At 72.7% G+C, this 57,671-nt stretch carries 48 protein-coding genes, 1 tRNA gene and 1 pseudogene (1 of these 50 running past the window's edge); 29 read left to right on the forward strand and 21 right to left on the reverse strand.

Going from position 1 to position 57,671, the window contains the following annotated elements; genetic code table 11:
* The coding region (locus tag I3F54_RS10885) for an RICIN domain-containing protein (RefSeq protein ID WP_240118618.1) at positions 1–2,222 on the reverse strand (2,222 nt) is incomplete at its 3' end.
* Positions 2,223–2,670: 448 nt separating this feature from the next.
* On the reverse strand, positions 2,671–3,057 hold the full coding sequence (locus tag I3F54_RS10890; protein ID WP_240118481.1) for a helix-turn-helix domain-containing protein: 387 nt from the start codon (positions 3,055–3,057) through the stop codon (positions 2,671–2,673).
* A gap of 203 nt (positions 3,058–3,260) precedes the next feature.
* Between I3F54_RS10890 and I3F54_RS10895 the strand changes: the two genes are divergently transcribed.
* A complete protein-coding gene (locus I3F54_RS10895; protein ID WP_240118482.1) occupies positions 3,261–3,914 on the forward strand; it encodes a hypothetical protein in 654 nt (217 codons plus the stop codon).
* Between the two features lie 58 nt (positions 3,915–3,972).
* Here I3F54_RS10895 and I3F54_RS10900 read toward each other — a convergent pair whose 3' ends face one another.
* The 3 genes from I3F54_RS10900 to I3F54_RS10910 all read right to left on the reverse strand — a co-directional run bounded on the left by I3F54_RS10900 (position 3,973) and on the right by I3F54_RS10910 (position 9,738).
* Complete coding sequence (locus I3F54_RS10900; protein WP_240118483.1) at positions 3,973–5,388, reverse strand: S28 family serine protease; 1,416 nt, start codon at positions 5,386–5,388, stop codon at positions 3,973–3,975.
* A gap of 94 nt (positions 5,389–5,482) precedes the next feature.
* Positions 5,483–5,872, reverse strand: coding sequence for a hypothetical protein (locus I3F54_RS10905; RefSeq protein WP_240118484.1), 390 nt, complete (start codon positions 5,870–5,872; stop codon positions 5,483–5,485).
* Positions 5,873–5,994: 122 nt separating this feature from the next.
* Positions 5,995–9,738 carry an ABC transporter ATP-binding protein gene (locus I3F54_RS10910; RefSeq protein WP_240118485.1) on the reverse strand — a complete coding sequence of 1,248 codons (3,744 nt, stop codon included), beginning with the start codon at positions 9,736–9,738 and terminating at the stop codon, positions 5,995–5,997.
* A 292-nt stretch (positions 9,739–10,030) separates the two neighbouring features.
* On the opposite strand from I3F54_RS10910, the gene I3F54_RS10915 reads away from it, so the two are divergent.
* Together I3F54_RS10915 and I3F54_RS10920 are read left to right on the forward strand one after the other, a co-directional pair.
* Positions 10,031–12,244, forward strand: a complete 2,214-nt coding sequence (locus I3F54_RS10915) for an ArnT family glycosyltransferase (protein WP_374205897.1) — start codon at positions 10,031–10,033, stop codon at positions 12,242–12,244.
* A 189-nt stretch (positions 12,245–12,433) separates the two neighbouring features.
* Positions 12,434–13,237 (forward strand): endonuclease I family protein, encoded by an 804-nt coding sequence (locus I3F54_RS10920; protein WP_240118486.1) that lies wholly within the window; start codon positions 12,434–12,436, stop codon positions 13,235–13,237.
* A gap of 77 nt (positions 13,238–13,314) precedes the next feature.
* Here I3F54_RS10920 and I3F54_RS10925 read toward each other — a convergent pair whose 3' ends face one another.
* Positions 13,315–15,006, reverse strand: coding sequence for a thiamine pyrophosphate-binding protein (locus I3F54_RS10925; protein ID WP_240118487.1), 1,692 nt, complete (start codon positions 15,004–15,006; stop codon positions 13,315–13,317).
* Positions 15,003–15,983, reverse strand: coding sequence for an agmatinase (gene speB / locus I3F54_RS10930; protein ID WP_240118488.1), 981 nt, complete (start codon positions 15,981–15,983; stop codon positions 15,003–15,005). Before speB ends, I3F54_RS10925 begins: the two co-directional genes overlap by 4 nt.
* Before the next feature lie 279 nt (positions 15,984–16,262).
* On the opposite strand from speB, the gene I3F54_RS10935 reads away from it, so the two are divergent.
* Complete coding sequence (locus I3F54_RS10935) at positions 16,263–17,840, forward strand: PucR family transcriptional regulator (protein WP_240118489.1); 1,578 nt, start codon at positions 16,263–16,265, stop codon at positions 17,838–17,840.
* A 219-nt stretch (positions 17,841–18,059) separates the two neighbouring features.
* Entirely contained in the window at positions 18,060–18,854 is a 795-nt protein-coding gene (locus tag I3F54_RS10940; protein ID WP_240118490.1) for a phosphatase, read from the forward strand.
* Positions 18,855–19,011: 157 nt separating this feature from the next.
* Here the strand turns inward: I3F54_RS10940 and I3F54_RS10945 are convergent, their stop codons facing one another.
* From I3F54_RS10945 to I3F54_RS10955, 3 genes are all read right to left on the reverse strand, one after another.
* On the reverse strand, positions 19,012–19,878 hold the full coding sequence (locus tag I3F54_RS10945) for an acyl-CoA thioesterase II (RefSeq protein ID WP_240118491.1): 867 nt from the start codon (positions 19,876–19,878) through the stop codon (positions 19,012–19,014).
* A 36-nt stretch (positions 19,879–19,914) separates the two neighbouring features.
* Complete coding sequence (locus tag I3F54_RS10950; RefSeq protein WP_240118492.1) at positions 19,915–21,072, reverse strand: acyl-CoA dehydrogenase family protein; 1,158 nt, start codon at positions 21,070–21,072, stop codon at positions 19,915–19,917.
* 163 nt (positions 21,073–21,235) lie between these two features.
* Positions 21,236–21,838: a TetR/AcrR family transcriptional regulator gene (locus tag I3F54_RS10955; protein ID WP_240118493.1), complete on the reverse strand. Its 603-nt coding sequence runs from the start codon at positions 21,836–21,838 to the stop codon at positions 21,236–21,238.
* Between the two features lie 94 nt (positions 21,839–21,932).
* Between I3F54_RS10955 and I3F54_RS10960 the strand changes: the two genes are divergently transcribed.
* From I3F54_RS10960 to I3F54_RS10980, 5 genes and pseudogenes are all read left to right on the forward strand, one after another.
* Positions 21,933–23,564: a carboxyl transferase domain-containing protein gene (locus I3F54_RS10960; RefSeq protein WP_240118494.1), complete on the forward strand. Its 1,632-nt coding sequence runs from the start codon at positions 21,933–21,935 to the stop codon at positions 23,562–23,564.
* 11 nt (positions 23,565–23,575) lie between these two features.
* Positions 23,576–25,492, forward strand: a complete 1,917-nt coding sequence (locus I3F54_RS10965) for an acetyl/propionyl/methylcrotonyl-CoA carboxylase subunit alpha (protein WP_240118495.1) — start codon at positions 23,576–23,578, stop codon at positions 25,490–25,492.
* Between the two features lie 38 nt (positions 25,493–25,530).
* On the forward strand, positions 25,531–26,460 hold the full coding sequence (locus I3F54_RS10970; protein ID WP_240118620.1) for a hydroxymethylglutaryl-CoA lyase: 930 nt from the start codon (positions 25,531–25,533) through the stop codon (positions 26,458–26,460).
* Positions 26,461–26,468: 8 nt separating this feature from the next.
* A complete protein-coding gene (locus I3F54_RS10975; RefSeq protein WP_240118496.1) occupies positions 26,469–27,629 on the forward strand; it encodes an acyl-CoA dehydrogenase family protein in 1,161 nt (386 codons plus the stop codon).
* Between the two features lie 284 nt (positions 27,630–27,913).
* A pseudogene (locus I3F54_RS10980) lies at positions 27,914–28,006 on the forward strand (siderophore-interacting protein); the annotation flags it as partial.
* A gap of 15 nt (positions 28,007–28,021) precedes the next feature.
* On the opposite strand, the gene I3F54_RS10985 reads toward I3F54_RS10980, so the two are convergent.
* A complete protein-coding gene (locus I3F54_RS10985; RefSeq protein ID WP_374205898.1) occupies positions 28,022–29,647 on the reverse strand; it encodes a beta-N-acetylhexosaminidase in 1,626 nt (541 codons plus the stop codon).
* A gap of 100 nt (positions 29,648–29,747) precedes the next feature.
* On the opposite strand from I3F54_RS10985, the gene I3F54_RS10990 reads away from it, so the two are divergent.
* The 3 genes from I3F54_RS10990 to glmS all read left to right on the forward strand — a co-directional run bounded on the left by I3F54_RS10990 (position 29,748) and on the right by glmS (position 32,869).
* Positions 29,748–30,635: a DUF4429 domain-containing protein gene (locus I3F54_RS10990; RefSeq protein ID WP_240118497.1), complete on the forward strand. Its 888-nt coding sequence runs from the start codon at positions 29,748–29,750 to the stop codon at positions 30,633–30,635.
* 96 nt (positions 30,636–30,731) lie between these two features.
* Positions 30,732–30,989 carry a hypothetical protein gene (locus I3F54_RS10995; protein WP_240118498.1) on the forward strand — a complete coding sequence of 86 codons (258 nt, stop codon included), beginning with the start codon at positions 30,732–30,734 and terminating at the stop codon, positions 30,987–30,989.
* 62 nt (positions 30,990–31,051) lie between these two features.
* Positions 31,052–32,869, forward strand: coding sequence for a glutamine--fructose-6-phosphate transaminase (isomerizing) (gene glmS, locus I3F54_RS11000; RefSeq protein WP_240118499.1), 1,818 nt, complete (start codon positions 31,052–31,054; stop codon positions 32,867–32,869).
* Between the two features lie 254 nt (positions 32,870–33,123).
* Here glmS and I3F54_RS11005 read toward each other — a convergent pair whose 3' ends face one another.
* Both I3F54_RS11005 and I3F54_RS11010 read right to left on the reverse strand, forming a co-directional pair.
* The gene (locus tag I3F54_RS11005) at positions 33,124–33,687 is read right to left on the reverse strand and encodes a GPR1/FUN34/YaaH family transporter (protein ID WP_240118500.1); all 564 of its coding nucleotides are present in this window, start codon (positions 33,685–33,687) and stop codon (positions 33,124–33,126) included.
* A gap of 153 nt (positions 33,688–33,840) precedes the next feature.
* On the reverse strand, positions 33,841–34,368 hold the full coding sequence (locus tag I3F54_RS11010; protein ID WP_240118501.1) for a universal stress protein: 528 nt from the start codon (positions 34,366–34,368) through the stop codon (positions 33,841–33,843).
* 306 nt (positions 34,369–34,674) lie between these two features.
* On the opposite strand from I3F54_RS11010, the gene I3F54_RS11015 reads away from it, so the two are divergent.
* From I3F54_RS11015 to I3F54_RS11045, 7 genes are all read left to right on the forward strand, one after another.
* Complete coding sequence (locus tag I3F54_RS11015) at positions 34,675–35,007, forward strand: hypothetical protein (protein ID WP_240118502.1); 333 nt, start codon at positions 34,675–34,677, stop codon at positions 35,005–35,007.
* A 378-nt stretch (positions 35,008–35,385) separates the two neighbouring features.
* Entirely contained in the window at positions 35,386–36,612 is a 1,227-nt protein-coding gene (locus I3F54_RS11020; RefSeq protein WP_240118503.1) for a helix-turn-helix domain-containing protein, read from the forward strand.
* A 102-nt stretch (positions 36,613–36,714) separates the two neighbouring features.
* Positions 36,715–37,323: an oligoribonuclease gene (gene orn, locus I3F54_RS11025; RefSeq protein WP_240118504.1), complete on the forward strand. Its 609-nt coding sequence runs from the start codon at positions 36,715–36,717 to the stop codon at positions 37,321–37,323.
* A gap of 109 nt (positions 37,324–37,432) precedes the next feature.
* Positions 37,433–37,505 (forward strand) — tRNA-His (locus I3F54_RS11030).
* 120 nt (positions 37,506–37,625) lie between these two features.
* Positions 37,626–37,766, forward strand: a complete 141-nt coding sequence (locus tag I3F54_RS11035; protein ID WP_240118505.1) for a hypothetical protein — start codon at positions 37,626–37,628, stop codon at positions 37,764–37,766.
* Positions 37,767–37,876: 110 nt separating this feature from the next.
* The gene (locus tag I3F54_RS11040; RefSeq protein ID WP_240118506.1) at positions 37,877–39,091 is read left to right on the forward strand and encodes a helix-turn-helix transcriptional regulator; all 1,215 of its coding nucleotides are present in this window, start codon (positions 37,877–37,879) and stop codon (positions 39,089–39,091) included.
* A 221-nt stretch (positions 39,092–39,312) separates the two neighbouring features.
* Positions 39,313–39,561 (forward strand): hypothetical protein, encoded by a 249-nt coding sequence (locus I3F54_RS11045; protein ID WP_240118507.1) that lies wholly within the window; start codon positions 39,313–39,315, stop codon positions 39,559–39,561.
* 135 nt (positions 39,562–39,696) lie between these two features.
* Here the strand turns inward: I3F54_RS11045 and I3F54_RS11050 are convergent, their stop codons facing one another.
* Positions 39,697–39,945 carry a hypothetical protein gene (locus I3F54_RS11050; RefSeq protein WP_240118508.1) on the reverse strand — a complete coding sequence of 83 codons (249 nt, stop codon included), beginning with the start codon at positions 39,943–39,945 and terminating at the stop codon, positions 39,697–39,699.
* A 143-nt stretch (positions 39,946–40,088) separates the two neighbouring features.
* A complete protein-coding gene (locus tag I3F54_RS11055; protein ID WP_240118509.1) occupies positions 40,089–41,144 on the reverse strand; it encodes a LacI family DNA-binding transcriptional regulator in 1,056 nt (351 codons plus the stop codon).
* A 363-nt stretch (positions 41,145–41,507) separates the two neighbouring features.
* On the opposite strand from I3F54_RS11055, the gene I3F54_RS11060 reads away from it, so the two are divergent.
* The 4 genes from I3F54_RS11060 (at position 41,508) to I3F54_RS11075 (ending at position 46,313) form a co-directional block, all read left to right on the forward strand.
* Entirely contained in the window at positions 41,508–42,839 is a 1,332-nt protein-coding gene (locus I3F54_RS11060; protein ID WP_240118510.1) for an ABC transporter substrate-binding protein, read from the forward strand.
* On the forward strand, positions 42,836–43,873 hold the full coding sequence (locus I3F54_RS11065) for a carbohydrate ABC transporter permease (protein ID WP_240118511.1): 1,038 nt from the start codon (positions 42,836–42,838) through the stop codon (positions 43,871–43,873). The genes I3F54_RS11060 and I3F54_RS11065 overlap by 4 nt, the downstream gene beginning before the upstream one ends.
* Entirely contained in the window at positions 43,860–44,759 is a 900-nt protein-coding gene (locus tag I3F54_RS11070; RefSeq protein ID WP_240118512.1) for a carbohydrate ABC transporter permease, read from the forward strand. The genes I3F54_RS11065 and I3F54_RS11070 overlap by 14 nt, the downstream gene beginning before the upstream one ends.
* A gap of 105 nt (positions 44,760–44,864) precedes the next feature.
* Entirely contained in the window at positions 44,865–46,313 is a 1,449-nt protein-coding gene (locus tag I3F54_RS11075; RefSeq protein ID WP_240118513.1) for a GH1 family beta-glucosidase, read from the forward strand.
* A gap of 434 nt (positions 46,314–46,747) precedes the next feature.
* On the opposite strand, the gene I3F54_RS11080 is transcribed toward I3F54_RS11075, so the two are convergent.
* The 3 genes from I3F54_RS11080 to I3F54_RS11090 all read right to left on the reverse strand — a co-directional run bounded on the left by I3F54_RS11080 (position 46,748) and on the right by I3F54_RS11090 (position 50,430).
* Positions 46,748–48,208 carry a cellulose binding domain-containing protein gene (locus tag I3F54_RS11080; protein ID WP_240118514.1) on the reverse strand — a complete coding sequence of 487 codons (1,461 nt, stop codon included), beginning with the start codon at positions 48,206–48,208 and terminating at the stop codon, positions 46,748–46,750.
* A gap of 108 nt (positions 48,209–48,316) precedes the next feature.
* Complete coding sequence (locus I3F54_RS11085; protein ID WP_240118515.1) at positions 48,317–49,726, reverse strand: HAMP domain-containing sensor histidine kinase; 1,410 nt, start codon at positions 49,724–49,726, stop codon at positions 48,317–48,319.
* A complete protein-coding gene (locus tag I3F54_RS11090) occupies positions 49,723–50,430 on the reverse strand; it encodes a response regulator transcription factor (protein WP_240118516.1) in 708 nt (235 codons plus the stop codon). The genes I3F54_RS11085 and I3F54_RS11090 overlap by 4 nt, the downstream gene beginning before the upstream one ends.
* 166 nt (positions 50,431–50,596) lie before the next feature.
* Here I3F54_RS11090 and I3F54_RS11095 point away from each other — a divergent pair, with 166 nt between their 5' ends.
* Positions 50,597–51,121: a hypothetical protein gene (locus tag I3F54_RS11095; protein WP_240118517.1), complete on the forward strand. Its 525-nt coding sequence runs from the start codon at positions 50,597–50,599 to the stop codon at positions 51,119–51,121.
* Between the two features lie 59 nt (positions 51,122–51,180).
* Here the strand turns inward: I3F54_RS11095 and I3F54_RS11100 are convergent, their stop codons facing one another.
* Complete coding sequence (locus I3F54_RS11100) at positions 51,181–52,050, reverse strand: spermidine synthase (RefSeq protein ID WP_240118518.1); 870 nt, start codon at positions 52,048–52,050, stop codon at positions 51,181–51,183.
* Between the two features lie 48 nt (positions 52,051–52,098).
* On the reverse strand, positions 52,099–52,539 hold the full coding sequence (locus I3F54_RS11105) for a hypothetical protein (RefSeq protein WP_240118519.1): 441 nt from the start codon (positions 52,537–52,539) through the stop codon (positions 52,099–52,101).
* A gap of 300 nt (positions 52,540–52,839) precedes the next feature.
* Here I3F54_RS11105 and I3F54_RS11110 point away from each other — a divergent pair, with 300 nt between their 5' ends.
* On the forward strand, positions 52,840–54,261 hold the full coding sequence (locus I3F54_RS11110) for a tetratricopeptide repeat protein (protein WP_240118520.1): 1,422 nt from the start codon (positions 52,840–52,842) through the stop codon (positions 54,259–54,261).
* An 86-nt stretch (positions 54,262–54,347) separates the two neighbouring features.
* On the opposite strand, the gene I3F54_RS11115 is transcribed toward I3F54_RS11110, so the two are convergent.
* On the reverse strand, positions 54,348–54,953 hold the full coding sequence (locus I3F54_RS11115; RefSeq protein WP_240118521.1) for a histidine phosphatase family protein: 606 nt from the start codon (positions 54,951–54,953) through the stop codon (positions 54,348–54,350).
* 330 nt (positions 54,954–55,283) lie between these two features.
* Between I3F54_RS11115 and I3F54_RS11120 the strand changes: the two genes are divergently transcribed.
* The 3 genes in view from I3F54_RS11120 to I3F54_RS11130 are tightly spaced (each overlapping or abutting the next) and all read left to right on the forward strand, a layout consistent with a single transcriptional unit that may run on beyond the window.
* The gene (locus tag I3F54_RS11120; RefSeq protein WP_240118522.1) at positions 55,284–56,246 is read left to right on the forward strand and encodes a phosphatase PAP2 family protein; all 963 of its coding nucleotides are present in this window, start codon (positions 55,284–55,286) and stop codon (positions 56,244–56,246) included.
* The gene (locus tag I3F54_RS11125; protein WP_240118622.1) at positions 56,188–57,318 is read left to right on the forward strand and encodes a hypothetical protein; all 1,131 of its coding nucleotides are present in this window, start codon (positions 56,188–56,190) and stop codon (positions 57,316–57,318) included. Before I3F54_RS11120 ends, I3F54_RS11125 begins: the two co-directional genes overlap by 59 nt.
* Positions 57,309–57,671: the beginning of a hypothetical protein gene (locus I3F54_RS11130; RefSeq protein ID WP_240118523.1), read on the forward strand. Its footprint extends 1,320 nt past the window's final position; only the first 363 of its 1,683 coding nucleotides appear in the window; it begins with the start codon at positions 57,309–57,311; its stop codon lies off the right edge, out of view. The genes I3F54_RS11125 and I3F54_RS11130 overlap by 10 nt, the downstream gene beginning before the upstream one ends.

The following is a 57,671-nucleotide window of genomic DNA, read 5'->3' on the forward strand; positions in this document are numbered from 1 at the left end:
GCCGCCGCCTCCGCGGCGGTCGCCTGCCGGTCGGCCTCGTCGGCGGCGGCGCGGGCGGTGGTGGCCGCGTCTCCGGCGGCCAGCGAGTCGGCGTACGCGTCCTTGGCGGCGGCCTTAGCGCGCAGGGCCTCGGCCTTCTGCTCGGCGTCCCACGCGTCGTCTCGCTTGGCCTTGGCGTTGTCGCGCGCCGCGACCGCGTCGTTCTTGCGGGCGACGGCGGTCTGCTCGGCGGTCTCGGCCTTCTTACGGGCGTTCTCCGCGCTGACCGCCTTGGCCTGGGCGTTCTTCTTGTGCTGGGCGGCCTCAGCCTGCTTGGCGGCGGCGGTTTCCTCCTCCGCCTTCGCCGTCTTCTCCTCGGCCTCGGCAGCCAGCCGCTTGGCGTGCGCGTCGGCGGCGGCCGCCTTGGCGTCGCCCTCCGCCTTCAGCGCCACCGTCAGCTTGGCCTCGGCGGTCTCCTTGTCCTTCTTGGCGCTGTCCCGGTGCAGCTTCGCCGCGTCTGCGGCGGCCTTCGCCTGCAGCTCGGCCGCCTGCGCCGCCGCCTTGCGGAACTCTGCTTTCGACTGAGCTGCCTGAGCGAGGGCGCGCTGGGTGATGGTCGCGCTGTCCCCGGCAGCGGCGCGGGTCGCCGCCTCGGCGGTCTCACCGGCCTTCACCAGCGCTTCCAGCGCGGCGACCGCACCCTTGGTGACCTGGGCCTTCTGCAGGCCGGCCAGCAGGCCGCGGCCGCGCGGGGCACCGGCCCGGTCGGCGATGGCGTAGGCGGTCTGAAGGGCGGTGTCGGAGGTGCCGGCGGCCTCACGGGCGGCCGCGAGCTGGGTCTTGATGACCGCGAGCTGCTTCTTGGCCTGCGCCTGGGCGTCCGCTATGCCCTTCCTCGCCTTGGCGAAGTGGGCCGCGTGCGGGACCTCGCCCTTGTGCCCCTTGGGGACGACCCTGTACTTCTGCGGGTTGCTGCCGTTGCACGTCCACAGCCACGAGTCGCGGCCCTTGTCGAACGTGTGCAGGTCCAGGCACTTGTCCGTGGCGGCGTTCCGCAACGCGCCGATGGCGCGGACGTCGAAGTTCCACTGCTGGGCCTTGCTGCCGTTGCACGTCCACAGCTGGATCTTCGTGCCGTTGGCGTCCTTGCTGCCGCTGACGTCGAGGCACTTCATCGCGTTGACGTTCCACAGGGCGTAGCCGCGAGGGTGGCCGATGATCTGCCAGTGCTGGGCAGCGGAGTTGTTGCAGCTGTAGATCTGCACCGGGGTGCCGTTGGTCTTCTTGCCGCCCTGCGCGTCCAGGCACATGCCCTTGGCGGCCGCCACCTGGATGACGGTGTCCGCGTCGCCGATCCAGCCGACCCCGCCGGGGCTGTAGTAGTCCTGCCAGCGGGTGAGGTGGTCGGCGATCCACGACTGGCCGAGCATGTCGGCCATCGACCCGGACGCCTTAGCGAGGGCCGCGGTGGCGTCACGGCTGGCACCGAGGAGCTGATTGCGCGGGCCAGCCTGGGCGGCGATCTCCTGCTGCCACTCGGCCGCCGCGGTGTTCTCGACCCCGCGCAACGCCTTGTTCGGATCGATCGGGTCGCGCCAGCCGCACGACGCGAAGCGGGTCTTGAGGTCCTCCACGGCCACCCGGTACTCGGCGGTCCCGAGCCGGGGCGCGGTACGGGGCCAGCCGCCGGAGGCCAGGAAGATCCGGGCGTCGTCAGCACCAGTGCCGTGCATTTCGCCCTCGGTCAGATACTCGAACGCCTGGCGCTCGTAGTACTGCCGGTTCCACTCGTCGGTGGGGAGGGACGTGTCACCCTTCTCAGGGTAGAGCGGCGTGCCGAGGTCCTTGACGGCCTGCCGGGTCTTGTCATCGGCCTTCGGCGTCGGGTCGTAGAAGTCGAACTTCTCGTTCCAGTCGGGGCCACCGACCCACTTGCCGAGGCCGGTCTGGTCGTAGAAGTCGTCGCCCTCGTGGACGCCGGGCACCCAGTGGAACGAGGCGTCGGTGAACCCGTGCGGGGCCGACAGGCCGTCGAGGGGCTTCTCCCACGCGTCCCGGCGCGCGTGCAGCCGCTCCCAGTTGGCGTTCCAGTCGGCGCGGTCCTTCTCGTGCGCCTGGTGCAGCGGGCCATCGAACGCGCCGTCCAGCGTGGCCAGTTCACGCAGCTTCTGCGGGGTCTGGTTGAGGGCGTTCTGCGCGAAGGCGGACATGCCGGGCCCGCCCAGGCGCAGCGCGTCGTTCATCAGGCACTGGTCGAACCGCAGTTGCTCGTCCGCCGTGGTCTCGAACCAGTCGTCCGGCCGGTCACTGGCAGTGGGAGCGGTCGGCGGTGCCGCGAGGGCGGGGGAGGGGACCAGCGCGGCCAGGACGGCGGCCGCGCCGAGGAACGGCACGAGACGGGTGAGGCGAGGGGCCGGTCTCAGGAACCCCCGTGGTCTGGAACGCAAGAGTGCATTCCTTCCTGTGCGCACAGAGAGACCGGGGGAAGCGCGAGCTGCGGTGACGTGGCCGATGGCCCGGGGTGGAGAGACACGGATCGCGACGCGGACATGGCACGGCGCTGCCCCCCTCCCCGTAGAGCGACGCAGTTCCCCCGGTCGCATATGGTCGTGCACGTACGTCGGATTGGTCGGATCCGGACACGCGCGGGCGCCATCCTAGTCAAGATCGGTGACCATCGAACAGCAAGTATCACCGGGGATCCGACCGGCGCGCCTCCGTCACCGCCGTGGTACACACGACAGGGCTCGGCCACACCGCTGGGCCACCCATGGCGGGCCGACCGACGCCAACGCCAACCCCAAGGTTGTCGTGCCTGACCCCGGCGCTGATGGTAGGCAGCCGGCCCGGCCGGGGCTCGTCCACCAGGCCGTCGAGCCGCTCCGCCAGGAACCGGCGCCGCCACTTGCGGACGGTGTCGGCGGCCACCCGCAACTCACGGGCGACCGAGACGATGGGCGGGATCTCCGGGCCCGCGCACGCCAACACGATCCGCGCGCGCAGGGCCAGTGCCTGGGCCGACGACGCCCGCCGCGTCCACCGCTCCAACACCGCCTGCTCGTCATCAGACAGCAGCAACGGTTCCAGCTTCGGGCCTCGACGAGGAACTGACGCACCAGCAGCAGAAGTCACGCAACTACTAACGATCAACTACTGGCGCAGGACACTAGTACTACGGCCGGCGCGCCGCGCGGCGCGCCCAGCGCGTGCAAAGCCCCCTGCGCGACTGGCGTGCGCCCGCCACCACGGGCCACCCTGGACACGGGGTTCAGGGGGGCGGGATGCGCGAGAGACGGTCCGCGGCGCTGATGTGGGTCCTCGCCGGGCTGCTGGCGGCGGGGTGCTCCACCGGCCCGGGCGGTTCCGGTGCGGGGGGCTTCACCGCCGGTTCCGGTGCGGGGGACGGACGGTCCGGGGCGGAGGGCGCGAGCAGCCCCGGTTTCGGTACCCGGTTCCTCGACGTCGACGAGTGCAGCTCGTTCGGCACGACGAGCTCCACCGAGGTGCCGTGCACCGGTGAACGGGCGGCGGCCCGGGTCGTGGCCCGGTACGACGGAGCGGCGGCCGACGGTCCCCCGTGCCCGGCGACCACCGACTTCGTACTGCACATCGGCGCGCAGAAGCTGTCCGCGGGCGGAGGGGTGGTCGTACCCCGGGGCTACGCGTGCATGCGCGCCCTCGAACCACCCCATCCCGGTGATCCGGGCCGCGGGGGCGGGCCGCGCACCATCGTCGGCGACTGCGTCTACGGATCGGGCGGCGGGCAGGTGCGGGAGACGGCGTGCGACGGCTCCGGGACGAGGAAACCGCAGTACGAGGTGGTGACGGCCGTGGACGCGCGGGACGGGTGCCCGGCGTCCACGGTCCTCTACGTCCAGCTCGGCGGCGAGAAGCCGGTGGGCTGCGCCCGCCCGGTCCGGCCACCGCGGACCTAGTGCCGCGGCGGGCGGCGTTCGCCCCGTCGCGACGGGGCGAACGTCCCCTGTTGCGGACCTAGGGACGCAGCGCCGGTTCGCGCTCCACGTCGCGCACGTCCAGGCGGGCGTCGAACGCGGCGAGCGGCCGCGCCTGTGCCGTCTCGGGGGCGAGGCCCGCCCACCGCAGGATGCGGTCGGTGGCGAACGCCTTCTGCCGCGGCACCAGGCCGTCGACGTCGGCGCCGTGGTTCCGTCCGGGGGCGGTGAAGACGTACGCGTCCCTGGCGCCCCGGTCCACGCGGAACCGCTCGGCGCCCCACGGGTCGTTCTGGCCGTACACGAAGAGCATGTGGCGTGCGTGGTGGCGCACCCAGGTGTCGACGTCGCGCATGGCCCACGGCTGGAACCGCATGCCGATGTCCCGCGGGACGAAGTTGCGCGGCGGCTGGTAGCCGTAGCGCAGGTAGCGCTTCTCGATGTGCGGGAAGTGGATCGTCGGCGCGCCCAGTTGGGTGCCCGCCTGGTAGTAGTACGGCGTGTACGGCTCCAGGCCCTGGTCGGTGTAGAAGGAGAAGCCGGAGATCGTGTCGACGGACGTCCAGATCTCGTCGTCGGTGGCCCGCGCGGCGTTCGCGGGGATCGTGTCGCAGTCGGAGAGCAGGCTGTACTGCCAGAAGCCCCAGACGTAGTCGAGGACGACGGCCTCGTAGGCCCGGTCCAGGGAGCCGACGGTGTCGAAGGTGTAGCCGTTCCGTGCGGCGTACGCCGCGTACCGCTTCTCCAGTGGCTCGCGCCGCACCAGCGCCTCGCGCTGGACGCCGTTCAGCCGGTCGCGGCAGTCCTGGGTGCCGACGGTCTCGAAGAAGCGGTCGTAGGCCGAGTCCTCCCGGTTCACCACGTCGTTGGGCGCGACATAGGCGACGACGCCGTCCATGTCACGCGGGTAGAAGCGCTCGTAGTAGGTGGCGGTCATGCCGCCCTTGGAGCCGCCGGTGGAGATCCAGTTCCGGGAGTAGATGGGCTTGAGCGCCTGGAAGATGCGGTGCTGGTCGCTCGCGGCCTGCCAGATGTCCAGCTTGGACCAGTCGGCCGGTTCGGGGCGGGACGGCGTGAAGAATCGGTACTCCATGGAGACCTGGTTGCCGTCCACGATCCGGGTGGGCTCGCGGCGGCTGGGGTTCGTCGAGACGTGGTAGCCGCTGGTGTAGAACACCGTGGGCCGGCTGACGTCCTTGTGCAGCACGGTGATCCGCTGCTGGAAGGTGCCGGCCGACGGATGCCGGTGGTCGACGGGCTGGGTGTATTCAAGGACGAGGAAGCGGTAGCCCGGATACGGCTTCTCCTGCACCAGGCTCATGCCCGGCACGGACAGCAACCGGTCCTTGATGTCGGTGCTGCCGGCCCCGGGTTCGGCGGCGGTGGCCGCCCCCGCCGTGCTCAGCGTGCCGATGAGCACGGTGAGCGCCAGCAGCCATCTGAGCGCTTTGCGCATGCGCGTGCACCCTCTCCTGTGAGACAGATGTGCACCGGAAGCTATCGGAGCAACGCCTTTGGCACTAGAGGCAGTTGATGCTTTCAGGCCGTCGTCAGCACAGGATCCAGCCGGTGGCGGTCGAGCCGCCGCCCACCCATCCCCTCACCCGCACGCAGCGGTGCCCGGCATACACGGTGACCGGTCCGGCGTGGTACCTGTAGCGCCCCTTGTCGACCACGGGGCGCCCGCCGCGGGCCTGGACACTCACCGACATCGTCGTCCTCGCGCCGGGCCGGTTGGGGACGGTGAGGGCGCAGACGTAGCCGTTGCCCTTGTAGACGCGGGTGATGCCGGTGGAGAAGACCAGGGTCTTCACATGCCGTCCCGCACAGCGCGTGGCTCCGGCGGCACGGGCGCTGCCCGGCGCGGCGAGGGCGAGCAGGCCGGCGGCCGCCAGCGCGGTCGCACCGAGCGCCAGCCACCGGCGTCTACCCCTGTCCATCGTGGTCCCTCCCCGCACCCACGACTCGGATCGTACGGGTGTACGGACGCAGCGCCTGTGTCGGATGGTTGCGCTGGCCGCCGGCGCGGCCGCCGGTTCGGCGACCGCGCCGGCTCCCCGGTTCACACGACGGAGCCCACCGGCTCCTCCGGTTCGGGGGCGCCGACGAAGGTGCGCCACAGTCGGGCGTACCGGCCGCCGTGCGCAAGGAGTTCGTCGTGGGTGCCGTCCTCGACGACCCGCCCGTGGTCCATGACGACGACGCGGTCGGCCCGTGCCGCCGTGGTGAGCCGGTGGGCGACGACGAGCGTGGTGCGACGCCCGGCCAGCCGGTCGGTGGCCTGGTTGACCTGGGCCTCGGTGGCCAGGTCCAGCGCCGCCGTCGCCTCGTCGAGCAGCAGGACGTCGGGGTCGACCAGCTCGGCGCGGGCCAGCGCGATCAGCTGACGCTGGCCGGCCGACAGGTTCCGGCCGCGCTCGGCGACCTCGTGCAGGTAGCCGCCCTCCAGCGTGGCGATCATCTCGTGGGCGCCGACCGCCCGGGCCGCCGCCTCCACCTCGGCGTCGGTGGCGTCGGGGCGGCCGTAGGCGATGGCGTCGCGGACGGTGCCGGGGAAGAGGTAGGCCTCCTGCGGCACCACACCGAGGCGGTGCCGGTAGGAGGTCAGGTCCAGGGCCCGCAGATCCGTGCCGTCGGCCGTCACCCGGCCGCTGGTCGGGTCGTAGAACCGCGCCACCAGCTTCACCAGCGTCGATTTGCCCGCGCCGGTCTCACCGACGAACGCGACGGTCTGCCCGGCGGGGATGCGCAGGTCGATGCCGCTCAGGGCGGCGTCGTTCCCGTCGGCGGCGTTCCCCTCGGCGGCGTTGTAGGCGAAGTGGACGTCCTCGAAGGCGATCTCGCCGCGCAGGGAGGCGATCCGGCGCGGCGCGTCGGCGGGCGCGGTCGACGCCCGCTCCCGCAGCAGCTCCTGGATCCGGCCGAGGGAGACGGTGGCCTGCTGGTAGCCGTCGAAGACCTGGGAGAGCTGCTGGACGGGGGCGAAGAACAGGTCGATGTAGAGGAGGTACGCCACCAGCGCGCCCGTCGTGAGCGTGGCGTCGTCCACCCGCCCCGCGCCCACGATCAGCACGGCCGCCGCGGCGGACGACGACAGCAGCTGCACGAACGGGAAGTAGACCGAGATCAGCCACTGCCCCCTGATCCGGGCCCTGCGGTAGCCGTCGCTGCGCTCGGCGAACCGCCGCCCGCCGTCCTGCTCGCGCCGGAACGCCTGCACGATCCGCAGGCCGGAGACCGACTCCTGGAGGTCGGCGTTGACCAGCGAGACGCGCTCGCGGGCCAGCTCGTACGCCTTCACGCTCGCCCGGCGGAAGAAGACCGTGGCGACGATCAGCGGCGGCAGGGTCGCGAAGACGACCAGCGCCAGCTGGATGTCGATCACCAGCAGGACGGCCATGATGCCCAGGAAGGTGACGACGGAGACGAAGGCGGTGACGAGGCCGGTCTGGAGGAACGTGGAGAGCGCGTCCACGTCCGTCGTCATCCGCGTCATGATCCGCCCGGTCAGCTCGCGCTCGTAGTAGTCGAGGCCGAGCCTCTGGAGCTGGGCGAAGATCTTCAGGCGGAGCGCGTACAGCACGCGTTCGCCGGTGCGGCCGGTCATGCGCGTCTCGCCGACCTGCGCCGCCCACTGGGCGGTCACGGCGAGCAGGGCGACCAGCGACGCCGCCCAGACCGCGCCGAGCGCGAGCTGTGTCACGCCCTGGTCGATGCCGTGCCGGATCAGCACGGGCAGCAGCAGGCCCATGCCCGCGTCGACGGCGACCAGTCCGAGGCTGAGCAGCAGCGGCGGCCCGAAGCCGCGCAGCAGGCGCCTGAGCCCGTAGGACTCCTCGGGGCGGACCGCGCGGGCCTCGTCGACGCCGGGGGTGTCGGTGGCCGGGGGCAGCGCCTCCACCTGGGCCAGAAGCTCCGGGGTGGCCGGGCTGCCGGAGAGAGCCTCGTCCCGCGGCTCCCGCTCCCCCGCCCACAGGCGGGGTGTGATGCCGCGCTCGGCGTCGAACTCGGCGTCCAGTTCCGCGCGGACGGAGGTGTCCTCCTGCGGTGCGACGGGCTGCGTGTGCCCCGGGGAGACGCCTCCGAGCTCGTCGGGGTCGGTGAGCAGCCGGCGGTAGAGGGCGGAGCGCTGCTGGAGCTCGGCGTGGGTGCCGATGTCGGCGAGGCGGCCGGCGTCCAGGACGGCGATGCGGTCGGCGAGGTTGAGGGTGGAGCGGCGGTGGGCGATCAGCAGGGTGGTGCGGCCCCGCATGACCTCCTTGAGCGCCTCGTGGATCTCGTGCTCGACGCGCGCGTCGACGGCGGAGGTGGCGTCGTCCAGGACCAGCAGGCGCGGGTCGGTGAGCAGGGCGCGGGCGAGCGCGACCCGCTGACGCTGGCCGCCGGAGAGGGTCAGGCCGTGCTCGCCGACCGTGGTGGCGTAGCCGTCGGGCAGCTCCCGGATGAACCCGTCGGCCTGGGCGGCGCGGGCCGCCTCCTCGATCTCCTCGTCGGTCGCGTCGGGGCGGCCGTAGGCGATGTTGTCGCGGACCGTGTCGGAGAAGAGGAAGGAGTCCTCGGGGACGAGCCCGATCGCCGCGCGCAGGGACTCCAGCGTCAGTTCCCGCACGTCCCGGCCGCCGATCAGGACGGCGCCGTGGGTGACGTCGTAGAAGCGCGGCAGGAGCAGGGAGAGCGTGGATTTGCCGGAGCCGGAGGAGCCGACGACGGCGAGGGTCTCTCCGGGGCTGATCTCGAAGGAGAGGCCGTCCAGGACGGGGCGGGCGGGGTCGTAGCCGAAGGAGACGTCGTCGAACTCGACGGTCGCGGGCGCGTCGGCGGGCAGGGACTTCGTGCCGTCCTCGATGGCCGGCTCGGTGTCGATCAGTTCCAGGACGCGCTCGGTGCCGGCGCGGGCCTGCTGGCCGACGGTGAGCACCATGGCGAGCATGCGGACCGGGCCGACCAGCTGGGCGAGGTAGGTGGAGAAGGCGACGAAGGTGCCGAGGGTGATGTGCCCGCGCACGGCCAGCCAGCCGCCGAGTGCCAGCATGGCGACCTGCCCGAGGGCGGGCACGGCCTGGAGGGCGGGGGTGTAGGTGCTGTTCAGCCGGATGGTGCGCAGGCGTCCGGCGAACAGCCTGCGGCTGACCTCGCGCAGTTTGCCGGTCTCCTGGTCCTCCTGCCCGAACCCCTTCACCACGCGGACACCGCCGACGGCGCCGTCGACGACGCCCGCGACGGCCGCCGCCTGGGCCTGGGCGTACCAGGTGGCCGGGTGGAGCCGGGCCCGGGAGCGGCGGGCGATCCACCACAGGGCGGGTGCCACGGCCAGCGCGACCAGGGTGAGCGGCAGGGAGAGCCACGCCATGATCACCAGGGAGATCAGGAAGAGCAGGATGTTCCCGATGGTCATCGGGAGCATGAACAGAAGCCCCTGGATCAGCTGGAGGTCGCTGGTGGCCCGGCCGACGACCTGACCGGTGGACAGCTCGTCCTGCCGGCGCCCGTCTAGGCGGGTGATCGACCGGAACATCTGGGTCCGCAGGTCGTGCTGGACGTCGAGGGCGAGCCGGCCGCCGTAGTAGCGGCGGATGTAGGTGAAGACGTAGACGAGGAGTGCGGCGCCGATCAGGGCGGAGGCCCAGGGCGCCATGCCCCGGGTGTGGTCGCCGACGACGTCGTCGATGATCAGCCTGGTGATCAGCGGGACGACGGCCATGACGGCCATGCCCGCCAGCGACGACCCCAGGGCGAGCACGACGTCCTTCGGGTAGCGCCAGGCGTACCCGGCCAGTCTGCGCGCCCATCCCCGCTGCCCCGCCACGTCGGTGCCTCCCTCTCGACCTGATCTACCGGAAGGCACCAACACGGACGGAGGCGGATTTCATCCCTCCGCAGCGGTCGGGGCCGGTCGGAAGCGGACCCGCAACCGGTGGAGGCGGGTCGTCCGGACCGTTTTCCGGCTGTCCTCGCCGACCGGGACGGCCTTCGGGCGGCCCGCGGAGCGGCCGGTGACCGCCCCGCCCCTCGACGGTGCCCGCAGCGGGCCCGGCGTTCACAGGTGACGGCCAGCTTCGGCACAGCCATCGCTCATCACGGCGGTGAACGCTGCGAGGGTGACTGCCACCCATCCCCCTTCCCGTACCGAGACCGTGCCCGCCGACGGACCGCCGGCACCGCCGCCGCCCGGGGCGGCACCGCGCTGGTCCGTCCCCGCACTGCTCGCGATCCTCGCCCTGGCGGCGGTGCTGTACTCCTGGAACCTGTCCGGATCGAGCCTGAACAGCTACTACAGCGCGGCCGTGCTCAGCGGCACGCACAGCTGGAAGGCCTGGTTCTTCGGCTCGCTGGACGCGGGCAACTTCATCACCGTCGACAAGCCGCCCCTGGCCCTGATGGTCATGGGCCTGTCCTGCCGCGTCCTGGGCTTCGGCACCTGGCAGATGATGCTGCCGATGATCACGCTGGCGCTGGCGACGATCTGGATCCTGCACGCGTCGGTGAAGCGGGTGTGGGGCCACGGCGCGGCGGCGCTCGCGGCGCTGGTGCTGGCCCTGACCCCGATCACGGTCGCCATCGACCGGGACAACAACCCCGACACCCTGCTGGTGTTCCTGATGGTGGCGGGGGCGGCGCTGGCCCTGCGCGCCACCCGCGACGGCAGGCTGCTGCCGCTGCTGGGCTCGGCGGCCTGCTTCGGCCTGGCCTTCAACACGAAGATGCTCCAGGGGTACATCGCCCTGCCGGCCGTCTTCGCGGTGTACCTGTACGCGGCACGGCCGCCGCTGCTCCGGCGGCTGCGGAACCTGCTCGCGGCGGCCGTCGTCCTCGTCGTCTCCAGCTTCTGGTGGGCGGCCGCGGTGTCACTGGTGCCGGCGTCGGAGCGGCCCTACATCGGGGGCTCCACGGACGGCACCGCCTGGGACCTCATCATGGGCTACAACGGCCTGGGCCGGATCCTCGGCGGCGAGGGCAACGGCGGGGGCGGAGGAGGCGGCGGGGGCGGAGGCTTCTCCGGCACGGCCGGGATCGGCCGCCTGTTCAACGACATACTGGGCGGCCAGATCTCCTGGCTGATCCCGTTCGCGGCGATCGCGTGCGTCGGTGGCCTGGTGCTGTGCGGCCGGGCCCCGCGCACGGACCCGACCCGCGCCGCGCTGGTGCTGTGGGGCGGCTGGACGGTCCTGCACTACCTCACGTTCGCCCTGGCCGAAGGCGTCATGCACCCGTACTACACGACTGCGCTCGCCCCGGGCGTCGCGGCGTTGTGCGGGGGCGGCGGCCTGATGCTGCTGCGCGCGTTCCGCACCGACCGGCGGTGGGTGTGGGTCCTGCCGGCGGCGCTGGCGGTGACGGCGGTGTGGGCGGTCGTGCTGCTGCGGCGCGCCCCGGACTGGAACGGCTGGCTGTGGCCGACGGTCGCCGTGCTCATGGCCCTGGCCGTCACCGGGCTGCTGGCCTTCCGTTCCGGCAGGCGGGTGCGGCTGCTCGCGGTGTCGCTGGCGGCGGCCGTCATCGCGGCGGTCGCGGGCCCGGCGGCGTACGCCTGGTCCGTCCCGTCGGGTTCCGGCGGCGGGGTCCGCGGCACGAACCCGACGGCGGGTCCGTCGACGGGCAGCGGCAGGGGCGGCCCCGGGGGCGGACGGGGCGGGTTCCCCGGCGGCGGCCGGATGCCGGGCGCGGCACAGTACGGGGAGCCGGCCGGACCGGCCGGCGGACCGCCCGAGGGCGGCTTCCCCGGTGGCGACAGGCCCGGTGGCGGGACCATGCCGGGCGGGCCCGGGCAGGGCCGCGACGCGGGCGGCGCTCCGGGCGGGGCGGGCGGCACCGTGCCCGACGGACCGGGTGGCATGGGCAACCCCGGGGGCATGGGCGGACCGGGCGGCCGGGGTGGCGCGGACAGTGAGCTGATCGCATACCTGAAGAAGCATCAGGACGGCGCCACCTGGCTGCTGGCGGTCTCCAACTCGCAGAGTGCCGCGCAGATCGAGCTGAGCAGCGACGCGCCGGTCGTCTCCATGTGGGGTTTCACCGGCAGCGACCAGGCGATGACCGTGGCCCGGCTGAAGGAGCTGGTGAAGAGCGGCGCACTGCACTACGTCCAGCTCGGCGGCGGCATGGGCGGCGGTCCGGGCGGCCGGAACGAGCTGACCTCCGAGGTGACGGAGTGGGTGCAGCAGCACGGTACGGCCGTCGACGCGAGCGAGTACGGGGGCACCACGCAGTCCGGCTCGACGGCGGGCGCCGACGCGGGCGCCGACGCGAAGACGGACAACGGCCGGTCGACGACGTCGACGCTCTACCGGCTGGATCCGTCGGACGTGAGCTGATCCGGTCCGCGCCAGGGGCTTTCCGTGCGGCCTCCGACCACCGGTCGGGGGCCGCACGGCCGTCCCATCGCCCTCAGCGGCGGCCCACCTACCGGATCCCGTCACCGAACCGACATGTTCACGTCACCCAAAAGCCTGCATGCCCATGTCACTCTCATCTCATTCAACCCGCGTAGATGGGACCCCCACATGTCGGCATCACGCACGCGCCGCTGGAAGACAGCGGCCCTGGCCACCGCCACCGTCCTCGCCGGACTCACCACCCCCGCGCTCACGGCGACCCCTGCCGCGGCGACGACGACGGCGTACGACTCGACCTACTACAGGAACGCGGTCGGCAAGACGGGCACCGCGCTCAAGTCGTCGCTGCACACGATCATCAGCGACCAGAGCAAGCTGTCGTACTCGGCGCTCTGGAACGCCCTGAAGAACACCGACCAGGACCCGGACAACAGCAACAACGTGATCCTGCTGTACTCCGGCATCTCCCGCAGCAAGTCCCTCAACGGCGGAAGCGTCGGCGACTGGAACCGCGAGCACGTGTGGGCCAAGTCCCACGGCGGCTTCGGCACCTCGACCGGGCCGGGCACGGACCTGCACCACATCCGCCCCGCGGACGTGCAGGTCAACTCCATCCGCGGCAACAAGGACTTCGACGACGGCGGTAGCGGCTTCACCAACTCCGGCGGCAGCCTGACCGACTCCGACTCCTTCGAACCGCGCGACGCGGTCAAGGGCGACGTGGCCCGCATGATCCTCTACATGGCCGTCCGCTACGAGGGCGACGACGGCCGGCCCGACCTGGAGCCGAACGACTGGGTCTCCAACGGCTCCGACCCGTACATGGGCCGGCTCTCCGTCCTGAAGCAGTGGAACGACGAGGACCCGCCGGACGCCTTCGAGGAGCACCGCAACCAGGTCATCTACGACAGCTACCAGCACAACCGCAACCCGTTCGTCGACCACCCGGAGTGGGTGGACGCCATCTGGTAGGCGGCGCGCGGTCCGCGGCCGGCGGAGGGGACCCGTCCCGAGGGCGCGGACCGTGGCCGTGTCCGGACGGCACGTGGTCAGTCCAGGTGCGTCGGTGCGAACATCCGCAGCACCGCCGGCAGGACGACCACACCGGGCCCCGGGGTCGCCATGGACTTCGCCAGGTCGGACTCCAGCGCCTCGGGGGTCGTACGGACGCCCGGCACGCCGAAGGACCCGGCCAGGGCCACGTAGTCGGGCCGGGTCAGCTCGGTGGCCGCCGGCGTGGTCTCGCCGAAGGTGCCGGTCAGGTACTCGCGCAGGATGCCGTAGCCGCCGTCGTCGACGATCAGCCAGGTGACGTCCAGGTCGTGCTGCCGGGCCGTGGCCAGCTCGGCGACGGAGTACAGGGCGCCTCCGTCGCCCGACACCGCCAGCACCGGGCGGGTCGGGTCGGCCACCGCGGCGCCGAGTGCGGCGGGGAAGCCGTAGCCGAGGCCGCCGGCGCCCTGGGCGGAATGCATGCGGTTGGGGCCCCCGGCGTCGAAGGCCGACCAGGCCCAGTAGGCGAGGATCGTCATGTCCCAGAAGGACGGGGAGCCGGCCGGGAGCGCCCTGCGGACCGACGCCAGCACCTGCTGTTCCAGGGCGAGTTCCTGGGCGGCGATCCGCTCGCGCACCCGGGTCAGCAGATCACGCACGCGTTCCCGGACCGTCGGGTCCTCCCGCCGCGGCACCGTCTCCAGCAGCGCCTGCAGCGCCAGGCGCGCGTCGGCGTGGATGCCCAGCGCCGGGTGGTTGGACTCCAGCTTGCCGAGGTCCGCCTCGATCTGGATCACACGGCCCCTGGGTTTGAACGTGTGGTAGTTCGAGGAGAGTTCGCCGAGGCCCGAGCCGACGACCAGGAGCACGTCCGCTTCCTGGAGGAACTCCGTGGTGTACCGGTCCTCCAGCCAGGACTGGAGGGACAGCGGGTGCGTCCACGGGAAGGCGCCCTTGCCGCCGGGGGTCGTCACGACGGGTGCCTGGAGCCGTTCCGCCAGCTGCCTGAGCTTGCCGCTCGCGTCCGCCCGGACCACTCCCCCGCCCGCGATGACCGCCGGGCGAACGGCGTTCGACAGCAGGTGGGCCGCCACCGCCGTCAGCTCGGGGCGCGGCGGCAGGTCCTCCGGCGTGGCGTCCACCCCCGTCACCACCGGCAGACGCGCGGGCTCCAGCAGCACGTCCTGCGGGATCTCCACCCACACCGGGCCGTGCGGGGCGGTCAGCGCCGACTTCCAGGCCGCGGCGATCGCCGAGGGGATCTGGGACGGTGTGCGCACGGTGTGCACCGACTTGACGACCCCTCTGAACAAGGCCGCCTGGTCGGGGAGTTCGTGCAGATAGCCATGGCGGCCGCCGCCCAGCCCGGCCGTCGGGACCTGACTGCTGATCGCCAGCACGGGCGCCGAGGCCGCCGCCGCCTCCTGCAGCGCGGCCAGCGACGTCAGCGCACCCGGCCCCGTGGACAGCAGCAGGGGGGCGGCCTCCCCCGTGATCCGGCCGTACGCGTCCGCGGCGAATCCGGCGTTGTTCTCGACCCGCAGGCCCACATAACGCAGACCGGAGCGGCGCAGGGCGTCGATGACGCCGAGGGCGTGCTGGCCGGGCAGGCCGAAGACGGTGGACGCGCCGAGCCCGGCCAGCGTCTCCACGACCAGGTCTCCGCCGATACGGCCGGCGGGAGGGTTCAGCGCCGCCGAGATCTGCGCCTCGGTGGGCCGCAGCACCAGGTCGTGGTCGTGGGTCACTGCGCTTGTGTTCCCTTCCGGGCCGCGGCGATCTGGCGGGACATGATCGTCGTCAGTTCGTACGCCGTGTGGGACGCCGCGACCGATGTGATCTCCGCGTGATCGTACGCGGGAGCCACCTCGACGACGTCCGCCGAGACCAGGTTGCACGACGCGAGACCGCGCAGGATCTCCAGCAGCTCCCGCGAGGTCATGCCGCCGGCCTCCGGCGTTCCCGTGCCGGGCGCGTGGGCCGGGTCGAGGCAGTCGATGTCGATGGAGACGTACAGCGGGCGGTCGCCGATGCGCTGGCGCAGCTGGTCGGCGACCTCGTCGGCGCCGCGGCGGTAGATGTCGGCGGAGGTGACGATGCCGAAGCCCATCTTCTCGTCGTCGGTGAGGTCCTGCTTGCCGTACAGGGGGCCACGGGTGCCGACGTGGGAGAGGGCGGACGTGTCGAGGATGCCCTCCTCCACCGCCCGGCGGAACGGCGTGCCGTGGGTGTACTCGGCGCCGAAGTAGGTGTCCCAGGTGTCGAGGTGGGCGTCGAAGTGGAGCAGGGCCACCGGGCCGTGCTTCCTGGCGACGGACCGCAGCAGCGGCAGGGCGATGGTGTGGTCGCCACCCAGGGTCATCAGGCGGGCGCCGGTGCCCAGGAGTTCGTCGGCGGCGGCCTCGACGGTCTCGACGGCCTCGTTGATGTTGAAGGGGTTGACCGCGATGTCGCCGCCGTCCGCGACCTGGGCGAGGGCGAACGGGGAGGCGTCCTGGGCGGGGTTGTAGGGGCGCAGCAGCCGGGACGCCTCACGGATGGCGTTGCCGCCGAAACGGGCGCCCGGCCGGTACGAGACGCCCGAGTCGAACGGCACGCCCACGACGGCGACGTCGGCGCGGCCGACCTCGTCGAGGCGGGGCAGCCGGGCGAAGGTCGCGGGACCGGCGTACCGCGGTATGCGGGAGGAGTCGACGGGGCCGCGGGGCGTCTCGTTGCTGCTCATGGTCGCATGCCTTCTTTCTCACGCTTCATCGCGTATGTACTGCTTTGCCTATGACTCTACTGATGAGCCGGGACGGCGGCGGACACGGGCTCGGGGGCGGCCGGCGGGGCGCGCTCGCGCCGGCCGCGGCCGGCGCGAGGGGGAGCCGGCAGCGGACCGCGGGGACAGCCGCCCCGGCCTGCGGCCGCCCGCCCGGCACCGACCCTAGGTGGCCGGAGCGCGGCTGCGAAGTGTACGTTTCATCCATCCAGGACGTCTTCACTGGATGGATCGCACACCATGCCGGACCCCGTCGCCACCCCCGTGCCACCCACGCCGCCGGTGCCCCTGTCCGCGCTCGTGGCCCGGGAGGACCTCGGCCTGCGGCAGATCGCCGGCCCCGCCGCGGCCGACGTCGCCGTCCACTGGGCGCACGCCTCCGAGATGTCCGACCCCTTTCCGTACCTGCTCGGCGGCGAGCTGCTGCTGACGGCCGGCGTGCACGTCCCGCGGGCGGCGGCCTCCCCGGCGGGCGCCCCCGGCACGGCTGCGTCCGGGCCGGGCGGCTACTTCGACGGCTACGTCTCGCGGATCGTGGCCGCGGGCGGTGCGGCCCTCGGTTTCGGTCTGGCACCCGTGCACGACGCGGTGCCGGGCGCGCTGGTCGCGGCCTGCGAGGCGTACGGCCTGCCGTTGATCGAGGTGCCGCCCAGGACCACCTTTTCCGGCGTCGCCCGCGCCGTCTGGCAGCTGATGGCGCAGGCCCGCACGGCCGAGCTGCGCCGGGTGACCGAGGCCCAGCAGAGCCTCGCGGCCGCGGCGGCCCGGCCCGACCCCGTGCCCTCGGTCCTGCGCCGGCTCGCCCGGGACATGAACGGCAGGGCGGTGCTGTACGGCCCCGACGGCACCCGGGTCGCCGAGGCGGGCGGGGACCAGCCGGAGGGCGTGGACGGGGCGCTGACCGACCTGGCCGCCACGGTGACCCGCCGCGCCTCCGCGACCGCCACCGACACCGCCGCAGGGGTTCACCTCGCCGCCTACGCGCTGGGCGCCGGGCAGGGCTTCGTGCTGGGTGTCGCGGCCCCGCACCGGGACCCGGGCGACCACACCATCTCCTCGGTCGCCGCGGTCCTGCTCACTCTCCTCACCGGCGACCAGCTGAGCAGCACGGGCGCGGCGCGCTCCGCGGCGCTGGTGCGCCTGCTGCTCGGCGCGACACCGCAGGAGGTGGCCCCGCTGGTCGGCTCCGGCCGGACGGTCGTCGTCCACGCCCGCCCCGACGTGCCGGCCGCGCATCGCCCCAAAGGCACCGGCCCGGCCGCGGGCCCCGCGGTCCGCCGGGCGCCGGACGGGCCGCACACCGTCCCCGACGCGGTGGCCGCCTCCGCGCTCGGCGCGGCCCTGGGCTCCCCGCTGGTGGACCTCGCCGACGGGATCGTGCGCGTCCTGCTGCCCGACGACCGTGTTCCGGGGCCCCAGCCCGGCTGGACGCTCGGCATCAGCGCGCCCGCCTCCCCGGCCGACTGGCCCGCCGCCGACACCCAGGCCGCCCGGGCCCTGGCCCGCGCCCGTGCCACCCGCGCCCCGCTCCTGCGGTACGCCGACCGAGCCGGTCTGGCCGACCTGGTCCCCCGCGACGCGGCCGAGACACACGCCCGCACCCTCCTCGCGCCCCTCTCCACGGCCTCCCCGGCCCTGGCCGAGACCCTGCGCACCTGGCTCTCCCTGCACGGCAGCTGGGACCGTACCGCCGTCGCCCTGTCCGTCCACCGCAACACCGTGCGGCAGCGGATCGCACGGTGCGCGGCCCTGCTGGACGTGGACCTGGACGACGCGGACGTCCGCATGGATCTGTGGTTCGCCCTGCGACGGACCTGACGGCCGGGGCCCGGCGGGCGCGGGGCGCCGGGCACGGCCCGGGGTGACGCCCGGCCGAGCCGAGGCGGGTGGGGGCGGCCGGGCGACCGCGGATGCGGGTGGGGGCGTGACGGGAAGGGGCGGAAAGGCGTGGGAGCGGGCGGGACGGGGCGAGTGACGCCCGTCGCAGCACGCGGGAGACCCGGTGATCGCACAGGCGGCTGCCTCACAATGGTGACCATGCCGATACCCGGGACACCCAGCCGCGCCGAACTCGTCGAGCACCTCGTCCGCACCCGCATCGCGGGCGATGTCGCCACGCCCCGTGAGAACAACCTCTCGCACTACCGGAAGCTGGCGAACGGCGACCGCAACTACTGGCTCGGACTGGAACTCGGCGACCGCTGGAGCGACGAGCAGGACGTGCTCGCGGTGATGGCGGAGCGGGTCGGCGTCCACGACGACCCGGAGTACCGGTACGGCCAGGACACCATCGACCCGGAGCTGACCGTCACCGCCCTGGAGCGCCTGGCCGGGCGGCTGCGGAAGGCCGCCGACGGTCAGCAGCGGGTGCTGTTCGCCACCGGGCACCCAGGCGGCCTGCTCGACGTCCACCGCGCCACCGCCGCCGCCCTGCGCGCGGCGGGCTGCGAGATCGTCGTCGTCCCGCACGGGCTGCAGACCGACGAGGGGTACGTGATGCAGTTCGCGGACGTGGCGGTGCTGGAGCACGGCGCCAGCCTCTGGCACACCCACTCGGGCGAGCCGATGCGCGTGATCCTCACGGCGCTGGAGCGGTCGAACCGCCCGCTGCCCGACCTGGTCGTCGCCGACCACGGCTGGGCCGGGTACGCCGGCCGGCACGGCGTCGACTCCGTCGGCTACGCCGACTGCAACGACCCGGCGCTCTTCCTGGCGGAGGCGGAGGGCACGCTCCAGGTGGCGGTGCCGCTGGACGACCACGTCACCAGCCCCCGCCACTACGACCCGATGACGGCGTACCTGCTGGCGGAGGCGGGACTCGGGGACCGCTAGTGCCGCAACAGGCAACGTTCGCCCCGTCGCGGCACGAGGGGGTGAAGGTCCGGTGCGGTGCCCGCGGTGTCCGGTGCGTGCTCTCGGCGTGCCGGGCGAAAGACCTCGGGCGACTCCCGGCGGCAGGCGCACGGTCACCGCGGCGGGCGCGCACGGCTCACCGCGGGACGCGGACCACGCCCTCCTGGATCACCGATATCGCGAGCCGGCCGTCCTGGGTGTAGATGCGGGCCTGCCCGAGGCCCCGGCCGCCGGACGCCGAAGGGGACTCCTGGTCGTACAGCAGCCACTCGTCGGCGCGGAAGGGCCGGTGGAACCACATGGCGTGGTCCAGCGACGCCCCGACGACGTCGCCGACGGCCCAGCCGCCCCGGCCGTGCGCGAGCAGGACGGAGTCGAGGAGGGTCATGTCGGAGACGTAGGTGGCGAGGACCACGTGCAGCAGGGGGTCGTCGGACAGCTTGCCGTTGGTGCGGAACCACACCTGGGAGTGCGGCTCGCGCGGCTCGCCGTACCTGCCGTAGGGCGGCTCCTCGACGTAGCGCAGGTCGATCGCCTCGCGGGCCTGGAGGAAGCGGAGGACGACGTCGGCGTCGAGGTGGTCGTAGCCGCCGAACCGTTCGCGGGAGGTGGGCAGCGAGGCCGGGTCCGGGGCGGGCGGCATCGGAACCTGGTGGTCCAAGCCCTCCTCGTACGCCTGGAACGAGGCCGACAGGACGAAGATGGGCCTGCCGTGCTGGACGGCGACCACCCGGCGGGTGGTGAAGGAGCGCCCGTCGCGGAGGCGCTCGACGGTGTACACGATGGGGGCGCCCGGGTCGCCCATGCGCAGGAAGTACGCGTGGAGCGAGTGGGCCGTCCGGTCCGCCGGGACCGTCCGCCCTGCGGCGACCAGCGCCTGGGCGGCGACCTGCCCGCCGAAGACGCGCGGGACGACCGCGGAGCGGGACCGGCCGCGGAAGATGTTCTCCTCGATCTGCTCCAGGTCGAGCAGATCGAGGAGATCCTGGAGTGCCTGGCTCATGGCGTTCTACGGTCGCGGCCGGTGGTCGCCCTCGCCCTACAGACCCATGTCCTTGGCGATGATCGTCTTCATGATCTCGCTGGTGCCGCCGTAGATCCGGTTGACACGGTTGTCGGCGTACAGGCGGGCGATCGGGTACTCGTTCATGTACCCGTAGCCGCCGTGCAGCTGGAGACAGCGGTCGATGACGCGGTGGGCGACCTCGGTGCAGAACAGCTTGGCGGAGGCGGCCTCGGCGGGGGTCAGCTCGCCGGCGTCCAGGGCCTCGGTCGCGCGGTCGGCGACGGCCTCGGCGGCGTCCACCTCGGCCTGGCAGGCGGCCAGCTCGAACTTGGTGTTCTGGAAGTGGGCGACCGGCTTGCCGAAGACGGTGCGCTCCTGCACGTACTGCTGGGCGAACCGCACGGCGGCCCTGGCCTGCGCATAGGCGCCGAAGGCGATGCCCCAGCGCTCGGAGGCCAGGTTGTGGCCGAGGTAGGAGAAGCCCTTGTTCTCCTCGCCGAGCAGGTCCTCGACCGGCACCTTGACGTCGACGAAGGCCAGTTCGGCGGTGTCGGAGGTGCGCAGGCCCAGCTTGTCGAGCTTGCGGCCGACCGAGTAGCCCTCGGACCTGGTGTCCACGGCGAACAGGGAGATGCCGAAACGGCGGTCCTCGGCGGTGGGTGCGGAGGTACGGGCGCAGACGATGACGCGGTCGGCGTGGACACCACCGGTGATGAAGGTCTTGGCGCCGTTGAGGACGTAGTGCGTACCGTCCTCGGACAGCTTCGCGGTGGTCTTCATGCCCGCGAGGTCGGAGCCGGTGCCCGGCTCGGTCATCGCGATGGCCCACATCTCCTCGCCGGTGACGAACTTCGGCAGGTAGCGCTTCTTCTGCTCGTCGGTGGCCAGCATCTTGATGTAGGGCAGGGCGAGCAGCACGTGCACGCCGGAGCCGCCGAACTGGACGCCCGCGCGGGCGGTCTCCTCGTAGAGGACGGCCTCGAACTTGTGGCTGTCCATGCCCGCGCCGCCGAACTCCTCGGGGACGTTGATCCCGAAGATGCCCAGCTCGCCGAGCTTGTGGTAGAAGTCGCGCGGCGCCTGGCCGGCCGCGAACCACTCGTCGTAGACGGGCACGACCTCGGCCTCGATGAAGGCGCGCAGGGTCTCCCGGAACGCCTCGTGATCCTCGTTGAACACCGTACGGCGCACGCCGCCCACCTCCAGCTACCTGTCTAAGCGCTTGCTCAGAACCGAAGATACCGGTGAGTACGGCAACTCGTCCAGGGTGAGGTGCGCCACCCGGGGCGCGGGGACGGTTGACGGACGCGCATGCACGACCCCCGCCGCCGCGGGGAACGGAACCCCGCCCCGCTCAGCCCTGCGCCGCCCCGGCCGCCGCGAACGCCCCCCGGGCCATGCGGTGCAGCAGTTCGGCCGTCACCCCGCGGCCCGGCAGCGTCCCGCCCCGCCCGAGGTACGGCGTGGAGTTCAGCAGGCCGAAGACCGAGTGCACCGCCGACCGGGCCGCCGCCTCGCCCAGCTCCGGGTAGACCTCGCGCACGACCTCCACCCACAGCTCGACGTACTGCCGCTGCAACTGGCGCACCAGCTTGCGGTCACTGTCGCGCAGCCGGTCCAGCTCCCGGTCGTGCAGTGTGATCAGCGGGCGGTCGTCCAGCGCGAAGTCGATGTGCCCCTCGATGAGCGAGTCCAGCACCTCGCCCGCCGCGACCCCGTCCGCTTCCGCGACCCGCCGCTTCGCCCCGGTCAGCAGCCGTCCGCTGATGCCGACCAGCAGCTCGGCGAGCATGGCGTCCTTGCCCGGGAAGTGCCGGTAGAGACCCGGGCCGCTGATCCCGACGGCGGCGCCTATCTCGTCCACGCCGACGCCGTGGAAGCCGCGGTCGGCGAAGAGCCGGGCGGCTTCCTTGAGGATCTGCTCACGGCGGGTCGGGGCGTCGGTTCTGGTGGCCATGCCTGCAATTCTAGACAGGCAGGTTAGCGGTCGTTAACCTGAAGGAAATGGTTAACGCTCATTAACAGTCACCGCTGGGTGAGGGGACCGCAGGATGCAAGAGGCACCGGAGCTGACGAGCGCGGCCGACCCCGCGTCGGATGCCTGGCAGGCCAACGAGGAAGCGCACCGCGCCCTCGTCGGGGAGTTGCGCGGCAAGCTCGCCGCCGCCCGCCTGGGCGGCGGCGAGAAGGCCCGCGCCCGGCACACCGCGCGCGGCAAGCTGCTGCCGCGGGAGCGGGTGGACACGCTGCTCGACGCGGGCTCGCCGTTCCTGGAGCTGGCGCCGCTGGCCGCCGACGGGATGTACGACGGGCAGGCCCCGGCGGCCGGGGTGATCGCCGGGGTCGGCCGGGTCGGCGGCCGCGAGTGCGTGATCGTCGCCAACGACGCCACCGTCAAGGGCGGCACGTACTACCCGATGACCGTGAAGAAGCACCTCAGGGCCCAGGAGGTGGCCCTGGAGAACCGCCTGCCCTGCCTGTACCTGGTCGACTCCGGCGGCGCCTTCCTGCCCATGCAGGACGAGGTCTTCCCCGACCGCGACCACTTCGGCCGGATCTTCTACAACCAGGCCCGCATGTCCGGGGCCGGGATCCCGCAGATCGCGGCGGTGCTCGGGTCGTGCACGGCCGGCGGCGCGTACGTGCCGGCCATGAGCGACGAGGCGGTCATCGTCCGCAACCAGGGGACGATCTTCCTCGGCGGTCCGCCGCTGGTGAAGGCCGCCACCGGCGAGGTCGTCACCGCGGAGGAACTGGGCGGCGGCGAGGTGCACTCCCGCGTCTCGGGCGTCACCGACCACCTCGCCGAGGACGACGCACACGCCCTGCGCATCGTGCGTACGATCGTCTCCACGCTCCCCGCCCGCGGCGCCCTGCCCTGGCGGGTGGAGCCGGCCGTGGAGCCGAAGACCGACCCCCACGGCCTCTACGGCGCCGTGCCCGTCGACTCCCGCACCCCCTACGACGTGCGCGAGATCATCGCCAGGATCACCGACGGCTCGCGCTTCGCGGAGTTCAAGGCCGAGTTCGGGCAGACCCTGGTCACCGGTTTCGCCCGGATCCACGGCCACCCGGTGGGCATCGTCGCCAGCAACGGCATCCTGTTCTCCGAGTCGGCCCAGAAGGGCGCCCACTTCATCGAGCTGTGCGACCAGCGCGGGATCCCGCTGGTGTTCCTGCAGAACATCTCCGGGTTCATGGTCGGCCGGGACTACGAGGCGGGTGGCATCGCCAAGCACGGCGCCAAGATGGTCACCGCCGTGGCGTGCACACGCGTGCCGAAGCTGACCGTCGTCGTCGGCGGGTCGTACGGCGCGGGGAACTACTCCATGTGCGGGCGGGCCTACTCGCCCCGTTTCCTGTGGATGTGGCCGAACGCCAAGATCTCCGTGATGGGCGGCGAGCAGGCCGCCTCCGTCCTCGCCACCGTCAGGCGGGACCAGCTCCAGGCGCGCGGCGAGGAGTGGCCCGCCCAGGAGGAGGAGGACTTCAAGGAGCCGATCCGCGCCCAGTACGAGCGCCAGGGCAACGCCTACTACGCCACCGCCCGCCTGTGGGACGACGGGGTCATCGACCCGCTGGACACCCGTCAGGTGCTGGGGCTGGCCCTCACGGCCTGCGCCAACGCGCCACTTGCCCAGCGGGACACCACGGCGCCCCACTTCGGCGTCTTCCGGATGTGAGGGGAACGTCCATGTTCGACACGGTCCTTGTGGCCAACCGGGGCGAGATCGCCGTGCGTGTCATCCGCACGCTGCGGTCCATGGGCATCCGCTCGGTGGCCGTCTTCTCCGACGCGGACGCCGGCGCCCGGCACGTCCGGGAGGCCGACACGGCGGTACGGCTCGGCCCGGCGCCGGCCGCGCAGAGCTATCTGTCGGCCGAGCGCATCCTCGACGCCGCGGCGCGCTCCGGCGCCCAGGCCGTCCATCCCGGCTACGGCTTCCTCGCGGAGAACGCCGGCTTCGCCCGCGCCTGCGCCGAGGCCGGGCTGGTCTTCGTCGGCCCGCCGGCCGACGCCATCGCGCTGATGGGCGACAAGATCCGGGCGAAGGAGACCGTGCAGGCCGCGGGCGTGCCGGTCGTCCCCGGCGGTCGCGATCCGCACCTGGCCGAGGCGGCCCGGGACCTGGGCGCGCCGGTGCTGCTGAAGCCCTCCGCGGGCGGCGGCGGCAAGGGCATGCGCCTGGTGCGGGACATGAGCGCCCTGGACGACGAGATCGCCGCCGCCCGCCGTGAGGCCCGGGCGTCCTTCGGCGACGACACACTCCTCGTCGAGCGGTGGGTCGACCGGCCCCGGCACATCGAGATCCAGGTCCTGGCCGACGCCCACGGGAACGTGGTGCACCTCGGCGAGCGCGAGTGCTCGCTCCAGCGCCGGCACCAGAAGATCATCGAGGAGGCGCCGAGCGTGCTCCTCGACGACGCCACACGTGCGGCGATGGGCGAGGCGGCCGTCCAGGCCGCCCGCTCCTGCGGCTACCGCGGCGCGGGCACGGTGGAGTTCATCGTCCCCGGCGGCGACCCCTCGCAGTACTACTTCATGGAGATGAACACCCGCCTGCAGGTCGAGCACCCGGTCACGGAGCTGGTCACCGGCCTGGACCTGGTGGAGTGGCAGATGCGGGTGGCAGCCGGGGAGCCCCTCTCCCTCGGCCAGGACGACGTCACGCTGACCGGGCACGCGGTCGAGGCCCGCATCTGCGCCGAGGACCCGGCCCGCGGCTTCCTGCCGTCCGGCGGCACGGTGCTGATGCTGCGCGAGCCGCAGGGCGACGGGGTGCGGACCGACTCGGGCCTCACCGAGGGCACGGAGGTCGGCAGCCTGTACGACCCGATGCTGTCGAAGGTCATCGCCCACGGCCCCGACCGGGCGACGGCCCTGCGGAAGCTGCGCGCGGCTCTGGCCGGGACGGTCACGCTGGGCGTGCAGACCAATGCCGGGTTCCTGCGCCGCCTGCTGGCCCATCCGGCGGTCGTCCGGGGCGAACTGGACACCGGGCTGGTCGAGCGGGTGGTGGACGACCTGGTCACCACCGAGGTGCCGGAGGAGGTGTACGAGGCGGCGGCGGCCGTGCGCCTCCAGGCGCTGGAGCCCGAAGGGGACGGCTGGACCGATCCCTTCTCGGTGCCGAGCGGCTGGCGGATGGGCGGCACGCCCCACCCCGTAGCGGTACCGCTCCGGGTCACCGACCCCGTGGAGTACACCCCGCGCGGCTCGCGCACCGTCACCGGCGACACGGTGTCGGTGACCCTCGACGGCGTCCACCACGCCTTCCACCGTGCCGCCGACTGGCTGGGCCGCGACGGCGACGCCTGGCACGTACGCGACCACGACCCGGTCGAGGCCTCCCTCGGCCGCAGCGGCCACCTGGGGGCCGACTCGCTCACCGCGCCGATGCCCGGCACGGTCACGGTGGTGAAGGTGGCCGCCGGCGACGAGGTGACCGCCGGTCAGAGCCTGCTGGTGGTGGAGGCGATGAAGATGGAGCACGTCATCTCCGCCCCGCACGCCGGCACGGTGGCCGAGCTGGACGTCACGCCCGGCACCACGGTCGCCATGGACCAGGTGCTGGCCGTGATCACACCCCACGAGGAGGTGGCCGAGTGACCGCCCCCGACACCCCGGCGACCACGACCGGGCTGCCCATGACCGTCCCCGCCCGGGGCCTGCCCCCGCGGGTGCGGATCCACGAGGTCGGCGCGCGCGACGGCCTGCAGAACGAGCAGACGGCCGTACCGACCTCCGTGAAGGCGGAGTTCGTCCACCGCCTCGCCGACGCGGGACTGACCACCATCGAGGCGACGAGCTTCGTGCACCCCAGGTGGGTGCCCCAGCTCGCCGACGCCGAGCAGTTGTTCCCGCTCGTCGCCGGACTGCCCGTGGCGCTGCCGGTGCTGGTGCCCAACGAGCGCGGTCTGGACCGGGCGCTGGCGCTCGGGGCCCGCCGGGTCGCGGTGTTCGCCAGCGCGACCGAGTCCTTCGCCAAGGCCAACCTCAACCGCACGGTCGACGAGGCGCTGGCCATGTTCGAGCCGGTGGTGTCCCGCGCGAAGGCGGCGGACGTGCACGTCCGGGGCTATCTGTCGATGTGCTTCGGCGACCCCTGGGAGGGCGCGGTGCCCCTCCCGCAGGTGGTGCGGGTGTGCCGGGCGCTGCTCGACATGGGCTGCGACGAGCTGAGCCTGGGCGACACCATCGGGGTGGCGACCCCCGGCCATGTCACCGCGCTCCTCTCCGCGCTGGAGGACGGGGGCGTGCCGGTCGACGCGCTGGGCGTCCACTTCCACGACACCTACGGGCAGGCCCTCGCCAACACCCTGGCCGCGCTCCAGCACGGCGTCACCACCGTCGACGCCTCGGCGGGCGGCCTCGGCGGCTGCCCGTACGCGAAGTCCGCCACCGGCAACCTCGCCACCGAAGACCTCGTGTGGATGCTGCAGGGACTCGGCATCGACACAGGCGTCGACCTCGGCCGTCTGACCGCCACGAGCGTGTGGATGGCCGACCGGCTGGGGCGGCCCAGCCCGTCCCGCACCGTCCGAGCCCTGTCCCACAAGGACCCCCAGGAGCAGTGATCTGAGCCATGGACTACCGACTCTCCCCCGAGCTGGAGGAACTCCGCCGTACCGTCGAGCAGTTCGCGCACGACGTGGTGGCGCCGAAGATCGGCGACTTCTACGAGCGGCACGAGTTCCCGTACGAGATCGTGCGCGAGATGGGCCGTATGGGTCTGTTCGGGCTGCCGTTCCCGGAGGAGTACGGCGGGATGGGCGGCGACTACCTCGCCCTCGGCGTGGCCCTGGAGGAACTGGCCCGGGTGGACTCGTCCGTGGCCATCACCCTGGAGGCCGGGGTGTCGCTGGGCGCGATGCCGATCCATCTGTTCGGCACCGAGGAGCAGAAGCGGCAGTGGCTGCCGCGGCTGTGCTCGGGCGAGGTCCTGGGCGCTTTCGGCCTGACCGAGCCGGACGGCGGCAGTGACGCCGGCGCCACCCGCACCACGGCCCGCCTGGACCCGGAGACGGACGAGTGGGTGATCAACGGCACCAAGTGCTTCATCACCAACTCGGGTACCGACATCACGGGCCTGGTCACGGTGACGGCGGTCACCGGCCGCAAGCCCGACGGCAGACCGTTGATCTCCGCGATCATCGTCCCGTCCGGCACACCCGGCTTCACGGTGGCGGCGCCGTACTCGAAGGTCGGCTGGAACGCCTCCGACACGCGTGAGCTGTCCTTCCAGGACGTGCGGGTACCCGCGGCGAACCTGCTGGGCGAGGCGGGCCGTGGATACGCGCAGTTCCTGCGCATCCTCGACGAGGGCCGCATCGCCATCGCGGCGCTTTCGACCGGCCTGGCACAGGGTTGCGTCGACGAGTCGGTGAAGTACGCGAAGGAACGCCACGCCTTCGGCCGGCCCATCGGCGCCAACCAGGCCATCCAGTTCAAGGTCGCCGACATGGAGATGAAGGCCCACACCGCGCGCCTCGCCTGGCGTGACGCGGCGGCCCGGCTGGTGGCCGGGGAGCCGTTCAAGAAGGAGGCGGCACTGGCGAAGCTGTACTCGTCCACGGTCGCCGTGGACAACGCCCGGGACGCCACGCAGATCCATGGCGGCTACGGCTTCATGAACGAGTATCCGGTGGCCCGGATGTGGCGCGACTCCAAGATCCTGGAGATCGGCGAGGGCACCAGCGAGGTTCAGCGGATGCTGATCGCACGGGAGTTGGGCCTGGTGGGCTGACGTGCCGGGCCGGGCGGTTCCCGGCACCGCGGGGCGGAGCGCCCTCGGACGCGAAGTGAGGCCGGGCAAACCTGTCTTCGGATCTCGTCCGGCGGGCGCTCCGCCCCGTTCGAAAACAGTCATGGCCATGCCCGATGTCAGAACCGCCCGGGCACCATCCGCCGCTGCACCCTCGCCGCGGGCGGCGCCCTCGGCCCCGGAGCCGCACTGGCGGCCTGCGGCGGCGGAACGGCGAAGGGCGGGACACGGGCGGGCGGGGGCACGCCGGCCGCCGGGTGCGGCCCGTCGGCGAACGCGGGTTCGACCGCCGCCGGATCACCTTCGCCGGCTACTGGCGCCGGGGTCCGACGGAGGAGCGGTTGCGCGCGCGGGAGTGACCGCCCGGTGGCGGCTCAGCGGGCCGGCCAGGGGACCTGCGGCGAGCGGTGGTAGCGGATGCCCAGGGCGTCCCAGCGCGGTCCCTGCGCGGCGAGCCGCACCCGGTACGACGCCCAGTCGTGGGTGGCCGCCGGCGACCAGCCCAGTTCGGCGGCGCCCGCCAGCCGCGGGAAGGCCAGGTACTCCAGGCCGTCCTGGTCGGCGACCGTCTCCGTCCACAGCGGCGCCTCCACGCCCCGGACCGCGGTGGCGGGGACGCCCGGGAGGTAGGTGCCGGGATCCCAGTCGTAGGACCGGCGCACCTGAACGTAGCCCGCCCACGACAGCCCGAGCGGGGTGCCGCGGTCGTACTTCATGTCGAGATAGATCCGGTCGGCCGGCGACAGGATCAGCCCGGTGCCGTGCTGTGCGGCCCGCACCACCTGGGCCTTCTCCGCGGCACCCGTGGAGTCCAGGCCCCAGTACTGCACGAGCGCACCGCGGGCCGGGGCGGCGGCGGCCAGCTGGTGCCAGCCGATGACGGTCTTGCCGTACTCGGCGACGACCGGCTGCACCCGGTCCATGAACTTCACGTAGTCCTCGTGGCCGGTGGAGTGCGCCTCGTCGCCGCCGATGTGCAGGTAGCGGCCCGGGGTGAGGGCGGCCACCTCGCGGACGACGTCGTCCACGAAGTCGTAGGTGACGTCCTTCGACACGCACAGCGAGCTGAAGCCGACGTCGGTGCCGGTGTAGAGCGGGGGTGCGGCACCGTCGCAGTTCAGCTCGGCGTAGGAGGCGAGCGCGGCGCGGGTGTGGCCCGGCATGTCCAGCTCGGGGACGACCTCCAGATGGCGGGAGGCGGCGTACCGGACGATCTCCTTGTAGTCGTCCTTGGTGTAGTGGCCGCCCGTGCCGCCGCCGACCTGGGTTGATCCGCCGTGGGCGGCCAGGCGCGGCCAGGAGTCGATCGCGATGCGCCAGCCCTGGTCGTCGGTGAGGTGCAGGTGAAGGGTGTTGATCTTGTAGAGGGCGAGCTGGTCGATGTACCGCTTGACCTGGGCGACGGTGAAGAAGTGCCGGGCCACGTCCAGCATCGCGCCGCGGTAGGAGTAGCGCGGGCGGTCGGCGACGGTGCCGCCGGCAACCGGCCAGGGGCCGGGCTGCACGGTGCCCCTCTCGACGGCGGCGGGCAGGAGCTGGCGGAGGGTCTGCACGCCGTGGAAGAGGCCGGCGGAGGTGGGGGCGCTGATGGTGACCGCGCTCGGGCCGCTCTGGAGCCGGTATCCCTCGCTGCCGAGTTCCCCCGTCGCGTCCCGGACCAGCGCGAGCCGGATGCCGGAGCCGTCGCGGGTGGTGACGGGCAGGGAGTAGCCGGTGGAGGGACGCAGGACGGCGGCGAGGTACTCCCCCGTGCGCCGGGCCTCGGGGGTGCCGTCGACGCGGATGCGGGTGCCGGAGGTGATCCGGTACGGCGCCCCGCCCGCCCTCACCGACGCGGGCGCCGGGATCACCCGGTCGAGCGGGACCGGGGCCTCTCCCGCCGCCGGTGCGGAGCCGGTGGTGAACACCCCCGCCGAGGCCACGAACAGCATCAGGCCCAGCAGACGGTGGACGCCGGGGTTCCAACGGATCCGGGCTGCGGTTCGGTGATGTCCTCGCACGAGGGCTCCTTCGGGCGGACACGGGCCGGTGCCGGGCACCACCCCGCCGCGGGAACGGCGCCCGGATCGAGGGTGCGAACCGCGGTGAAACAATTCTTCCATGACGGAAATCATCCAGAGGGACGGCACCTGGGTCCTCGGCGGCGACACCCTGCGGCTGACACCGGGTCACGACAAGGGCGTGAGCCTCCTGCGCAGGACTCTGGGCGAACTCACCGTTCCCCTGCGGGCGTTGGCCGGCATCTCGTTCGAGCACGGAAGGAAGGGCGGACGGCTCAGGCTGCGGCTGCGCGACGGCGCGGACCCGCTGCTGCACGCGACGGGCGGGCGGCTCGCCGAGGCACACGACCCCTACCAGCTGATCGTCGAACCCGACCGCCTCGGCGTCGCCGAGTACGTCGCCGAGGAGGTCCGCAACACGCTGCTGCTGGACCGGGTGCCCTCCGGCCCGGTCGACACCTTCCTGCTGACGGGCCCGCCGGTGCCCCTGTCGGTGTCCGCCGGGGACGGCACCGCGCGTTTCGACGGCGAACACGTCACGCTGGAGTGGAACTGGAAGACGGAGGAGGCCAAGGCAGCCGGCGGCTCCCGCGTCCTCGCCGTCCGGGACATCCGGGCCGTGGAGTGGCTGCCGGCGGAGGGGCTGGAGAACGGCTGCCTGCGCTTCACCGTGGGGAGCGCCCCCACCAAGGCGCCGCCGAAGTACGACCCCCACGCGGTCGAGCTGTGGGGCTTCAAGAAGGACCCGCTGATGGCACTGGTCGCCGCGGCGGTCCAGGTCCGGCTGCCGCACCCCGCGCGCCCGCCCGCGGTGGAGGTGGCGCAGCCGCAGGCCGCGGCCCCCGCCCCCACCCCCGACGCGGACGCGGACGACGATCACGACGCCCTGCTGCGCCGCCTGCGCGAGCTCGGCGACCTGCACCGCTCCGGCGTGCTGACCGACGAGGAATTCGCCCTCGCCAAGCAGGCAGTCCTGCGCAGAATGTAGTGCCTCGCCGTCCCCGATCCCGCACTTTCCCCGCCGCCTGCCCGAATTCGGGCAGCTTCCTTGCGAAACCGCCGCCGGTACCCCAGGATCTAGCGGGTGCACGACGAACTTGTTGATCATCTGACGCGGACCACGCCCCTGAACCGGGGCGAGGCGCTGCGCGTGATCCAGGACGTGCTCGCCTACTTCGACGAGACGATCGAGGACTACGTCCGTCGCCGCCACCGCGAGCTCCAGGCGCAGGGCCTGGTCAACGCGACGATCTTCGAACGGATCGCGGCGGACCTGCAGTACCGCGCGGTGGCCCCGCCCGAGCTATCGCTCAGGCAGCTGCGGCGCATCGTCTACGGCTGACGGCCGGCCGCCGGCCGGCTCGAACCCGTGGCCCATCCACCTGCGACAGAGGAATACGTTATATGTGCGGAATCGTCGGATACATCGGGAAGCGTGATGTCGCTCCTCTGCTCCTGGAGGGTCTGCAGCGCCTGGAGTACCGCGGTTACGACTCCGCGGGCATCGTGGTCAGCACCCCCAGGACCGCCGGCCTGAAGATGGTCAAGGCCAAGGGTCGGGTCCGCGACCTGGAGGCCAAGGTCCCGGCGCGGTTCAAGGGCACCACCGGCATCGCCCACACCCGTTGGGCCACCCACGGCGCCCCGTCCGACGTGAACGCCCACCCGCACCTGGACGCCGGGGGCAAGGTCGCCGTCGTCCACAACGGCATCATCGACAACGCCGCCGACCTGCGCCGCAAGCTGGAGGCGGACGGCGTCGAGTTCCTCTCCGAGACCGACACCGAGGTCCTGACCCACCTGATCTCCCGCTCGCAGGCCGGCAAGCTGGAGGACAGGGTCCGCGAGGCCCTGCGCGTCGTCGAGGGCACGTACGGCATCGCCGTGATGCACGCCGACTTCAACGACCGCATCGTCGTCGCCCGCAACGGCTCGCCGGTCGTCCTCGGCATCGGCGAGAAGGAGATGTTCGTCGCCTCGGACATCGCCGCGCTGGTCACCCACACCCGGCAGATAGTGACCCTCGACGACGGCGAGATGGCCACCCTCAAGGCCGACGACTTCCGCACGTACACGACGGAGGGCACCCGCACGACGGCGGAACCCACCACCGTCGAGTGGGAGGCCGCCTCCTACGACATGGGCGGCCACGACACCTACATGCACAAGGAGATCTCCGAGCAGGCAGACGCGGTCGACCGCGTCCTGCGCGGTCGCATCGACGACCGCTTCTCCACCGTGCACCTCGGCGGACTGAACCTGGACGCCCGTGAGGCACGGCAGATCCGCCGTGTGAAGATCCTCGGCTGCGGCACCTCGTACCACGCGGGCATGATCGGCGCCCAGATGATCGAGGAACTGGCCCGCATCCCCGCGGACGCGGAGCCCGCCTCCGAATTCCGCTACCGCAACGCGGTCGTCGACCCCGACACCCTCTACATCGCCGTGTCGCAGTCCGGCGAGACCTACGACGTCCTCGCGGCCGTCCAGGAGCTCAAGCGCAAGGGCGCCCGGGTGCTCGGCGTCGTCAACGTCGTCGGCTCGGCCATCGCCCGCGAGGCGGACGGCGGCATCTACGTACACGCCGGCCCCGAGGTCTGCGTCGTGTCGACCAAGTGCTTCACCAACACCTGCGTCGCCTTCGCCCTGCTCGCCCTGCACCTGGGCCGTACCCGCGACCTCTCGGTCCGCGACGGCAAGCGGATCATCGAGGGCCTGCGCAAGCTGCCCGCCCAGATCACCGAGATCCTGGAGCAGGAGGACGCGATCAGGAAGCTCTCGGAGCAGTTCACCGACGCCCGCTCGATGCTGTTCATCGGCCGCGTCCGGGGCTACCCGGTCGCCCGCGAGGCCTCCCTGAAGCTCAAGGAGGTCTCCTACATCCACGCCGAGGCCTACCCGGCCTCCGAGCTCAAGCACGGCCCGCTGGCGCTGATCGAGCCCGCGCTCCCGACGGTGGCGATCGTCCCCGACGACGACCTGCTGGAGAAGAACCGCGCGGCGATGGAGGAGATCAAGGCCCGCAGCGGGCAGATCGTCGCCGTCGCCCACCAGCACCAGGAGAAGGCCGACCACACCATCGTGGTCCCGAAGAACGAGGACGAGCTCGACCCGATCCTCATGGGCCTCCCCCTCCAGCTCCTCGCCTACCACACGGCCAAGGCGCTGGGCCGCGACATCGACAAGCCCCGGAACCTGGCGAAGTCGGTGACGGTCGAGTAGCAGTCCGGCCGGCCGGAGCGCCCGCGGCGGTTCCCCGCCCTCCCGAAGGACCGCGGTTCCCTGCGCCCCCCGGGGCGCAGGGAACCGCGCGAACACACCACCGGCACCCGCACCCGCCACACAACAGGCAACAGGCAACAGGCAACAGGCAACAGGCAACAGGCAACAGAACGGACCCCCGCGCGCCACCCACGGCACAGGGGGTCCGCTCATCGCACGCCGGGTCCGCCCGATACCCGGCGTTGCCTGCGCGGCTAGCCGGTGGCCGTCACACCCCGGCCCGCAGCGCGCCTGGGAAGTGCCGTGGGCCAGTGGGCCAGAGCGGCCGTCGCCGCGTACCAGGCCACGGCGCCCGCGGCCACGGCAGCCCAGCCGCCGACCTTGACCAGCGCGGAGCTGTCGGCGAACTCCGCGACGGCGAGCAGCAGCAGCGCCACGAAGAACAACCCGTGGGCGGCCTGGCCGAGTTGGTCGCCGCCGGCGAGGGTGGCGGAGAGGGCGACGAGCGCGAACAGTAGCAGGAACAGCCCTGCGGCGTTGCCGGAGACCGGCGTGCCTGCGGAGACGGCCCAGGTGAACCAGAGTGCGCCGAGCGCCGAGAAGGTCGTACCGCCCGCGGTGTCACGGTCGCGGAAAGCGAGCAGGCCGGCGACGAACAGGGCTATGCCGCCCACGTACTGGGCGACGGAGACGGCGTCGGCCGCCGTCACGCCGTCGATCACGCCGGTGTGGCCGATGCCGAACGCGAGGAGGGTGATCCCGAGAGCGAGTCGGCCGACGATCGTGGTGATGCTTCCCGCAGAGACGTCGTTGTCCACGGCGGGCTCCCTTCGTGCTTGTGCAGTTGTGCGGTGAGCCATATATGCCCTTCACAAGAGCACAAACACCCCTACGCGCGAGTAGATTTATGCACACGACAAGACAACTGACGCCCCGTCGGCACCGCGCGGGCGGCGGCGGGGGAACACGGTTCAGGGAATGACCACCACGGGCCGCCTCGCGCGCTTGGCGAGCCGCCCCGCGACCGAGCCGAAGATCCGCCCGACGATGCCGTGGGTGGAACCGACGACGATCGCGTCGGCCTCGTACTCCCGCCCCACCTCTTCGAGTTCGTGGCAGATGTCACCGCCCCGCTCGACCAGGATCCACGGCACCTCGGCGAGGTAGTCCGCACAGGCCAGTTCCAGGCCGAGCACCTCGGTGCGATGGTCGGGGACGTCCACGAAGACGGGCGGCTCGCAGCCCGCCCACACCGTCGTGGGCAGCCGGTTGGCCACGTGGACGATGATCAGACCCGAGCCCGAGCGCCGCGCCATGCCGATCGCATACGCCAGCGCACGTTCACTGGAGGTCGAGCCGTCGAAACCGACCACCACACCGTGCTTGAAGGCGGGATCACATGCGTGGCGTGGCTCCGGCACCGCCTGGGGATCGGCCGCCGACGGGTCGGCGACCGGCCGCTTGCGGTCCGCTGGTTCGAAGAATTCGTGACCGGCCATGGCTGTCTCGGCGATCGATCCTTACGGGTGGGACGACAGTGTGCAGCAGAGCTGTGTCCGGGAAACATGTTCCCAACCCCATACCCCCAAGGGTACGGCTGCACGCCTCCTTCGCCCAGATCTCGGGACCCCCGCCACGGGGGTTCCCCGGAGGATGCCCGAAGGGGCACCCACGACGCAACGGTTGCTGCCCCGTACAGACGGTTTGCGCGGTTTCACTCTTCGCCCACCCCCGGCAGGCGCACAGTGACCGGGCGCTCGAACACGCGTTGAACCGGGCGAAGCGCCACCCCCAGGGAGACCGACATGTCCTCACCCGCTCCGAACAGCACGAACGACGTCGTCCGCTGGGCCGCCTTCAGTTGCGTCCTCGTTCCCGTGGTGCTGCTGTGGTACGGCGGCTCGCTGGCCGGCGCCGGCGGCACCGCCCTGGGCCTGGCCGCCGTGACCGCCGCCTGCCGGGTGCTGCTGCGCCGGTCCGAACGCGGCGCTGCCCGGCTGCTCGCCGAGGAGCACGCGCCGCATCGCGGGCGGCACCACCGGAGCGGTGCGGGGGCACACCGCGGAGGGCGACACCCCGTCGGCGGAGGAGATGCGGAGGACACCCCGGGCCGCGAGGGAAACACACCGGCCGGTTGACCGGTTTCTGCGCACTGGAGCGACTCTTTTCAGCCAACTTCCGATGCGTGTGCATCACCCCTCGCCAGGACCCCCAATCCCCCGTTTGACCTGCATGGAAAGGGTCTCCCGCACCCTCCGCACCCTACGCGGTTTGGCCACTGCGACAAGGCGCACTTCCCCGCACGCCCCGCGAGTGCAACGCTTCGTGATCGAATGCTTCACGCCAAGTTGCCATGTCGCTAATGCACCGGTTGGTGAACCGGTCGTCATGGCACGGCGCGACGCAGTAAATTCGATCTTGACTGTCGTACGGCGGGGGACTCGTGCAGGACCGAGGGGAAACGTGCAGGAGCGACACAACCGAGGAGCCGCGACCACCGAGGGGGGCTTAGCAGGATGAGCCACGACTCCACTGCCGCGCCGGAAACCGCGGCCCGGAGACTCTCCGGGCGACGCCGCAAGGAGATCGTCGCGGTGCTGCTGTTCAGCGGCGGCCCCATCTTCGAGAGTTCCATTCCGCTGTCGGTGTTCGGAATCGACCGCCAGGACGCCGGCGTACCGCGCTACCGGCTGCTGGTGTGCGCCGGCGAGGAAGGCCCCCTGCGGACCACAGGGGGCCTGGAACTCACCGCGCCGAACGGCCTGGAGGCGATCTCGCGGGCGGGCACGGTCGTCGTGCCCGCCTGGCGCTCGATCACCTCACCGCCACCGGAAGAGGCGCTCGACGCTCTGCGCCGGGCGCACGAAGAGGGCGCCCGCATCGTCGGGCTGTGCACCGGTGCCTTCGTGCTGGCGGCTGCGGGCCTACTGGACGGCCGTCCCGCGACGACCCACTGGATGTACGCGCCGACGCTGGCCAAGCGCTATCCGTCGGTGCACGTCGATCCCAGAGAGCTCTTCGTCGACGACGGCGACGTCCTGACGTCCGCGGGCACCGCGGCCGGGATCGACCTCTGCCTCCACATCGTGCGCACCGACCACGGCAACGAGGCGGCGGGGGCGCTCGCGCGGCGGCTCGTCGTCCCACCGCGCCGGTCGGGAGGCCAGGAGCGCTACCTCGACAGATCTTTACCGGAGGAGATCGGCGCCGACCCGCTCGCCGAGGTCGTCGCCTGGGCGCTGGAGCACCTCCACGAGCAGTTCGACGTCGAGACGCTGGCCGCGCGGGCCTACATGAGCCGCCGCACCTTCGACCGGCGATTCCGCTCGCTGACCGGCAGCGCACCACTGCAGTGGCTGATCACCCAGCGGGTCCTGCAGGCCCAGCGCCTGCTGGAGACGTCGGACTACTCGGTGGACGAGGTGGCGGGCCGCTGCGGCTTCCGCTCGCCGGTGGCCCTGCGCGGCCACTTCCGCCGGCAGCTCGGCTCCTCGCCGGCCGCCTACCGGGCCGCGTACCGCGCCCGCCGGCCGCAGAGCGAGGGGTCGAAGGCCGCGGAGAGCAGCGAGACGGTGCCGTCCCCGGTCAGCGCGCCGCTCTCCGGTCCTCCCGGCATGCCGGGTCCGGGGGCGCTGACGGCAGGCGGCCCGCTGCTGCACCCCGACGCCCCGGTGCCGATGCAGACGCGCCGCGCCCCGGCGGCCCTGTCGGGCAGCGTTCCGGGTCCGCGCAGCGGTAGCTGAGCAGAGCCCTCGGCCGACGGCGGCCCTTCCCCCGGCGGGGAGGGTCCGCCGTCGCGTGCACGGCCCGTCCCGCGCGGCGGACCCGCGCCGTAAGGTGAGCACATGAACGATCGCATGGTGTGGATCGACTGCGAGATGACCGGCCTCTCGCTGTCCGACGACGCGCTCATCGAGGTGGCCGCCCTCGTCACCGACTCCGAGCTGAACGTGCTCGGCGAGGGTGTGGACATCGTCGTCAAGCCGCCGGAGCGGGCGCTGGAGACGATGCCGGACGTGGTGCGTCAGATGCACACCGCGTCCGGGCTGCTCGACGAACTCCCGAACGGCACGACCCTGGAGGACGCCGAGCAGCAGGTCCTGGCGTACGTGAAGGAATACGTCAAGGAGCCCGGCAAGGCGCCGCTGTGCGGTAACAGCGTCAGCACGGACCGCGGCTTCCTGCTCCGCGACATGCCGACGCTGGAGGACCACCTCCACTACCGCATCGTCGACGTGTCCTCCGTCAAGGAACTGGCACGCCGCTGGTACCCGAGGGCCTACTTCAACAGCCCGGAGAAGAACGGCAACCACCGCGCCCTCGCCGACATCCGTGAGTCCATCGCCGAGCTGCGCTACTACCGGGAGGCGATCTTCGTCCCCCAGCCCGGCCCCGACTCCGACACCGCCAGGACCATCGCGGCCCGGCACGTCCTGCCCGCCAAGCAGGGCTGACAGGGGTCCGCGAAGGGGCGCCGCAAAAGCCGTGCGCGAGCACCCCTTCGGACCCTGTACACTTTTTCTCGGCCGGTCGGGGAGACGAAAGAATCCGCCGCCGGTCATGGTGGGTGTAGCTCAGCTGGTAGAGCACCTGGTTGTGGTCCAGGATGCCGCGGGTTCGAGTCCCGTCACTCACCCTGAATGATCAAGGGCTGACCTGTGGAAACGGGTCAGCCCTTGACGTTTCTCCATCTCGTGGGAACACGATGGGAACCGATCATGGGCGATCCTCCCTATCCGTCTCCATGCCGAGTGTCATGGGGTGCACCCAGCGGGACACGCTCAGCGAGCGGACGAGGGCGGGGTTCCGGGTGGTGCGTACCCGAGCGGGTGCGTTGGTGTTCGCGGTCGCCTGGTCGGCGTTCGCGGTGTGGTTCCTGGTGCACATCATTGGCTGAACAACACGCCCCCCTGCGCCGCCCACCGCGGGCCGTGCAGGGGGGCGCTTCGCCATGCCCAGACCGACACGCCTCGCCCCTCTGGTACTGGGTCGGCGTACCGTGGCAGCGTGGCAAACGACGACCTGGGGCGAACTCTCCGACGCCTGCGGCGCTTGGCCTCCTTGACCCAAGAGGAACTGGCCGAGCGCTCCGACGTGTCTGTAGACGTCATCCGGCAACTGGAGCAACGGCGGAAACACTCGGCACGCTTGCCCACGCTTCACGCCCTGGCGAACGGCCTCGGCGTAGAGCTGACGACCCTTCTGGGGGATCCTCCGGCAGTCTCATCGACCGGAGAGAACGACGGGCCACGGTTCGTGGCGGTGCGGCGCGCCATCATGCCGGCTCTCTGGGGGCCAGCGGTTGAGCCGCCGAGGCCCGACTTCTCGTTGACGGGCTTGCGCGAGCAGATCGCGGACGGCTGGACGCAGTACCACGCCGCGGAGTTCGACACGGTCATGAAGGCGCTTCCCGACCTGATTGCGGATGCACGCACCGTCACAGCATCGACCGACGACGAGGATCGAAAGGGCGGTTTCGCAGCACTGGGCAAGGCCCTTCAGCTCGCCGGGCACGTCGCCGTGCGAATGGGGAAAACGGATCTCGCTCTGATCGGTCTGGAGCGCGCCATAGACGCTGCGGGCCGGTCCTCCGATCCCCTGCTACGCCCCATGATCGTCAACTCCGTTGCGTGGACCTACCAGCGACAGGGGCGTCTCAGCGATGCCCTGAGCATCGCTCTGCACGCCGCAGGTGACATACGGGACGCGGGGCACACGGGCACCGCTGACGGCCTCAAGGTGTGGGGCGCGCTGACCATGTCCGCCGCCACTTCTGCCGCACGCAGCAACGACTACGAGCACGCAGCCGCCTTGATGGAGAAGGCAGAAGCGGAAGCGGCCCGTGTGACCAGATTGCCGCAGGGCGGCGACAGCCGCATGGTCAGCGTGTTCAGCCCGTCGTCGGTGCGCATCGAGCGCGTCCGGCTGGCCGTCCAGTACGGCCACCCCGAGGACGCCCTGGCGCTCGCCAAGGGCATACGGCTGGGCAAGGACGTGCCCCCGTCTTGGCGAACATGGCTGCTGCTGGACGTGGCGCGAGCTCATACGGATCTCGGGGACGCAGCGGGCGCCGTGAAGGCGCTGGAGTCGCTTCGCCGTGTGGCGCCGGCGTGGATGCAGCATCACACACTAGCGGTGGCCATCGTTCGTGATCTGTGGGCGCTCCCCAATCACCCTCCGGGGCTGCGGTCGTTGGCAGAGTTCCTAGGGGTCGGCGACTAGCGTCGCAAAACTAGGACGACACATCACTGTCACCTTGTGCAGCGCACCGATTCCATGAGTCGCACAGCGCCCCGGCGGCCGCGCAAACGGCCCCGGGGCATGGCCGACTGGTTGGAGCCGACATGGCAGAGACTACGCATACGCGCGCCGCATCGGATAGCCCGCCCATCGATGGGCGGGCGCAGGCCCGGCGGGCTGCGAACCGCGGCCTCCAGGAGCACGTGGCCACGTGCGAGCAGTGCGTGGACGATGTCGGCCAGTGCGAGACCGGGATGGCGTGGACGCGGCTGATGCTGGCAGCCCCGGTGAAGATCTGCGTGCGCTGCGACAAGCCGATCCGGCCGGGGCAGGAATACGTAGCCGTGGACCACCACAGTGCGAGTGGCGCAGGCACAACGGTCCACGTCCACCCCGAGCGGTGTGTGCCGGTCCTGCGGCAGACGTACTCGCGCGGACCATACGACCGGTAGAGACCGGAGGCCGTTCCCGCCCCCGGAGGGGACGGCCGTCACACCCCCGCGCCGGCCATCGGGCGAGGCCACAGACGCGAGGACGGGGGCGGCACGCCCGACGGGGAAGGGTGGCAGACAGACGGGGCGGGCTGCTCAGACGGCTCCGCCCGGATCCTTGGGCAGCTCCGCCTCGCGCCCCCAGTTCTCCGGCCCCGCCCCGCGCCAGTCGATCAGCGGCGAGTCGGCGACCTCCTCGGGCTCCATCTCCAGCCCGGCCCGCCGCAGGAACTCCACCAGGTCCCGGACGTTGTGCGCGAGCCCGAGGATCTCGCCGTCCACCCGCACCCGGCGCCCACCGGTCGGCGACGGCAGGTGCACGATCACGGGACGTTTGCCGGGCATGCCCCCAGGATGATCCCACCCGAACACCACCGCATCCCGAACACCACCGCATCCGAACGCCCCGGCACCGACGTCCCCGGCCGGCCCGCACCGCGGCAGTCCCCCACGGTGGGCCCGGCCCACCGCGACCCGCCGTCCGTCGCTCAGGAGGACGCCCGCACCACCAGTTCCGCCGGCAGGACCAGCCGGCGGGGCTCCCCTTCGTGTGTCGGGGCCGGGCGGCGGTCGGCGATCTCGGCGAGGAGGAGATCGATCATGCGGCGGCCCATCTCCTGGATGGGCTGGCGCACGCTGGTGAGCGGTGGGTCCATGTGGCGGGCGATGGCGGAGTCGTCGTAGCCGACCAGGGCGACGTCGTCGGGGATGCGACGGCCCGCCTCGCGCAGCAGCCGGCGGGCGCCGGCCGCGGTGACGTCGGAGCCGGCGAACACCGCGTCCAGGTCGGGGCGGCGCTCCAGCAGCGCCCTCATGGCGCGGCGACCGCCCTCCTCGGTGAAGTCGCCGGCCTCGACGAGACGCTCGTCGACCTCGCATCCGGCGTCGCGCAGCGCGGCACGGTAGCCGTCGGCGCGCCGCTGGGCGCCGTAGACGTCGAGGCGGCCGGTGATGTGGGCGATGCGCCTGCGGCCCCGGGCGAGCAGGTGCTCGACGGCCTGCCGGGCGCCGTCGTAGTTGTCGGAGTCGACCGAGGTGAGCGTCTCCGTCGCGGACCGCGGGCCGCTGATCACCGCCGGGATCTCCAGCTGGGTCACCAGGTCGGGCAGCGGGTCGTCGGCGTGGACCGAGACCAGCAGGACGCCGTCGACCCGGTGGGCGGCCAGGTACTGGGCGAGGCGGCGCCGCTCCCGGTCGTTGCCCGCGAAGATCAGCAGCAGCTGCATCCGGGTCTCGGCCAGCTCCGCGCCCACGCCCCGGAGCATGTCGGAGAAGTACGGCTCGGCGAAGAAGCGGGTCTCCGGCTCGGGGACGACCAGTGCGACCGCGTCGGTGCGGTTGGCGGCCAGGGCACGGGCGGCGTTGTTGGGGACGTAGCCGAGTTCGGCGACGGCGGCCTCGACGGCGGCACGGGTGGCGGCGCTGACCCGGGGCGAGCCGTTGATCACCCGGGACACCGTGCCGCGTCCCACTCCGGCGCGGGCGGCGACCTCCTCCAGGGTGGGCCGTCCTCCGCCGCGGCCACCCCGTGCTCCGTGTGCCATGGACTCCGCCTCCCCGTCGACCCTCTCTCCGGCCTGGAATGTAACAGCCCCGCGCGCGGGTGCGAGGGCCTCCGCTTGCGGTCGCCCGAGGGGATCGGCCACCGTGGGGCCGGCCTCGCGGCCCGACTTCGAATCGTAGAGTCCGCTTAACGGCCCGATAACTGAACACATTTCTCGGCGTCCACTCCCTTGACACCCCCGGGCGAACCTAAGACTCTTCAACACATCACTTGTGGGAGCGCTCCCACACTACCTGACACATACACGTCCCGCACGTTCCCCGCCCGAGCCGCAGCGAGCACGAACGGGCCCAACCACAGCAGTTGGCCGGGGGGTCGGCACGTCAGGCAACAGGAGGACGCAATGCGCACGAGTACCCGCCGGTCCCACCGGGTGACGGCCCTGGCCGCCGTCGCCGTGCTGGCCACGGGACTGCTGGCAGGCTGCGCCGGCGACGACGACACCTCGTCCGCCTCGGACAACGGCGGGGGTGGGGGCAGCGGGGGCGGCGGGATCACGCTGACCGTCGGCACGTTCGGCACCTTCGGCTACAAGCAGGCCGGCCTGTACGACGAGTACACGAAGCTCCACCCCGACATCACGATCAAGGAGAACGTCACCACCCGCACCGACGTCTACTGGCCCAAGGTCCTCACCCGCCTGCAGGCCGGCTCCGGCACCGACGACATCCAGGCCATCGAGGTCGGCAACATCGCCGAGGCCGTGCAGACGCAGGCCGACAGGTTCGTCGACCTCGGCAAGGACGTCGACACCTCGCAGTGGCTGGACTGGAAGAACGCCCAGGCCACCACCAAGGACGGCAAGCTCATCGGGCTCGGTACCGACATCGGCCCGATGGCCATCTGCTACCGCAGGGACCTCTTCGAGAAGGCCGGCCTGGAGACCGACCGCGCCAAGCTCGCCGAGATGTGGAAGGGCGACTGGTCCCAGTACGTCGCCCTCGGCAGGGAGTACATGAAGAAGGCGCCGAGCGGCACCAGGTTCGTCGACTCCGCCTCCTCCGTGTACAACGCCGCGCTCGGCGGTGGCGAGGAGCGGTACTACGACAAGGACGGCAACGTCATCTGGGACCGGTCCGCGGGCGTGAAGAAGGCCTGGGACGCCGCCATGGCCGTGGCCACCAGCGACATGTCGGCCAAGCTCAAGCAGTTCGACAAACCGTGGGACCAGGGCTTCGCCAACGGCAGGTTCGCCACCGTCGCCTGCCCCGCGTGGATGATCGGCTACATCCAGGAGAAGGCAGGCGACGCCGGCAAGGGCAAGTGGGACATCGCCGCGGCGCCCACCGCGGCGAACTGGGGCGGCTCGTTCATCGGCGTGCCGACGGCGAGCAAGCACCGGAAGGAGGCCGTCGCGCTGGCGAAGTGGCTGACCGCGCCGGAACAGCAGGAGAAGGTCTTCGCCAAGCAGGCCAGCTTCCCCTCCACCCCGGCGGCCTACGGCAACCTGACGCCGCAGCCCGACACCCTGGCCTACTTCTCGAACGCGCCGATCACCCAGATCTACTCCGACGCGGCCAAGACGATCCCGACGCAGTACTTCGGCACCAAGGACCAACCGATCAACACCGCGCTCACGGACGTCGGCATCCTGCAGGTGGAGCAGAAGGGCAAGACCCCTGAGCAGGGCTGGGAAGCGGCCGGCAAGGAGATCAAGGACGTGCTCGGCCAGTGACCGGTTCTGAGCAGGCTCTCACGCATCCCGCGTCGAGCGCCGGTACCGCGCCCGGTGACCAGCCGGGCGCGGCCCGCCGCGCTCAGGGTCGCGGTCGGCCGGCCCCGGGCGGCAGCTCGTGGCGCAGCCGGCTGTACCGCTGGGACATGAAGGCGTCGCCGTACGCGTTCATCTCGCCCTTCTTCGTGATCTTCGGTGCCTTCTCGCTGGTTCCGCTGCTCTACACGGCCTGGTACTCCCTGCACCATGTGCAGCTGTCCTCACTGGACCAGCAGACCTGGGCGGGGCTGGAGAACTACAAGAACCTGTTCTCCTCGGACTTCTTCTGGAACGCGCTGCGGAACACGTTCTCCATCGGCCTGATCTCCACAGTGCCGCAGCTGCTGGCGGCCCTGTGGCTCGCCCACATGCTCAACTACCGGCTGCGCGGCTCGACCGTGTGGCGCGTGGTGATGCTGACCCCGTACGCCACCTCGGTGGCGGCGGCGACACTGGTCTTCACGTTGCTGTTCGCCCCCGACAGCGGCATGATCAACTGGCTGCTCGGCCTGGTGGGCGTGGACCCGGTCAACTGGCGCGAGTCCGACTGGGGTTCGCAGCTCGCGGTGTCCTCGATCGTGATCTGGCGGTGGACCGGCTACAACGCGCTGATCTACCTGGCCGCCATGCAGGCCATCCCGGCCGACCTGTACGAGTCGGCGGCCATCGACGGCGCCAACCGCTGGCAGCAGTTCCGGAACGTGACGATCCCGATGCTGCGGCCGACCATCCTGTTCACGGTGGTCGTCTCCACGATCGGCGCGACCCAGGTGTTCGGCGAGCCGCTGCTGTTCGGCGGGGTCAGCGGCACCAAGGGCGGCTCCGAGCACCAGTACCAGACGCTCGGCCTGTACATGTACGACCAGGGCTGGATCGTCGGCAACCTCGGCAAGGCGTCCGCGATCGCCTGGTCGATGTTCCTGATCCTGCTGATCATCGCCGCCCTCAACCTGCTGGTCTCCCGATGGCTGAGGAATACCCATGCCCACCAGTGAAGTCACACTGCCCCAGAAGACCGCGGGCACCACGGCCCGGCGCCCGATACGGGTGATGGGTGCCGGCAGGCAACTGCACGCGGGTCCGGTGACCTACGTCGTCCTGGTGCTCTTCGCCCTCGTCTCGCTGGCGCCGCTGGTGTGGACGGCGATCGCGGCCTCGCGCACCAACACACGGCTGGCCCGGACCCCGCCGCCGCTGTGGTTCGGCGGCAACCTGTTCAAGAACCTCCGGACCGCGTGGGACCAGGCGGGCATGGGCACCGCCCTGTTCAACACCGTCTTCGTGGCCGGCACCATCACCGCCGGCACGGTGCTGTTCTCCACGCTCGCCGGGTTCGCCTTCGCCAAGCTGCGGTTCAGGTTCTCCGCCACCCTGCTGCTGCTGACGATCGGCACGATGATGATCCCGCCGCAGCTGGCCGTCGTACCGCTGTACCTGTGGATGAGCGACCTGGGCTGGGCCAACCACCTCCAGACGGTCGTCCTGCCGACCCTGGTCAGCGCCTTCGGCACGTTCTTCATGCGGCAGTACCTGGTGCAGGCGCTGCCGAGCGAACTGATCGAGGCGGCCCGGGTGGACGGCGCGAGCAGCCTGCGGGTCGTGTGGCACGTCGTCCTCCCGGCGGCACGCCCGGCGATGGCGGTGCTCGGACTGCTGACGTTCGTGATGGCCTGGAACGACTTCCTGTGGCCGATCATCGCGCTGAACGGGGAGAACCCGACCGTCCAGGTGGCGCTCAACCAGCTCGGCACCGGGTACATCCCCGACGACTCCGTCATCATGGCCGGCGCCCTGCTCGGCACTCTGCCCCTGCTGATCGCCTTCCTGCTCTTCGGCAAGCAGATCGTGGGCGGCATCATGCAGGGCGCGGTCAAGGGCTGACACCGCCGCCCCTCGGGGGCCGGGTCACCGCCGCCCCGCCCCCGCCCGTCCCTTTTCCCTTCCACGACCCCGTCGGTCTCCACGACCACATATGGGAGCGCTTCCATGCCTGTGCCCTCGAACCCGGTGACGCCCGCGACGGCCCCGGTGACCTTCCCTCCCGCCTTTCTCTGGGGCGCCGCCACGTCGGCCTACCAGATCGAGGGCGCGGTACGGGAGGGCGGCCGCACCCCGTCGATCTGGGACACCTTCAGCCATACACCGGGAAAGACGGCCGGCGGCGAGACCGGTGACATCGCTGTCGACCACTACCACCGCTACCGCGAGGACGTGGCGCTGATGGCGGAGCTCGGGCTGAACGCCTACCGCTTCTCCGTCTCCTGGTCCCGGGTGCAGCCGACCGGCCGCGGCCCGGCGGTCCAGGTGGGCCTGGACTTCTACCGCCGCCTGGTCGACGACCTGCTGGAGCGCGGCATCAAGCCGGCCGTCACCCTCTACCACTGGGACCTGCCGCAGGAGCTGGAGGACGCGGGCGGCTGGCCGGAGCGGGACACGGCACTGCGGTTCGCCGAGTACGCCCGGATGGTCGCCGAGGCGCTCGGCGACCGGGTGGAGCAGTGGATCACCCTCAACGAGCCCTGGTGCAGCGCCTTCCTCGGCTACGCCTCCGGCGTGCACGCGCCCGGCCGCACCGATCCTCCGGCATCCCTGCGGGCGGCCCACCACCTGAACCTGGCGCACGGCCTGGGCACCCAGGCGCTGCGCGCCGTCCTGCCGGCCCGCAACTCGGTGGCGGTCAGCCTGAACTCCTGTGTCGTACGGCCCCTTTCCCCGACCCCCGAGGACCTGGCGGCCGTGCGCCGCATCGACGACCTGGCCAACGGCGTCTTCCACGGGCCGATGCTGCACGGCGCCTACCCGGAGACACTGCTGACGGCGACGGCGAAGGTCACCGACTGGTCGTACGTCCTCGACGGCGACCTGCGCGCCATCCACCAGCCGCTCGACGCGCTCGGCCTCAACTACTACACGCCGTCGCTGGTGTCGGCGGCCGAACCGCAGCGGGGCAGCCCGGACGCGGACGGACACGGTGCCAGCGACCACTCGCCGTGGCCGGGCGCGGACGACGTGGCCTTCCACCAGACGCCCGGCGACCGCACGGAGATGGGCTGGACCATCGACTCCACCGGCCTGCACGAACTGATCATGCGCTACCGCCGGGAGGCCCCCGGCCTGCCCGTGTACATCACGGAGAACGGCGCGGCCTACGACGACAAGCCCGGCCACGACGGCCGGGTCCACGACCCCGAGCGCATCGCCTACCTCCACGGCCACCTGGCGGCGGTGCGCCGCGCCATCACCGACGGCGCCGACGTGCGCGGCTACTTCCTGTGGTCGCTGATGGACAACTTCGAGTGGGCCTACGGCTACGGCAAGCGCTTCGGGGCGGTGTACGTCGACTACGCGACGCTCGCCCGGACCCCCAAGTCGAGCGCGCTGTGGTACGGGCAGGCGGCGCGGACGGGGACGCTGCCGGAGCCCGGGGAGGTGTAGGGCCGGGGGCGCCCGGCTCCCGGGGCCCCGTGGTTCCCGGGAGCCGTGGTACCGGGGGCTCTTGGTGCCGGACGCTCTGGTGCAGGGCGCGGGGTTGCGGGCGCGTGCCCGAGGACGGAGCACGCCCTCGGGCGGCCGGTGCGTGCACCGCCCGCCCGGCGCCTCGCCGGCCCGTGGCACGGCCCGGCGCGGCACGCGACGGCCCGGCGCGGCACGCAGTGGAGAGCGTGCCGCGCCGGGCGCACGACCGGCCCGCGCGGCAAACGGCCGGCCCCGGGCGCCGGGCGGGCCGCTCAACCCGTCGGCGCCCGGGGCCGGCACGGCCGCCTCGGAGGGCGGGTCCGGGCGGCGCCCCGGCCGGCATGGGGGAAGGACCGGCCGGGGCGGGCAAGGGGCGACCGGGGTCCGTCGCTCCCGTCCGGTTCCCGGGTGGGTCAGTTGTAGGCCGAGAAAGCCTTCGAGAAGGCGAACGGGGACTGGTCGACGGAGCTGCACGTGGCGTCGGCCGAGGGCTTGGGGCCGCCCGGGCAGGCCTTGTCGCGGGTGGCGGACCACATCGACAGCCGGCCGAGACCCCTGGACTTGGCGAAGGACACCAGCTGGGTGGCGTCGCCGACCTTGAACACCTCCGACGCCACGTCGTTGACACCGATCATCGGGGTGACGGCGACGGCCTTCCACGCGGCGCTGTCGCTCAGCCCGAGGACGCTCTTGATCTGAGCCTGCGTGGCGGTGGCGGCCTGCTCGGCGTACGTGCCCATATCGCCGCTGTAGGCGGCTCCGTAGTCCATCGCCATGATGTTGACAGTGCTGGTTCGCACGCCGTTCTGCTTGGCATCGGCCAGGAGGTTGACGCCGTCCTGGGTGAGGCCCTCCGGCATCACCGGGAGGGTGAAGGAGACGTCCAGGTCCGGGTGCCGCCGCTGGAGTTCGGCGATGGCCCGGGCACGGCGGGTGTTGGCGGCCGTGTCGGGCAGGGCGCCGCCCTCGATGTCGAAGTCGACCTTGGTGAGCCGGTAGGCGTCGACGGCCTTGCCGTAGGCCGCGGCCAGGGCGTCCGCCGAGGTGCAGGAGGTGGCCAGCTCGGTGCCGGACGCACCGCCGAAGGAGACGCGCACGTCACCGCCCTTGGCGCGCAGGGCCCCGATCTGGGAGGCGACGCCGTCGCTCGCGAGGTCGGTCACGCCGCCCCACTTGGGCGTGCATCCGCCGCCGTCGGTGATGAAGGCGAGGTTGTAGTTCTTCACGCCGGTCGCGTCGGCGCTCGCGAGCAGGTCGAAGGCCGGGTAGAGGGAGGTGTCGACGTACGGGGCGAAGCCGGCCGTGGTGGCGGTGCCGGGGCTCTGCGAGGAGGTGGGGGTGGCTGTCTGCGTCGGCGTAGCGCTCTGCGTGGGGGTGGCTGTCTGCGTGGGGGTGGCGGTCGGGGTCGCCGGGTCGGTGGGACGGCCACTGGGCTCGGGGGTGGCGCCGCCGTCGGTGGAGCAGCTGTCCCCGTCGATGCGGCAGCCCGCCGGGTCGGCGGTGCCGTTGACCACGAATCCGACGGTCACCGACTCGCCGGCGGCCAGCCCGTCGGTGTCCCAGGCCGGAGGCGTGACGGTGACGTGCTGCCCGCTGACGCTCGACTCGCCGTCCCACAGGGAGCTGAGCGTGGAACCGGACGGCAGGTCGAACTCCAGCGTCCAGCCCTTGCCCGCCCGGCCGCTGTTGTTGGTCACGACGTACTGCGCGGTGTAGCCGGTGGACCAGCCACTGGTCCTGGTGTACGCGGCGCCGGTGCCGGCCGCCTGCGCGGTGCCCGTGAGCAGGACCGCGCCACCACCGACGACGGCCGCGGCGACCAGGCCCCCGATCGCCTTGTTCCTGACAGTGGTCTTCCGCCGGTGCGTGGTCATGCGTGTGCCTGCCTTCGCTGTTCACGGGGTGGGGTGGGCAGCACGCTAGCGACCGGAAGTCCGACAAATGACCTGTTCCCGGCCGGTGTTGACGAGCTTAGGGTGCGCTTAAGGAAGGGATCGGGGTGCATTAAAGGTCGAGACCAGTTTGCCCGGCCTGCGGCGCCGCACCGCGCCGCGGTGTCCCCGCCCGGAGGGTGTGCGCTGCCGCCCGTCCCGCTGGATCCAGATCCGCACCTCCGTGCCGCCCAGCATCGAGCGGCCGATCCGCACGTCGCCGCCCGTGGACTCCGCGAGTCGGCGCACGATGTCCAGGCCGAGCCCCGTGGAGCCGTCGCTGCCCGAGCCCCGGCCGCGCGCCATGGCCACCTCGGGGTCGGCGATGCCCGGGCCCGCGTCCGAGACGAGCACGATCACGGCGTCCTCGCCGCTGTGCACGTCGACCGCGAAGGCGGTGCCCTCGCCGGTGTGCCGGAAGACGTTGCCGAGCAGCGCGTCGAGTGCGGCGGCCAGGTCGGCGCGGGCCACGGGCGTGCGCACCGGGCGGTCGACGCCGGCCAGCCGCCAGGTGCGGCCCTCGTCCTCGGCGAGCGCCGACCAGAACTCCATCCGTTCCCGCACCACTTCGGCGGCGTCGCACCCGGCGCCCGGCCCGGCCGCGACGGTCTGCGGCTTGGCCTCCCGGGCCGTGCGGATGATGGTGTCGACCTCGCGTTCCAGCTGCTCGACCGCGGCCCGGGTCTGCTCGGCGGCGGGACCGTCACCGAGGGAGGCGGCGTTGAGCCGCAGCACGGTCAGGGGGGTGCGCAGGCGGTGCGACAGGTCGGCGGCCAGCTCGCGTTCGCTGGCGAGGAGTTGGACGACCTGGTCGGCCATGGAGTTGAACGCGACGGCGGCGAGCCGCAGTTCGGTCGGCCCCTCCTCGGGCACCCGGGCGCCCAGCCGCCCCTCCCCCAGCTCGTGCGCGCCCTCGGCGAGGCTCTGCGCGGGCCGCACCATCCGCACCCCGAGCCGGTCGGCGACGGCGACCGACCCGACGACGAGGGCGGCCCCGACCGCGGCGAGCACCGCCCAGGCCGTGCCGACGCCGTTGCTGACCTCGGCCTCGGGGACGTACACCTCGACCACGGCCATCGCCCCCGTGCTCAGCGCCACCGGCTGCAGCAGCGTCGACCCTCCGGGCACGGCGGTGGTGGAGGCGCGGCCCAGTCGGCGCACGGTGGCGATGTCGCCGTCGGCGGCGCGCTGCCGCCCGAGGTCGACGGCCGGCCGGTCGCCGCTCGCGGGGATGTGGACGGCCATGCCCGCGTCCGACTCCGCGGAGGCGAGAACCCTTTCCAGCTGGTCGCGGTCGGTGGTGATGGACAGCGCCGGGACGACCGCGGCGGCCACCCGTTCGGCGTTGGAGAACGCCCGGTCCCGGGCCATCTCCTTGATGACGAGGCCGAGCGGGACGGCGAAGGCGACCACGACCATGGTGGTGACCGCCAGGCAGACCCGGACCAGTGCCCATCTCATCGCGGCGGCTCCCCTTCCGCGGGCGGCTCCAGCTTCACGCCCACCCCGCGAAGGGTGTGCAGGTAGCGGGGCCGGGCGGCCGTCTCGCCCAGCTTGCGGCGCAGCCAGGACAGGTGGACGTCGATGGTCTGGTCGTCGCCGTAGGACTGCTGCCACACCTCGGCGAGCAACTCCCGGCGCGGTACGACGACACCGGGCCGGCCGGCCAGGAAGGCGAGCAGGTCGAACTCGCGCCGGGTCAGGTCCAGCCGCGCTCCGTCCAGTTCGGCCTCGCGGCGCGTCGGGTCGACGGTGAGACCGCCGACCCGGATGACCGTGGGCGGGGGCGCCTCCCCGGCGAAGGAGCGGGCGCGGCGCAGCACGGCCGCCATGCGCGCCGAGAGGTGCTCCACCGAGAACGGCTTGGTGAGGTAGTCGTCCGCGCCGGCGTTGAGCAGCCGGACGATCTCCGCCTCGTCGTCCCGCGCGGTGGCGATGATCACGGGGACGTCCGTGATGCCGCGTAGCATCTTCAGGGCCTCGGAGCCGTCCAGGTCGGGCAGTCCGAGGTCCAGGATCACCACGTCGAAGCGGAAATGGGCGACCTCGCGCAGCGCTTCCAGCGCGGTCCCGACGCTGCGCACCGTGTGGGTGGCGTCGGTCAGATGCCGGATGAGCGCCGAGCGTACGAACTGGTCGTCCTCGACCACGAGCACACTTGCCATGCGCCGCACCGTACGCCATGCGGTCGACGGGCATCCGGGCCCTGTGGACAACTTCCGCCCTGTGGACGCCTTCCGCCCGTGAGGGCACCTTCCGTCCCGTCGGCGATCGGGGAGCGTTCCCCGTCGGCGGGACACCGACGGGGCGCGTGAGGCAGTATGGCCGACGATGCGCAGAGGACTCCTACACGTACTGGCGTGGTCGCTCGCCACGGGCGCGGCGGTCACGCTGTCGTGGTGGGGGGTGCACTCCGTGATGGCGGGCACGGCCTACGATCCGCCGCGTGCCCTGCCCATCACGGCGGCCGACGCGACCACGCAGAGGTCCGCGCCGCTGGCGTCGTCGACGCCGCGGCCGAGCCCGTCCGCGGCGTCCTCCTCACCGCAGCCGGCGCCGAGCCCGACGTCCCCGCGGCCCGCGCCGCCCACCCCTGCGGCGGGCACCGCACCCGGCCCCTCCGCCACGGCCTCGGGCCGGGTGAAGGGCTACGACACCGACGGTGGCCGGGTGGTGTTCGACATCCGCACCGCGGACGCCTCCCTCGTCTCCGCCACGCCCGGGCCGGGCTGGTCCATGCAGGTGTGGAAGACGGAGGCGTGGATCCGGGTGGAGTTCACCTCGGGTGCGGACCGGGTCTCGGTGTTCTGCACCTGGCACGACGGCCCGCCGCGGGTGGAGGTCGGCACCTACTGACGCGGCGCGCGGCCACGCGCCCCCGTGCCCCGCCGGGCCGCGGTCCCCCGGCCCAGCCGTCAGCGGAACACGGACGGCGGCGGCGCGGGTGAGGCGACGGCCCGCGCGTCCGTGACGGGGACCGCGCCGCCGGTGAAGTCGACGAGCGCGCGGCCGTGCTCCACCCGGCCCGGGTGGGGGTCGGAGGCGGCGCGGCGGGTGAGTTCCGCGAGCGGCAGCGGGGCGTCGCAGGCGACGAGGACGGCGTTGCCGAACCGCTTGCCGCGCAGCACCGCCGGGTCGGCGAGAAGGGCGAGTTCGGCGAAACGCGCCGCGGCGGTGGCGACCTGCCCGCGCAGGTGGGCCAGCGGCGGCCCGTCGGCGAGGTTGGCGGTGTACAGGCCGCCGGGCTTCAGGGCCCTGCGGACCTCGTCGAGGAACTCGGTGGAGGTCAGATGGGCGGGGGTGCGGGCCCCGCTGAAGACGTCGGCGATGACGAGGTCGGCCCAGCCGTCGGGCACCTTGGCGAGCCCTTCGCGGGCGTCCGCCGACCGAACGCGTATCCGCGCGTTCGGATCCAACGGCAGTGTCCGCCGGATGAGTCGGACGAGGGATGCGTCACGTTCGACGACCTGCTGGGTGGAGCGGGGGCGGGTGTCGGCGACATAGCGGGCGAGGGTGAGTGCGCCGCCGCCGAGGTGGACGGCGTGGATCGGCCGGCCGGGCGGGGCGGCGAGGTCGACCACGTGGCCGAGGCGGCGCTGGTACTCGAAGGACAGGTACGCCGGGTCGTCGAGGTCGACGTGCGACTGGGGCGCGCCGTCGAGCAGCAGTGTCCAGGCCCGCGGCCGGTCCCGGTCCGGCACCAGCTCCGCGAGCCCGCCGTCGACGCCCTCGACGATGGGTTCCGCGGCGGCCTGCCGGCGCCGGGGTTTTCTGGACCTGCCCACTCGGCCATTATGCGGAGCCGCACGTCGGCCCGCGCGCCCGGGGCGGCCTCAGCGGCAGCTGTCCGCCGCCTCGATCAGCCGGGCCGCCTCCCCCAGCGCGGCGCGCAGCACCGCCGGGTCGGTCGCCAGGTCCGCCTCCCCGGGCGGGACGAGCCAGTCCGAGCCTTCCACCGGCGGCTCGGGCGGGGCCAGGCCGGCCCCGCGGCCGTCGGTCTCGGTGCAGGTGCTGCCCGGCACGTCCCAGCGGGCCGCGGTTCCGGGCGGGACGAGGAAGCCCAGCGTCTCGCAGCCGTCGTCGTGCAGGACGGGGCCGACGGCGTCGATCGCGCCGCGCCGCAGGATGTCCACCGCCTCCAGACCCTGCCGGGTCGGCACCGTGACCAGGTCCCAGGCGGCCCGCGTGGCCGGGGGTGCGTCGCACACCGGGCTCGGCGGGCGCCCTGCCGTCGGCGGCGCCGTACAAGGCTCGATGCTCTGGCTGGTCTCCATCCCGGCCTCCACCACGGAACCCCTCCGAAACACCTTGCGCGACCCCGCGAGAACGTCTTGTGCGGTCCACAGCGTCCAACGCGTCTCCGCGTCAACGGCTACGGCTGAAGTCCGCCGCAAAGGATGGCAGTTCATGGCAGATCGCGGATGAGATATCCGGTTTGTAGCCAAACACCGCGTGGCGGCTCCGCCCCAGCAGGTACGTTCTTGCCCGCTGGAAACAGGTGATCAGACCGGCAAACCGGTCAACTCGCCCGGTGCTCCGGCATGGTTCGACGGTTCGCACGAGAGGACCCGGCCATGGCGTCGTCCACGCTGAACGCATCCCAGACGTCCCAGCCCGACCGGCCACCGCGGCCCAACCTCGCCTTCCGGGAGGTGCGCGGGCGACGGTCCCCGGCCGAGTTCGCCGCGCTGGTACGGCGGGCCGCCCGCGAGATCGGGGAACGGGTCAGCTGCGACGCGCGCTACATCGGCCGGGTCGAGGCGGGCGAGATCCGCTGCCCCAACTACGCCTACGAGCGGGTGTTCCTGCACATGTTCCCCGGCCGCACGCTGACGGACCTGGGGTTCACGCCCCGATCGGCCGTCCGCGGGCGCAGGCCGCGGACCGCTGGGACGCAAGTCACCGGCGATCCGTACGACACGCCGGCCGCACACGACACGCAGAATCCGTACGACACGCACGACAACCACGAGGAGAGCGACGTGCTGCGTCGCGCATTCATGACCGGCGGGGGCGCCACCGTAGCCGCCGCCTCGCTGGGCCCCTTCGGCCCCGCCCCCGACGCCGCGGCGGCACGACGTCCCGCAGGCCGGCCGGGGGCGGGTGAGGCGAGCGCGCTGGAGGAGGCCGTCCGCAGGATCCGCCTGCTCGACGACCGGCACGGCGCCGACGGCCTGTACCGGCGCGCCGCGGCCCCGCTGCGTGCCGCGTACGCGCTGCTGGACGCCGGCGCGACCCGGCAGGCGACCGCCGACCGGCTCCACTCCGGCGCCGGCGAACTCGCCATCTCGGTCGGCTGGCTGGCCCACGACTCCGGCCGCTTCGACGACGCGCGCTCCCACTACGCGGAGGCCCTCGCGACCGCCCGGATGACGGGGGACGACGCGCTGGAGGCGCACGCCTTCTGCAACGCCGCGTTCCTCGCCCGGGACGCCGGGCGCCCGCGCGAGGCACTGCGCGCCGCGCAGGCCGCCCAGCGCGTGGCGCGCCCCCTGGGCTCCGCCCGCCTGATGTCGCTGCTGGGGCTGCGCGAGGCGGGCGGCTGGGCGGGGCTCGCCGACCGCGCCGCCTGCGAGCAGGCCCTGGTCCGGGCACAGGCGTTGTTCGCGCGCGGCACCTCGGACTCCGACCCGGAGTGGATGAGCTTCTACGGCGAGGCGGAACTGGAGGGCCTGGAGGCGCAGTGCTGGTCCGCGCTGGGCGACTGGCGGCGCGCGGCACAGCACGCCCGGCGCGCGGCACAGCTGCAGGACCCGCACTTCACCCGGAACACCGCGCTGTACACGGCCGAACTGGCCGACGACCTCGCACGCGGCGGACGGCCCGACGAGGCCGCCGTGGCCGGGATGCGGGTACTGGACCAGTTGGGCGAGGTGCAGTCGTCACGGATCCGGACGATGCTGGCGGGGACCGCGCGGGTGCTGCTGCCGCACCGGCGTGCCTCGGGTGTGTCGCAGTTCCTGGAGCGGCACGCCTCGCTGCCCCGGACCGCTTGAACCGGGTCGGCCGGCGCCCGCCGCCGGGATCGGTGGGCACGGCGCGGCACCGCGGGGCGCGCCTCCCACGGCCACCGGTGCCGCGCCTACGGCAGCTGCCCGGCCAGGTGCCCCAGGTCGTTCCAACTGTCGATGGCGGGTTCCCCGTAGGCCCAGCCGAGGACCGACAGGGAGGTCGGGTTCAGGCGTATCCGGGCCGCGAAGTCCAGCGGGAGTCCCAGCCAGCGCGCGCCGATGGAGCGCAGGATGTGGCCGTGGGCGAAGACCAGGACGTCGCGGTCGGCGGAGCGGGCCCAGGCGACGGCCTCGTCCGCGCGGGCGGTGACGTCGGCGAGGGACTCGCCCCGGGGGACACCGTCGCGCCAGATCAGCCAGCCGGGGCGGACGGCCTGGATCTCGTCGGGGGTCATGCCCTCGTACGCCCCGTAGTCCCACTCCATGAGCGTCTCCCAGGTGACCGCCCGGTCGCCGAAGCCGGCGATTTCGCACGTCTCACGCGCGCGTGCCAGCGGGCTGGTGCGGACCTCGGCTCCGGCGAGACCGTCGAAGGGGACCCGGTTCAGCCGCCGGCCGAGCAGCTTGGCACCCCGGCGGCCCTCCTCCAGGAGGGGGACGTCCGTCCTGCCGGTGTGCTTGCCGGACAGCGACCACTGGGTCTGTCCGTGCCGGGCCAGCAGGATGCGCGGTGCCATGAGCGGCCTTTCCGTGGGAGAGGGAACGAGGGGGCGAGGGGAGACAAGGCGGGACGAGCGGGGAGGCCGTGCGTGCGGCTCGGGGACCGGTGTGCACCTCCCGGGGAGACGCCCGTGCGTGCGGCCGGCCCGCACTCCGCCGACGGCGGCGGCACGGCCCGAAGCGGAACCCCCCTCCATCATCGCGCACTCCCGTCGCGGGCAACCCGGTGGGCGCTCGCGACGTCTATCAGGGCCGGGGGGCGCCCGGTACGGGCGCAGGCCCACGCCGTAGAGTGACCGTCCGCGCCACCGGGTGTAGCAGCGACAAGAAGGGGGAGGGCGAATCGGATGCCGCAGACCGAGCCTCCAGGCATAGAGGCAGCCCCGCGGACCCGGCTGCGATGGTGGACGGAGCTGCCGCTGATACTGCTCGTGTACGCCTGCTACTCCGCCGGCCGGCTCCTGGTGCGCGGCGACGTGTCCTCCGCCGTCGGCCACGGCCTGGACATCCTGCGGATCGAGCAGGCCCTGCACCTCGATGCCGAGCACCCGCTCAACCAGCTGTTCACCCGTCAGGCGTGGCTCGGTGTCCCGGCCGACTTCTGGTACGCGTCGCTGCACTACCTGGTCACGCCCGCGCTGCTGGTCTGGCTCTTCAGGTCGCGTGCCGTGCACTACCGGGCGGCCCGCACCTGGCTGATGACGTCGACCTTCATCGGCCTGATCGGCTTCACCCTGCTGCCGACCTGCCCGCCGCGGCTGCTGCCGGCGGGCCACGGCTTCGTCGACACCATGGCCCAGTACAGCTCGTACGGCTGGTGGGGCGCCCAGGCCAGCGCCCCGCGCGGCCTGGGCGGCATGACCAACCAGTACGCGGCCATGCCGAGTCTGCACGCCGGCTGGGCCCTGTGGTGCGGAGTGATGCTGTGGCGGTACGGCGGCACGCGGACCACGAAGGTGGCAGGGGTCGTCTACCCGCTCGTCACCTCGCTCGTGATAATGGGCACCGCCAACCACTACTTCCTCGACGCGGCGGCGGGCGTGGCCGTGATGGGCGCCGGACTGCTGCTGGCGCCGGTCGTCATGCGCCGCCTGGACAGGGTGTGGTCCTGGATCGGGGCACGCGTCCCGATCGGCGCGGAGGGCTCCGGTGCCGCAGACGCCCCACTTGTCAGTGGCGGATGCCAGACTTCGGCGGGTGAGCGAATTCCACGGCAGCGCGACGCGCGGCTCGGAGCCGGAGCCGAGCCGGGTGCCTCCCCCACGGACAACGTCCCGGCGGGGGAAGGCGCTCCGGCACCGGCTCGCTGAGCTGCGCGGTCCGGACGTACCGGCCAGGGCCCTGGACGCACGCGGCCTCGCCGCGCTGGCCGCGAACCCGGGCTGCAGCAGACGCGCGCTGCTCGACGGCGCCGGGGTGGACAAGGCGGCGCTGGCGAGCGCGCTGGGCGCGCCCTCGGCCTTCGGGCAGTCCCAGTTCGCCCTCACGCGGGGCAACGCCTTCGAGGCGCGGGTGAAGGCGGACGGCGGTGCGGAACTGCTGCGGCTGGTGCGGGAGCGGCTGGACCCGCAGGCGCCGCCGCCGGAGCGGACGTACGCACCCGACCTGACCGCGGCCGGCCCCGAGGGCCGCACGGCGCGGACGGCGCTGGCGCTGCGGGAGGCCGCGGTGGCGGGCGGCTGGACGCTGCTGGACCATCCGATGCTGGCGCTGGACGTCGCCGGCTCCCCCGCGTTCCTGGAGCCGGACGCGGTGGTGGTGCACCCGGACGGCGCCTGGACGGTCGTGGAGATCAAGTCGTTCCCGATGCTGGACGGCTCCGCGGACCCGGCGAAGGTGGGTGCCGCGGCCCGGCAGGCCGCGGTGTACGTGCTCGCGCTGGAGGAGGTCGCCGCCCGGCTCGATCCCGCGCCGGGGATCCACCATCGGATCCTGCTGGTCTGCCCGAAGGACTTCTCCAACCTGCCCGCCGCCTGCGCGGTCGACGTCCGCAAGCAGCGCGCGGTGACCGCCCGGCAGCTGTCCCGCCTCACCCGCGTCGAGGAGATCGCCGACGCGCTCCCCGAAGGCACGTGTTTCTCCCCCGAGCTGCCCGCCGAGCAGCTCACGGCCGCCGTGGAGGCGGTCCCGGCGACCTACGCGCCGGACTGCCTGGCCGCCTGCGAACTGGCCTTCCACTGCCGCGACCGGTCCCGCGGGGCGGGCGCGGTGACGTCGCTGGGCCGCTCGGCGCGGGCCGAGCTGGGCGGCCTGGCCACCGTCGAGGACGTGCTGGCCGCGGCCCGCGGGGAGGCCGGCGACCCGGACGACCCGGCGGTGGCGGCACTGCGCAGGGCGGCGGCGCTGCGGGCGGAGGCACTGGAGGGGGCGGCGTGTCGCTGATCGTCACCCTCGCCCGCCTGGAGGCCGTCGGCTCCGGCCGTGCGCGGCCCACCGCGACCGTGCGGCACCGGCACCTGTCGGACCGTCCGCTGGTCGTCGTTCCGCTGACGACCGCGGGCGAGGCCGGTGCTCCGCTCGGCGCGCTCGTCGGCACCGATCCGGACGCGCCGCGGCTGCTCGTCGTGCCCCAGCCGCGCGACCGCGACCTGAGGTTCGCGCTCCTGTCCGAGCTGGCCGACATCGTCCTGCCGCACATCGAGTCCTGCGCCGACGCCGTGGAGGCGGCCGAGCGGACCGAGACCGATCCGGAGACCGGCAAGCGGGTCAAGGTCGAGGTCGACCTGTGCGCGGAC

The sequence above is a fragment of the Streptomyces sp. MUM 2J genome, from assembly GCF_022414535.1.
Classification (GTDB): Bacteria; Actinomycetota; Actinomycetes; order Streptomycetales; family Streptomycetaceae; genus Streptomyces.

Bases quoted from the DNA above. Each gene is read 5' to 3' on its own strand.
- I3F54_RS10895 (WP_240118482.1), top strand. From the start codon at position 3,261: ATGCGCGAGAGACGGTCCGCGGCGCTGATGTGGGTCCTCGCCGGGCTG.
- I3F54_RS10900 (WP_240118483.1), bottom strand. From the start codon at position 5,388: ATGCGCAAAGCGCTCAGATGGCTGCTGGCGCTCACCGTGCTCATCGGC.
- I3F54_RS10905 (WP_240118484.1), bottom strand. From the start codon at position 5,872: ATGGACAGGGGTAGACGCCGGTGGCTGGCGCTCGGTGCGACCGCGCTG.
- I3F54_RS10920 (WP_240118486.1), top strand. From the start codon at position 12,434: ATGTCGGCATCACGCACGCGCCGCTGGAAGACAGCGGCCCTGGCCACC.
- speB (WP_240118488.1), bottom strand. From the start codon at position 15,983: ATGAGCAGCAACGAGACGCCCCGCGGCCCCGTCGACTCCTCCCGCATA.
- I3F54_RS10935 (WP_240118489.1), top strand. From the start codon at position 16,263: ATGCCGGACCCCGTCGCCACCCCCGTGCCACCCACGCCGCCGGTGCCC.
- I3F54_RS10940 (WP_240118490.1), top strand. From the start codon at position 18,060: ATGCCGATACCCGGGACACCCAGCCGCGCCGAACTCGTCGAGCACCTC.
- I3F54_RS10945 (WP_240118491.1), bottom strand. From the start codon at position 19,878: ATGAGCCAGGCACTCCAGGATCTCCTCGATCTGCTCGACCTGGAGCAG.
- I3F54_RS10955 (WP_240118493.1), bottom strand. From the start codon at position 21,838: ATGGCCACCAGAACCGACGCCCCGACCCGCCGTGAGCAGATCCTCAAG.
- I3F54_RS10960 (WP_240118494.1), top strand. From the start codon at position 21,933: ATGCAAGAGGCACCGGAGCTGACGAGCGCGGCCGACCCCGCGTCGGAT.
- I3F54_RS10965 (WP_240118495.1), top strand. From the start codon at position 23,576: ATGTTCGACACGGTCCTTGTGGCCAACCGGGGCGAGATCGCCGTGCGT.
- I3F54_RS10970 (WP_240118620.1), top strand. From the start codon at position 25,531: ATGACCGTCCCCGCCCGGGGCCTGCCCCCGCGGGTGCGGATCCACGAG.
- I3F54_RS10975 (WP_240118496.1), top strand. From the start codon at position 26,469: ATGGACTACCGACTCTCCCCCGAGCTGGAGGAACTCCGCCGTACCGTC.
- I3F54_RS10990 (WP_240118497.1), top strand. From the start codon at position 29,748: ATGACGGAAATCATCCAGAGGGACGGCACCTGGGTCCTCGGCGGCGAC.
- glmS (WP_240118499.1), top strand. From the start codon at position 31,052: ATGTGCGGAATCGTCGGATACATCGGGAAGCGTGATGTCGCTCCTCTG.
- I3F54_RS11010 (WP_240118501.1), bottom strand. From the start codon at position 34,368: ATGGCCGGTCACGAATTCTTCGAACCAGCGGACCGCAAGCGGCCGGTC.
- I3F54_RS11015 (WP_240118502.1), top strand. From the start codon at position 34,675: ATGTCCTCACCCGCTCCGAACAGCACGAACGACGTCGTCCGCTGGGCC.
- I3F54_RS11020 (WP_240118503.1), top strand. From the start codon at position 35,386: ATGAGCCACGACTCCACTGCCGCGCCGGAAACCGCGGCCCGGAGACTC.
- orn (WP_240118504.1), top strand. From the start codon at position 36,715: ATGAACGATCGCATGGTGTGGATCGACTGCGAGATGACCGGCCTCTCG.
- I3F54_RS11035 (WP_240118505.1), top strand. From the start codon at position 37,626: ATGGGGTGCACCCAGCGGGACACGCTCAGCGAGCGGACGAGGGCGGGG.
- I3F54_RS11050 (WP_240118508.1), bottom strand. From the start codon at position 39,945: ATGCCCGGCAAACGTCCCGTGATCGTGCACCTGCCGTCGCCGACCGGT.
- I3F54_RS11055 (WP_240118509.1), bottom strand. From the start codon at position 41,144: ATGGCACACGGAGCACGGGGTGGCCGCGGCGGAGGACGGCCCACCCTG.
- I3F54_RS11060 (WP_240118510.1), top strand. From the start codon at position 41,508: ATGCGCACGAGTACCCGCCGGTCCCACCGGGTGACGGCCCTGGCCGCC.
- I3F54_RS11070 (WP_240118512.1), top strand. From the start codon at position 43,860: ATGCCCACCAGTGAAGTCACACTGCCCCAGAAGACCGCGGGCACCACG.
- I3F54_RS11075 (WP_240118513.1), top strand. From the start codon at position 44,865: ATGCCTGTGCCCTCGAACCCGGTGACGCCCGCGACGGCCCCGGTGACC.
- I3F54_RS11080 (WP_240118514.1), bottom strand. From the start codon at position 48,208: ATGACCACGCACCGGCGGAAGACCACTGTCAGGAACAAGGCGATCGGG.
- I3F54_RS11085 (WP_240118515.1), bottom strand. From the start codon at position 49,726: ATGAGATGGGCACTGGTCCGGGTCTGCCTGGCGGTCACCACCATGGTC.
- I3F54_RS11090 (WP_240118516.1), bottom strand. From the start codon at position 50,430: ATGGCAAGTGTGCTCGTGGTCGAGGACGACCAGTTCGTACGCTCGGCG.
- I3F54_RS11095 (WP_240118517.1), top strand. From the start codon at position 50,597: ATGCGCAGAGGACTCCTACACGTACTGGCGTGGTCGCTCGCCACGGGC.
- I3F54_RS11105 (WP_240118519.1), bottom strand. From the start codon at position 52,539: ATGGAGACCAGCCAGAGCATCGAGCCTTGTACGGCGCCGCCGACGGCA.
- I3F54_RS11110 (WP_240118520.1), top strand. From the start codon at position 52,840: ATGGCGTCGTCCACGCTGAACGCATCCCAGACGTCCCAGCCCGACCGG.
- I3F54_RS11115 (WP_240118521.1), bottom strand. From the start codon at position 54,953: ATGGCACCGCGCATCCTGCTGGCCCGGCACGGACAGACCCAGTGGTCG.
- I3F54_RS11120 (WP_240118522.1), top strand. From the start codon at position 55,284: ATGCCGCAGACCGAGCCTCCAGGCATAGAGGCAGCCCCGCGGACCCGG.